54 protein-coding genes and 2 tRNA genes (1 of these 56 running past the window's edge) are annotated in these 57,671 nt (G+C 59.3%); 19 read left to right on the top strand and 37 right to left on the bottom strand.

What is annotated here, in order from left to right:
* Window positions 1–484: 484 nt before the first annotated feature.
* From ACUNV4_RS05620 to ACUNV4_RS05605, 4 genes are all read right to left on the bottom strand, one after another.
* A tRNA-Met gene (locus tag ACUNV4_RS05620) sits at window positions 485–561 on the bottom strand.
* 179 nt (window positions 562–740) lie between these two features.
* Entirely contained in the window at window positions 741–1,937 is a 1,197-nt protein-coding gene (locus ACUNV4_RS05615) for a multidrug effflux MFS transporter (RefSeq protein WP_430877524.1), read from the bottom strand.
* A gap of 181 nt (window positions 1,938–2,118) precedes the next feature.
* Complete coding sequence (locus ACUNV4_RS05610) at window positions 2,119–2,673, bottom strand: hypothetical protein (RefSeq protein WP_430877523.1); 555 nt, start codon at window positions 2,671–2,673, stop codon at window positions 2,119–2,121.
* Window positions 2,674–2,783: 110 nt separating this feature from the next.
* Window positions 2,784–3,707 carry a LysR family transcriptional regulator gene (locus ACUNV4_RS05605; RefSeq protein ID WP_430877522.1) on the bottom strand — a complete coding sequence of 308 codons (924 nt, stop codon included), beginning with the start codon at window positions 3,705–3,707 and terminating at the stop codon, window positions 2,784–2,786.
* 345 nt (window positions 3,708–4,052) lie between these two features.
* On the opposite strand from ACUNV4_RS05605, the gene ACUNV4_RS05600 reads away from it, so the two are divergent.
* Window positions 4,053–6,572 carry a molybdopterin oxidoreductase family protein gene (locus ACUNV4_RS05600; protein WP_430877521.1) on the top strand — a complete coding sequence of 840 codons (2,520 nt, stop codon included), beginning with the start codon at window positions 4,053–4,055 and terminating at the stop codon, window positions 6,570–6,572.
* On the opposite strand, the gene ychF is transcribed toward ACUNV4_RS05600, so the two are convergent.
* The 8 genes from ychF to ACUNV4_RS05560 all read right to left on the bottom strand — a co-directional run bounded on the left by ychF (window position 6,573) and on the right by ACUNV4_RS05560 (window position 13,641).
* Window positions 6,573–7,664, bottom strand: a complete 1,092-nt coding sequence (gene ychF / locus ACUNV4_RS05595) for a redox-regulated ATPase YchF (protein ID WP_430877520.1) — start codon at window positions 7,662–7,664, stop codon at window positions 6,573–6,575.
* A 19-nt stretch (window positions 7,665–7,683) separates the two neighbouring features.
* Window positions 7,684–8,286: an aminoacyl-tRNA hydrolase gene (gene pth / locus ACUNV4_RS05590; RefSeq protein ID WP_430877519.1), complete on the bottom strand. Its 603-nt coding sequence runs from the start codon at window positions 8,284–8,286 to the stop codon at window positions 7,684–7,686.
* Window positions 8,287–8,380: 94 nt separating this feature from the next.
* The gene (locus tag ACUNV4_RS05585; RefSeq protein WP_430877518.1) at window positions 8,381–9,043 is read right to left on the bottom strand and encodes a 50S ribosomal protein L25/general stress protein Ctc; all 663 of its coding nucleotides are present in this window, start codon (window positions 9,041–9,043) and stop codon (window positions 8,381–8,383) included.
* Window positions 9,044–9,132: 89 nt separating this feature from the next.
* Window positions 9,133–10,086, bottom strand: a complete 954-nt coding sequence (locus tag ACUNV4_RS05580; RefSeq protein WP_430877517.1) for a ribose-phosphate diphosphokinase — start codon at window positions 10,084–10,086, stop codon at window positions 9,133–9,135.
* A gap of 60 nt (window positions 10,087–10,146) precedes the next feature.
* A tRNA-Gln gene (locus tag ACUNV4_RS05575) sits at window positions 10,147–10,222 on the bottom strand.
* Between the two features lie 29 nt (window positions 10,223–10,251).
* Complete coding sequence (gene ispE, locus ACUNV4_RS05570; protein WP_430877516.1) at window positions 10,252–11,094, bottom strand: 4-(cytidine 5'-diphospho)-2-C-methyl-D-erythritol kinase; 843 nt, start codon at window positions 11,092–11,094, stop codon at window positions 10,252–10,254.
* Between the two features lie 49 nt (window positions 11,095–11,143).
* Window positions 11,144–11,854 carry a lipoprotein insertase outer membrane protein LolB gene (gene lolB / locus ACUNV4_RS05565; protein ID WP_430877515.1) on the bottom strand — a complete coding sequence of 237 codons (711 nt, stop codon included), beginning with the start codon at window positions 11,852–11,854 and terminating at the stop codon, window positions 11,144–11,146.
* Complete coding sequence (locus ACUNV4_RS05560) at window positions 11,851–13,641, bottom strand: tetratricopeptide repeat protein (RefSeq protein WP_430877514.1); 1,791 nt, start codon at window positions 13,639–13,641, stop codon at window positions 11,851–11,853. The genes lolB and ACUNV4_RS05560 overlap by 4 nt, the downstream gene beginning before the upstream one ends.
* A gap of 120 nt (window positions 13,642–13,761) precedes the next feature.
* On the opposite strand from ACUNV4_RS05560, the gene hemA reads away from it, so the two are divergent.
* From hemA to ACUNV4_RS05540, 4 genes are all read left to right on the top strand, one after another.
* A complete protein-coding gene (gene hemA / locus ACUNV4_RS05555) occupies window positions 13,762–15,024 on the top strand; it encodes a glutamyl-tRNA reductase (RefSeq protein ID WP_430877513.1) in 1,263 nt (420 codons plus the stop codon).
* Complete coding sequence (prfA, locus tag ACUNV4_RS05550; protein WP_430877512.1) at window positions 15,021–16,103, top strand: peptide chain release factor 1; 1,083 nt, start codon at window positions 15,021–15,023, stop codon at window positions 16,101–16,103. Before hemA ends, prfA begins: the two co-directional genes overlap by 4 nt.
* Window positions 16,100–16,963: a peptide chain release factor N(5)-glutamine methyltransferase gene (gene prmC / locus ACUNV4_RS05545; protein WP_430878289.1), complete on the top strand. Its 864-nt coding sequence runs from the start codon at window positions 16,100–16,102 to the stop codon at window positions 16,961–16,963. The genes prfA and prmC overlap by 4 nt, the downstream gene beginning before the upstream one ends.
* A gap of 64 nt (window positions 16,964–17,027) precedes the next feature.
* Window positions 17,028–18,545, top strand: a complete 1,518-nt coding sequence (locus ACUNV4_RS05540; protein WP_430877511.1) for a Ppx/GppA phosphatase family protein — start codon at window positions 17,028–17,030, stop codon at window positions 18,543–18,545.
* A gap of 12 nt (window positions 18,546–18,557) precedes the next feature.
* On the opposite strand, the gene ppk1 is transcribed toward ACUNV4_RS05540, so the two are convergent.
* Together ppk1 and ACUNV4_RS05530 are read right to left on the bottom strand one after the other, a co-directional pair.
* Complete coding sequence (gene ppk1, locus ACUNV4_RS05535; protein WP_430878288.1) at window positions 18,558–20,675, bottom strand: polyphosphate kinase 1; 2,118 nt, start codon at window positions 20,673–20,675, stop codon at window positions 18,558–18,560.
* A gap of 85 nt (window positions 20,676–20,760) precedes the next feature.
* Window positions 20,761–21,339 carry an acyl carrier protein phosphodiesterase gene (locus ACUNV4_RS05530; protein ID WP_430877510.1) on the bottom strand — a complete coding sequence of 193 codons (579 nt, stop codon included), beginning with the start codon at window positions 21,337–21,339 and terminating at the stop codon, window positions 20,761–20,763.
* A 29-nt stretch (window positions 21,340–21,368) separates the two neighbouring features.
* Here ACUNV4_RS05530 and ACUNV4_RS05525 point away from each other — a divergent pair, with 29 nt between their 5' ends.
* Window positions 21,369–22,124 (top strand): HesA/MoeB/ThiF family protein, encoded by a 756-nt coding sequence (locus ACUNV4_RS05525; RefSeq protein WP_430877509.1) that lies wholly within the window; start codon window positions 21,369–21,371, stop codon window positions 22,122–22,124.
* 173 nt (window positions 22,125–22,297) lie between these two features.
* On the opposite strand, the gene ACUNV4_RS05520 is transcribed toward ACUNV4_RS05525, so the two are convergent.
* The 6 genes from ACUNV4_RS05520 to gatC all read right to left on the bottom strand — a co-directional run bounded on the left by ACUNV4_RS05520 (window position 22,298) and on the right by gatC (window position 29,543).
* Window positions 22,298–24,280 carry a glycoside hydrolase family 16 protein gene (locus ACUNV4_RS05520; protein ID WP_430877508.1) on the bottom strand — a complete coding sequence of 661 codons (1,983 nt, stop codon included), beginning with the start codon at window positions 24,278–24,280 and terminating at the stop codon, window positions 22,298–22,300.
* A 180-nt stretch (window positions 24,281–24,460) separates the two neighbouring features.
* Window positions 24,461–25,372 carry an Hsp33 family molecular chaperone HslO gene (hslO, locus tag ACUNV4_RS05515; protein WP_430877507.1) on the bottom strand — a complete coding sequence of 304 codons (912 nt, stop codon included), beginning with the start codon at window positions 25,370–25,372 and terminating at the stop codon, window positions 24,461–24,463.
* 6 nt (window positions 25,373–25,378) lie between these two features.
* Window positions 25,379–26,314 (bottom strand): hypothetical protein, encoded by a 936-nt coding sequence (locus tag ACUNV4_RS05510; protein WP_430877506.1) that lies wholly within the window; start codon window positions 26,312–26,314, stop codon window positions 25,379–25,381.
* A complete protein-coding gene (gatB, locus tag ACUNV4_RS05505) occupies window positions 26,315–27,751 on the bottom strand; it encodes an Asp-tRNA(Asn)/Glu-tRNA(Gln) amidotransferase subunit GatB (protein WP_430877505.1) in 1,437 nt (478 codons plus the stop codon).
* A gap of 37 nt (window positions 27,752–27,788) precedes the next feature.
* The gene (gene gatA / locus ACUNV4_RS05500; protein ID WP_430877504.1) at window positions 27,789–29,243 is read right to left on the bottom strand and encodes an Asp-tRNA(Asn)/Glu-tRNA(Gln) amidotransferase subunit GatA; all 1,455 of its coding nucleotides are present in this window, start codon (window positions 29,241–29,243) and stop codon (window positions 27,789–27,791) included.
* Between the two features lie 12 nt (window positions 29,244–29,255).
* Window positions 29,256–29,543 carry an Asp-tRNA(Asn)/Glu-tRNA(Gln) amidotransferase subunit GatC gene (gatC, locus tag ACUNV4_RS05495; RefSeq protein ID WP_430877503.1) on the bottom strand — a complete coding sequence of 96 codons (288 nt, stop codon included), beginning with the start codon at window positions 29,541–29,543 and terminating at the stop codon, window positions 29,256–29,258.
* A gap of 86 nt (window positions 29,544–29,629) precedes the next feature.
* On the opposite strand from gatC, the gene ACUNV4_RS05490 reads away from it, so the two are divergent.
* Window positions 29,630–29,866, top strand: coding sequence for a SlyX family protein (locus tag ACUNV4_RS05490; protein WP_430877502.1), 237 nt, complete (start codon window positions 29,630–29,632; stop codon window positions 29,864–29,866).
* Between the two features lie 4 nt (window positions 29,867–29,870).
* Here the strand turns inward: ACUNV4_RS05490 and ACUNV4_RS05485 are convergent, their stop codons facing one another.
* A complete protein-coding gene (locus tag ACUNV4_RS05485; protein ID WP_430877501.1) occupies window positions 29,871–30,455 on the bottom strand; it encodes a hypothetical protein in 585 nt (194 codons plus the stop codon).
* A 32-nt stretch (window positions 30,456–30,487) separates the two neighbouring features.
* On the opposite strand from ACUNV4_RS05485, the gene ACUNV4_RS05480 reads away from it, so the two are divergent.
* Complete coding sequence (locus tag ACUNV4_RS05480; RefSeq protein ID WP_430877500.1) at window positions 30,488–31,336, top strand: class I SAM-dependent methyltransferase; 849 nt, start codon at window positions 30,488–30,490, stop codon at window positions 31,334–31,336.
* Between the two features lie 50 nt (window positions 31,337–31,386).
* Here ACUNV4_RS05480 and ACUNV4_RS05475 read toward each other — a convergent pair whose 3' ends face one another.
* A complete protein-coding gene (locus ACUNV4_RS05475; protein WP_430877499.1) occupies window positions 31,387–31,869 on the bottom strand; it encodes a YajQ family cyclic di-GMP-binding protein in 483 nt (160 codons plus the stop codon).
* Between the two features lie 113 nt (window positions 31,870–31,982).
* Here ACUNV4_RS05475 and ACUNV4_RS05470 point away from each other — a divergent pair, with 113 nt between their 5' ends.
* Genes ACUNV4_RS05470 through ACUNV4_RS05460 form a run of 3 tightly spaced genes read left to right on the top strand, consistent with a single transcriptional unit; the run spans window position 31,983 to window position 33,550 of the window.
* On the top strand, window positions 31,983–32,393 hold the full coding sequence (locus ACUNV4_RS05470; RefSeq protein ID WP_430877498.1) for a DUF423 domain-containing protein: 411 nt from the start codon (window positions 31,983–31,985) through the stop codon (window positions 32,391–32,393).
* A gap of 35 nt (window positions 32,394–32,428) precedes the next feature.
* Window positions 32,429–33,097, top strand: a complete 669-nt coding sequence (pdxH, locus tag ACUNV4_RS05465) for a pyridoxamine 5'-phosphate oxidase (protein ID WP_430877497.1) — start codon at window positions 32,429–32,431, stop codon at window positions 33,095–33,097.
* Between the two features lie 12 nt (window positions 33,098–33,109).
* Window positions 33,110–33,550 carry a DUF1499 domain-containing protein gene (locus ACUNV4_RS05460; RefSeq protein ID WP_430878287.1) on the top strand — a complete coding sequence of 147 codons (441 nt, stop codon included), beginning with the start codon at window positions 33,110–33,112 and terminating at the stop codon, window positions 33,548–33,550.
* Here ACUNV4_RS05460 and ACUNV4_RS05455 read toward each other — a convergent pair.
* The 8 genes from ACUNV4_RS05455 to ung form a co-directional block, all read right to left on the bottom strand.
* Entirely contained in the window at window positions 33,521–35,311 is a 1,791-nt protein-coding gene (locus tag ACUNV4_RS05455; RefSeq protein ID WP_430877496.1) for a response regulator, read from the bottom strand. The genes ACUNV4_RS05460 and ACUNV4_RS05455 overlap by 30 nt on opposite strands.
* Before the next feature lie 80 nt (window positions 35,312–35,391).
* Window positions 35,392–36,354: a lipoyl synthase gene (lipA, locus tag ACUNV4_RS05450; protein ID WP_430877495.1), complete on the bottom strand. Its 963-nt coding sequence runs from the start codon at window positions 36,352–36,354 to the stop codon at window positions 35,392–35,394.
* Between the two features lie 47 nt (window positions 36,355–36,401).
* Window positions 36,402–37,007, bottom strand: coding sequence for a lipoyl(octanoyl) transferase LipB (lipB, locus tag ACUNV4_RS05445; RefSeq protein WP_430877494.1), 606 nt, complete (start codon window positions 37,005–37,007; stop codon window positions 36,402–36,404).
* Window positions 37,004–37,264: a YbeD family protein gene (locus tag ACUNV4_RS05440; RefSeq protein ID WP_430877493.1), complete on the bottom strand. Its 261-nt coding sequence runs from the start codon at window positions 37,262–37,264 to the stop codon at window positions 37,004–37,006. Before ACUNV4_RS05440 ends, lipB begins: the two co-directional genes overlap by 4 nt.
* A 4-nt stretch (window positions 37,265–37,268) precedes the next feature.
* On the bottom strand, window positions 37,269–38,441 hold the full coding sequence (locus ACUNV4_RS05435; protein ID WP_430877492.1) for a D-alanyl-D-alanine carboxypeptidase family protein: 1,173 nt from the start codon (window positions 38,439–38,441) through the stop codon (window positions 37,269–37,271).
* A gap of 82 nt (window positions 38,442–38,523) precedes the next feature.
* On the bottom strand, window positions 38,524–39,402 hold the full coding sequence (locus tag ACUNV4_RS05430; protein ID WP_430877491.1) for a septal ring lytic transglycosylase RlpA family protein: 879 nt from the start codon (window positions 39,400–39,402) through the stop codon (window positions 38,524–38,526).
* Window positions 39,403–39,411: 9 nt separating this feature from the next.
* Entirely contained in the window at window positions 39,412–40,482 is a 1,071-nt protein-coding gene (gene mltB / locus ACUNV4_RS05425; protein WP_430877490.1) for a lytic murein transglycosylase B, read from the bottom strand.
* An 87-nt stretch (window positions 40,483–40,569) separates the two neighbouring features.
* Window positions 40,570–41,268: a uracil-DNA glycosylase gene (ung, locus tag ACUNV4_RS05420; RefSeq protein ID WP_430877489.1), complete on the bottom strand. Its 699-nt coding sequence runs from the start codon at window positions 41,266–41,268 to the stop codon at window positions 40,570–40,572.
* A 188-nt stretch (window positions 41,269–41,456) separates the two neighbouring features.
* On the opposite strand from ung, the gene ACUNV4_RS05415 reads away from it, so the two are divergent.
* From ACUNV4_RS05415 to ACUNV4_RS05390, 6 genes are all read left to right on the top strand, one after another.
* Window positions 41,457–43,700: an LPS-assembly protein LptD gene (locus tag ACUNV4_RS05415; RefSeq protein WP_430877488.1), complete on the top strand. Its 2,244-nt coding sequence runs from the start codon at window positions 41,457–41,459 to the stop codon at window positions 43,698–43,700.
* Window positions 43,697–45,034 carry a peptidylprolyl isomerase gene (locus tag ACUNV4_RS05410; RefSeq protein ID WP_430877487.1) on the top strand — a complete coding sequence of 446 codons (1,338 nt, stop codon included), beginning with the start codon at window positions 43,697–43,699 and terminating at the stop codon, window positions 45,032–45,034. Before ACUNV4_RS05415 ends, ACUNV4_RS05410 begins: the two co-directional genes overlap by 4 nt.
* A 5-nt stretch (window positions 45,035–45,039) precedes the next feature.
* Entirely contained in the window at window positions 45,040–46,071 is a 1,032-nt protein-coding gene (pdxA, locus tag ACUNV4_RS05405) for a 4-hydroxythreonine-4-phosphate dehydrogenase PdxA (protein ID WP_430878286.1), read from the top strand.
* 44 nt (window positions 46,072–46,115) lie between these two features.
* Entirely contained in the window at window positions 46,116–46,874 is a 759-nt protein-coding gene (gene rsmA / locus ACUNV4_RS05400; RefSeq protein WP_430878285.1) for a 16S rRNA (adenine(1518)-N(6)/adenine(1519)-N(6))-dimethyltransferase RsmA, read from the top strand.
* 44 nt (window positions 46,875–46,918) lie between these two features.
* Window positions 46,919–47,302, top strand: a complete 384-nt coding sequence (apaG, locus tag ACUNV4_RS05395) for a Co2+/Mg2+ efflux protein ApaG (RefSeq protein ID WP_430878284.1) — start codon at window positions 46,919–46,921, stop codon at window positions 47,300–47,302.
* A 104-nt stretch (window positions 47,303–47,406) separates the two neighbouring features.
* A complete protein-coding gene (locus tag ACUNV4_RS05390; protein ID WP_430877486.1) occupies window positions 47,407–48,210 on the top strand; it encodes a symmetrical bis(5'-nucleosyl)-tetraphosphatase in 804 nt (267 codons plus the stop codon).
* A 35-nt stretch (window positions 48,211–48,245) separates the two neighbouring features.
* Here ACUNV4_RS05390 and ACUNV4_RS05385 read toward each other — a convergent pair whose 3' ends face one another.
* From ACUNV4_RS05385 to ACUNV4_RS05360, 6 genes are all read right to left on the bottom strand, one after another.
* Window positions 48,246–50,252: an acyltransferase family protein gene (locus tag ACUNV4_RS05385; RefSeq protein WP_430877485.1), complete on the bottom strand. Its 2,007-nt coding sequence runs from the start codon at window positions 50,250–50,252 to the stop codon at window positions 48,246–48,248.
* Window positions 50,253–50,254: 2 nt separating this feature from the next.
* Window positions 50,255–50,773, bottom strand: coding sequence for a dihydrofolate reductase (locus tag ACUNV4_RS05380; protein WP_430877484.1), 519 nt, complete (start codon window positions 50,771–50,773; stop codon window positions 50,255–50,257).
* Between the two features lie 139 nt (window positions 50,774–50,912).
* Complete coding sequence (locus ACUNV4_RS05375) at window positions 50,913–51,809, bottom strand: ATP adenylyltransferase family protein (RefSeq protein ID WP_430877483.1); 897 nt, start codon at window positions 51,807–51,809, stop codon at window positions 50,913–50,915.
* A gap of 83 nt (window positions 51,810–51,892) precedes the next feature.
* Window positions 51,893–52,624 (bottom strand): amino acid ABC transporter ATP-binding protein, encoded by a 732-nt coding sequence (locus ACUNV4_RS05370; protein WP_430877482.1) that lies wholly within the window; start codon window positions 52,622–52,624, stop codon window positions 51,893–51,895.
* Window positions 52,621–53,295: an amino acid ABC transporter permease gene (locus ACUNV4_RS05365; RefSeq protein ID WP_430877481.1), complete on the bottom strand. Its 675-nt coding sequence runs from the start codon at window positions 53,293–53,295 to the stop codon at window positions 52,621–52,623. The genes ACUNV4_RS05370 and ACUNV4_RS05365 overlap by 4 nt, the downstream gene beginning before the upstream one ends.
* Before the next feature lie 6 nt (window positions 53,296–53,301).
* Window positions 53,302–54,063, bottom strand: a complete 762-nt coding sequence (locus ACUNV4_RS05360) for an amino acid ABC transporter substrate-binding protein (protein WP_430877480.1) — start codon at window positions 54,061–54,063, stop codon at window positions 53,302–53,304.
* Between the two features lie 234 nt (window positions 54,064–54,297).
* Here ACUNV4_RS05360 and ACUNV4_RS05355 point away from each other — a divergent pair, with 234 nt between their 5' ends.
* Window positions 54,298–54,795: a pyridoxamine 5'-phosphate oxidase family protein gene (locus ACUNV4_RS05355; protein WP_430877479.1), complete on the top strand. Its 498-nt coding sequence runs from the start codon at window positions 54,298–54,300 to the stop codon at window positions 54,793–54,795.
* 27 nt (window positions 54,796–54,822) lie between these two features.
* On the opposite strand, the gene ACUNV4_RS05350 is transcribed toward ACUNV4_RS05355, so the two are convergent.
* Window positions 54,823–56,073, bottom strand: coding sequence for an MFS transporter (locus ACUNV4_RS05350; protein ID WP_430877478.1), 1,251 nt, complete (start codon window positions 56,071–56,073; stop codon window positions 54,823–54,825).
* Between the two features lie 428 nt (window positions 56,074–56,501).
* Between ACUNV4_RS05350 and ACUNV4_RS05345 the strand changes: the two genes are divergently transcribed.
* Window positions 56,502–57,671: the start of a VCBS repeat-containing protein gene (locus ACUNV4_RS05345; protein WP_430877477.1), read on the top strand. The gene runs 1,719 nt beyond the window's last position; only the first 1,170 of its 2,889 coding nucleotides appear in the window; its start codon is at window positions 56,502–56,504; its stop codon lies off the right edge, out of view.

Genomic DNA, 57,671 nt, shown 5'->3' with positions numbered 1-57,671 from the left:
ATCTAGTTGGCTGAGTAAAGTGACAGGGGCAGCCGGTGACGCACCAAGCCGAGAACCTTGTGCTGAAACAGGAGCGCGAAATCCAGTTATGGTGGTCTTCTGTGACAGCGCCCCTGTTATGACGTAAATGACCCTTCAAAACCAGAATGCTCCTATACAAGACAGGATGCCGCTGAAAGATGTGCATTCAGTGCAACAAGAGAAAATCAGGGGATTGTCGGCTCTTCAATGCTCGCAATTACGCCGACAGTGGAATGGGCAATCTCTTCGATCACTCACCTGCCTGTCGGGGAGGCCCAGTCTCGCCTACCCGCAGACGACCCCCCTCTGAAACTGTCCAGCCCTGACTGATGTTGACCGTCATGATGACCGAAGACAACGAGAGTGAGGCTATATTCCTGAATTTCAGTCACTTGCGTTTCACACAGGCACAAAAAAAGCCGCCTGTAGCGACTTTTCGGGAATGCACCGGACTGAAGAAATATGGTGGCTACACCTAGATTCGAACTAGGGACCCCAACATTATGAGTGTTGTGCTCTAACCAACTGAGCTATGTAGCCGCCGCACTTCAGCCAACTATTTTGATGACTTTGGATCACTCTGTCAAGGCCAAATGAAAATAAATGAGGGTGTATCGACAGTCTTGCCCTGCAGCCCGCATTCGGGACTACAGTAGGGCGACCATACCTGCTCACAGGTCTGACCTTCGAACACGCAATCGCATCCCGCCTGACCTGGCTCACACCATCACAGGATCACGGTGCATGGACATCGCCAGACCGAAAGCCAGCACGCTGCACAGCGCAATGATCACCACCATGGGCAAGGCAGTGCCATCAAAGAATGGACCTCCGGCCAGAATCATCAGACCGCCCATCACCATCTGAATGGTGCCACCGAGCGATGAAGCCAGTCCGGCAATGTCGCCATGGTCTTCCAGCGCCATGACCATGGTGGTAGGCACAACCAGCCCCAGGCCGGCATTGCCAATGAACAGGAAACCGACCAGTACAGGCAGCGTGACATCTGTCAGTAGCGTGATCACCAGCAGGATCAGCGATGAACCGGCGAAGATGGCCGTTCCCAGGCGGATGACGGGAGACAGACCCATACGGGCTGCCAGTGGTCCGGCCAGCTGCGAAGCGCTGAAGAAGCCCACGGCATTGATGGCGAAGGCCAGGGAAAATCCCATCGGACTGAGTCCGAACTGCCCCGTGTAGACGAAGGCGGCGGACGCGAGAAACACGAAGAAGCTGGCCAGGCTGAAGGCTCCGATAAGCGTCAGCCCCATGAATCGACTGTCTCGAAGTAGCACCAGTGAACCGCTCATCAGAGTCTTCACATTGATGGGCGTACGCTGAGCAGGCGGCAAGGTCTCGGGTAGCATGAAGGCGCACATCCCCATTCCCGAAAGCGCCAGCACGAACAGAAAGACGAAGATCACGCGCCATTCGGAAAATGCCATGAGGATACTCCCTGCCAGCGGTGCCAACATGGGTGATACCGAGATGACGAGCATGATCAGAGCCATCAGGCGCGTTGCCTCCGCCCCCGTGTGCAAATCCCGCACCACCGCTCTGGGCACCACCATGAGAACGGCACCGCCAAGCCCCTGCAGAAACCGCCAGAACGTCAGACTGCTGGCTGTGTCTGCCAGCGCTGCCCCCGCGGATCCGATGAGAAAGATGCACAGGCCCGCCATGACCGGCAGCTTGCGTCCGGACTGATCGGCCCAGGGTCCATACACCATCTGTGCAATACCGAAGGCCAGAAAATACGCCGTGACGGTGGTCTGTATCTCCGTCTCCCCCACGCCAAGATCCCGTGCGATGTCGGGCATGGCGGGCAGGTACATATCGATGGCGAAGGGCCCCACCATGGACAGGGTGCCCAGCACCAGCGCCGAGCGCCAGAGGCTCATGGATCTTGTCATCATTGCTTTGCTGTCAGTGAACCGGAGTGCGCTCAGCGGGCTTGACTGGCGATGAACGCGTCTGAATCTGGCATCACGAGACAACCATGATGCGAATCGGCAGCTGGAACAAGCTACCGGTCCGACATTCTAACCTGAAGAGCAGGCATGGCGAGCCTATCGCAACCTTGCCGGCTCCACTGACTCAGTGTGCCACGTCACTCAATACAACTGGAGTACCGGATGCCTGCTGTCTCTGCCTGTACACGAACAATGCCGAACTGATTGCGGCAAAGAACAACAGGTGCAATAGGAATTTGGCATCCAGCAGAAAATTCAAGCCTGGCAGCGCTTGCGGCCTGATCTCCTGAAAGGAGACCAGCTGCACGATCAAGGCATTCGCAGGTGGCGCAATCAGGGTCGTGACCCACGAGAAGATCACCGTGAACAGTACAATGACACTCGATGGCCGATACCTGATCATGACGATTCCGCTTATCAGACCGTAGAATACCGACACGGCCAGATGCGCAACCCATGCAATGATCACGGCAGGCAAGACACTCCAGTCACCCAGTTGCTGGTAGGCAGCGGCGTGCCGACTGGTCAGGGTATCCATGCCGAACAGCGGCTGAACGATGATGAACAGCACTCCGACGACAGCGCCCAGCAGGCATGAAATGAGAAGCAATTGTCGTGATGACACATCCATGCCGCTATTCAATGAAGGGCAAGAGTCTGGAGCGCTATCGGTTGTCATGGTATTGGTCCGGTTCTGATGAAGAAAACGGCCACTGCCAGAAAGAAGCCACTGCCCGCTGGCTGCTACGACTGATGACGACACGATTGGTTGCAGGACCAGCGCTCGAATCAGCGGACCATGTCTTGTGCTTGCTCTTCCAGTCGAGCCAGACCTTCCATGATGAAGCTGGCAAAACGAGCAGCGGCCACTGACAGATGCCGCCCGCGTTGTTGCGACAGCTGCAACATGCCGGGAGGCAGATCATTGGCGTGAACGGGAACGGCGCAGATCCCCTCACCCGGCCCATCCGATGCAAAGGCAACCGGAATCTGAAAGGCAAGCATCGGCTCGACTCGCAGGCACTTGAGCAGAAAGTCGGCGCTGTCCGACTCAACGGTTGCGTGCAACGTCAGTGAACGTTGAGCGGCGGCAACATTCAGGCAGTGACGAATGCCTGCTCTCTGACTGGGCAAGGCCAATGGAAATTCTGCGCATTCACTCAACCGCAGCTGAGACATTCCGGCCAGAGGATGGTCACTGGCCATCAACACATGCAGCCTCTGAGGTATCTCATACAAGACCTGCACGGCGGTTGACGGTTCCATCTCGTAGACGAAGGCAAGGTCAGCCGAGAAATCCACCAGGGCGCTGACCGCCTGTTGTCGTCCACCAATGAATGCCGTGAAGGAAACACCGGGATGATCAGCACGATAGCGTGATACCAGCCCGGGCAGGAACTGCGCCATCAGGGCCTGACCGCATACGATCGATACATGGCCGCGCCGCTCACCCGACAGATCGGCAATCTGGGATTGAACTCGTTCCATATCCGACATCTGCTGCCGGGCATACTGGATGAACAGTTCACCAGCCACGCTCAAACGCACCCCATTGGGCAGGCGTTCGAATATGGGAGTCCCCAGGTCCTCTTCCACCGCCAGAATGCGTCGATTCAGCGCCGTCGATGTGATTGCCAGTGATTCGGCGGCTCGTCGAATCGATCCCGTTCGAGCCACCGCATCGATGTAACGTAATTGTTGAAGATGTCTCATCTGTCAGCTCTCTGCCCTGCCAGCCCTGTGTTCTTAGTGTACTGGTATGGCAATGCGTTCGTTGCACATGCCTGCTGCAAATTGAACAGAGGGCAGCCACCAGTCTAGTCGATACTATCGTTCCCACCAGAACTGCAGTGGGCCCAGGCCATATGTCGATTCATCCTGTCAACGCTGTTTTCGCCAAACCCGCATCACGCTGGTGCGCTGCACCCCGTGATGCATCATTGCCGTGCGGCACCACACCTGCATTGTCTGCAGAGTGGGAGGCTGACGGTTCTTGACGGACAGCGCCGTGACATCGCCTGCGCCTGGTCGCTCACGCCTTGACGCTGAGCCGGACCCATGAAAACCAGGACAAGCTGCCCCTACTGCGGTACAGGTTGCGGTGTAACAGTCGAGCGAACGGCCGACGGCAGATATACCGTCAGTGGCGACAAAGCGCGTCCTGCCAACCGGGGGAGACTGTGTTCCAAGGGTATTGCTCTGGCAGAAACCCTGAGCGAGGACCGGCGACTGCTCTACCCCGAAATAGCAGGCCAACGCGTCAGCTGGTATCAGGCCATCGACCACGTATCACGCGTACTGCAAGAAACGATCGACGAACACGGATACGATTCCGTTGCCTTCTACGTGAGCGGTCAATTGCTGACCGAAGACTACTACGTCATCAACAAGCTGGTGAAGGGCTGGTTCGGCACCGCCAATATCGACGCCAGTTCACACATGGGCATGGCCTCCAGTATCGTAGCTCACCATCGCGCCTGGGGTTCGGATGTAGTACCTGGCTGTTACCAGGATCTGGAATCTGCCGATCTGGTCGTGATGGTGGGAAGCAATCTCGCCCGGTGTCACCCGGTCATCCATCAGAGAATACTGGCGGAAAAGCAACGTCGACCCGAGCTGTTTCTCGTCGTCATCGACCCGCGCTGCACTGCTACCGCCGATCAGGCCGATTTGCACCTGAGCATCCAATCTGATGGCGACAGCCTGCTGTTCAATGGCCTGCTCGCCTACCTGGCCGATCATGACAAGCTCGACAAGGCATATATAGAACATCATGTCAGCGGTCTTGGCGATACCCTGCAGGCCATCGCTGACATGTCTCTGCAGCAACTGGCTGAACGACTCGGCATCGGGCAACAGCAACTCGAAACCTTCTACAGGCGCTTTGCCAATACACCGGCAACCGTCACCCTCTACGCACAGGGGGTCAACCAGTCCGAATCCGGCAGCGACAAGGTCAGCGCCATCATCAATTGCCACCTGGCCACCGGACGCATCGGCAAACCGGGCATGGGCCCCTTTTCGCTCAGTGGTCAGGCGAATTCAATGGGCGAACGCGAGGTCGGCGGCCTGACGACAATGCTGGCAGCGCACATGGAGTTCTCCGATCCCCGGCATCGCGATAGGGCCCAGCGATTCTGGGACTCTCCGCGAATTGCCAGCGATCCCGACTCATGCGCCCTGGGCCTGTTCAAGGCCATCACGGATGGCCGTATCAAGGCTGTCTGGATCCTGGGCGCCAATCCGGTTGACAGCCTGCCGGACGCCGACAGTATCAGGACTGCATTGCAATCATGTCCCCATGTGATTGTATCCGAAGTAGCCGAATCCACCGACACACTGGCGTGCGCAACGGTTCGCTTGCCAGCTCTGCCCTGGGGTGAAAAGGATGGCACCGTGACCAACTCGGAACGCTGCATCTCTCGACAAAGAGCGCTCAGAAGACCGCATGGCGAAGCCAGGGCCGACTGGTGGGCAGTGAGCCAGGTTGCCTGTCGTATGGGATTTCGATCCGGTTTCAATTACGCATCTGCAGCTGACATCTTCCGGGAACATGCGCGATTGTCTGGCAGCTGTCACGGCACCAGCCGCAGCTTCGATATCAGCGCCTGCGCCAGCCTGAGTGACGAGGACTACCAGAACCTGGCTCCTTTCTACTGGCCATGGCGTGATGGCCCCGCCCCAGAACAAGCTGTGCGCTTCTTCGCCAATGGCCACTATTTCACCCCGGACCGGAAGGCGCGCATGATTCCCGTCAACGCAGCGCGGCCGGGCAATCGTGACTTGACGAAGCACTACCCCCTGAGACTCAACAGCGGCAGAACCCGGGATCAATGGCAGACCATGACCCGAACCGGCTACAGCGCCAGGCTGAGCGGATACCCCGCAGAACCCTTCTTGGCGATGCATCCGCATGACGCAATGAGTCACGGCATCAGGGATGCCGACATCGTAACGATGAGATCGCCGCATGGGGCCGTTCTACTGCGCGCATTGCTCAGTGAGCAACAGAGACCGGGACAGGTTTTCTCCTCCATGCACTGGACCGATGAATTTGCCTCTCAGGCCAGAATCAACAGCCTGATCGGCAGCAGCGTCGACCCCTCTTCCTGTCAACCAGCCTACAAGAGCCAGGCCGTGTCCCTGCAACGCCTCGATGCAGCCAGCCACGGTTACGCCATGCTGCGCCACAAGCCTGATACCAGTCTGTTCGCTGATATCGAATACTGGGCAATGACACCGGTTACCGGCGGTTGGCAGATCGAATTTGCCAGCCTGCAGGATAGCCGGGAGCTGGATACCAATCTGGCGATGCGTCTGACGAAGTCAATGCAACCTTGCTGCATTGAACCCCTGTCCTGCCTGGATCATGCCATCGGCATGCGCCGGATGGCCGTTTTCGAACAGGATCGCCTGCAATTCCTGCTGTTTACCAGCGAATCGCCGGTACCAGTGTCGCGTTCCTGGTCAGCCGCCCAGTTCGAGGCGCTTTGGAACGAGCGATCCACCCGTTGGCGACTGCTGGCTGGCAGACCCGGTATGGATCAATCCGATACGGGTACTGATGCCTGCAGTTGATCAGACGTTGAAGCGGAAATGCACCACATCCCCTTCACGCATGATGTATTCCTTGCCTTCGAGTCGCCATTTACCCGCATCCTTCGCACCGGCTTCGCCCCTGAACTGCACGAAATCCTCGTAGCCAACCACTTCGGCGCGGATGAAGCCTTTCTCGAAATCGGTATGGATGCGTCCTGCACCGTTGGGAGCCGTGGCACCGGCACGCACAGTCCAGGCCCGTACTTCCTTCTCCCCGGCGGTGAAGAAAGTCTGCAGCCCCAATAGTTCGTAGCCGGCACGAATGACCCGATTCAGACCCGGCTCATCCAGATTCATCTCGGCGAGAAAATCCTGCTTGTCGGCATCATCCAGCTGCACGATCTCGGCTTCGATGGCGGCACACACCGGCACCACATCAGCACCTTCTGCCGCAGCATACTCACGCAAGGCGTCCAGCATGGGATTGTTTTCGAAACCGCCTTCGTCGACATTGGCGATATACATGGTGGGTTTGACCGTCAGCAGATGGTAGTGCCGCAGCCATTTGCGCTCGGTATCATTCAACTCAAGCGTACGTACCGCCGTACCGTTGGCCAGCGCATCGGCGACCTTCTGCAGAAATGCCTGTTCGGCAATGGCCTCCTTGTTGGCCGATTTGGCTGTCTTTTTTATCTTCAACAATGCCTTGTCAATGGCCTCCATATCCGCCAGCAACAGCTCGGTATTGATGGTCTCGATATCGTCCAGCGGGTCTACCTTGCCGGCGACATGGATGACATCATCGTCCTGAAAGCAACGCACCACATGCGCAATGGCATCGGTTTCACGAATATTGGCCAGAAACTGGTTGCCCAGCCCCTCGCCCTTGGACGCACCTGCGACCAGACCGGCAATGTCCACGAACTCCATGGTGGTCGGCAGAATCCGCTGCGGCTTCACGATATCGGCCAGGGCATCCAGTCGCAGATCGGGAACCGGAACGATACCCACGTTCGGTTCGATGGTGCAGAAGGGATAATTCTCTGCCGCAATTTCAGCCTTGGTCAGGGCATTGAACAACGTGGACTTGCCAACGTTGGGCAATCCCACGATCGCGCATTTGAAACCCATGTCAGTTGCTACCGGTTTGTCAGGTGGTGGGAGGCTTGTGGCTGTGCAAAGCCTTGGTGGCGACATTGATATCGCCATCGATGATGGTGGCAGATTCCCGCAGGGCAAGTTCGATTGCCTCATCCATCAGTTGCTGCTGTTCCGCTGTTGCTCGCTTCAGGACGTAACCCGATACGGCACTCTTGTGACCCGGATGGCCGATGCCGATGCGCAGGCGCCAGAAGTCGCCGCTGCCCAGCTTGGCCAGGGAATCCCTCAATCCATTGTGTCCACCGTGCCCACCGGCCTTCTTCAGGCGAATATGGCCCGGCGGCAGATCCAGCTCATCATGAGCAACCAGGATTCTGCTCGGGTCGATCTTGTAGAAGCGAGCGACGGCCGCCAGACCCTGCCCGCTGTTGTTCATGTAATTCATGGGCTTGACAAGAAAGATCTTGCGGCCCTCGACACGAATATCCGCCACAGCCGCGAAGAAGCGCTTGTCGGTATTGAACGTGCCCCCGTACTGCCGGGCCAGTTCGTCGACGAACCAGAAACCCGCGTTGTGCCGGGTGGCAGCGTAATCACTACCCGGATTGCCAAAACCGGCAATCAGTTCGAATTTGACGTGTTCACCTGGCATGAGCGGTCTCTGAACGGCCAATCGCTCCGGTGCCGTACTCGAGACTGGAGTACGACAACCGGAGCGATCGGTGGATCAGCAAGTCCCGAGATACTTACTCGGCGCTGTCGGCGTCACCGGCAGTCGGTACATCGGCTGCAGGTGTTTCCTCGTCTTCAGGCTCGGCTTCAACACGCGGGGCGTTGACAGCAGCAACCTGACGGTCGGAATCGTCGCCGGCTTCATGCAGGTCAACCAGTCGCACGCCTTCAGGCATGTTCAGGTTGGACAGATGCACGGAATCACCAATTTCCAGAGCGGCCATGTCCACTTCGATGGCTTCAGGAATGTCACGAGGACGACAGGCAACCAGTACTTCGTTGTCGTTGTGACTGATGACACCACCGCTCTTCGCACCGACACAGACATCTTCATTGATGTAGTGCAATGGTACGTTGACCTGCAGTTCCGCACCGGCCACGACGCGAACGAAATCCATGTGCAGGATCTGTTGCTTGTACGGGTGACGCTGTACGTCCTTGAGCAGGGATCGTACGGGCTCGCCACCATCTACGCTGACGGCTAACAGTTGTGAGTAGAAAGCTTCAGTATCGAGGTGCTTGATGACCTCGTTGTGCTTCAGCTGAATGGCTTGTGGTTCTTTGTCGGCACCGTAAAGGATTGCGGGTACCAGGTTGTCACGACGCAGGCGGCGGCTCGCACCTTTCCCAAAAACGCTGCGCGACGTGGCATTGACGTGGATGTTATCGTCAGACATGTCGGATTCTCCGTAAGGCGATGTCACCGGAATTGGTGCATCGTTTCACTGCCCGCGACCAGGCAGAGCCGGCGAATTATATCAGAAAGCTAGTCCATGTAGACAGAGCTGACTGATTCATCCTCATGTATTCTGCGAATGGTCTCACCCAACAGGTCAGCAACCGACAACTGGCGAATGCGATCGCAAGCTCGGGCGGCCTCGGACAGCGGGATGGTGTCTGTAACGACCAATTCGTCCAGAACTGAATCGTTGACGTTGGAAATTGCCTTGCCGGACAGTACCGGATGTGTGGCCAGAGCCACAACTTTGGTAGCGCCATGCTCCTTGAGGGCTTCGGCAGCCTTGCACAGGGTGCCTGCCGTATCGACCATGTCATCGATGATGACACAGGTACGATCGGCAACTTCACCGATGATGTGCATGACCTGCGCCTGATTGGCCTGCGGACGGCGCTTGTCGATGATGGCCAGATCGGCATCGTCGAGCTGTTTGGCAACGGCTCGTGCTCGGACAACACCGCCGACATCGGGAGAAACCACCACCAGGTTGTCGTACTTGCTGCGCCAGATGTCCAGCAGCAGCAGAGGTGATGCGTAGACGTTGTCTACCGGGATGTCGAAAAAGCCCTGGATCTGTTCGGCATGCACATCGACCGTGAGCACCCGATCGACCCCGGCAACACTCATCATGTTGGCGACCAGCTTGGCCGTGATGGGTACCCGTGCCGATCGCACGCGGCGATCCTGACGAGCATAACCGTAATAAGGCACAACAGCCGTGATGCGATCAGCCGATGAACGCCGCATGGCGTCGACCATGACCAGCAGATCCATCAGATTGTCATTGGTGGGAGCGCAAACTGGCTGAACGATGAAGACATCGCCGCCGCGCACATTTTCCAGGATTTCGACGGCGGTTTCGCCATCACTGAATCGCGTCAATTGCAACTTGCCAATGGGCTGTTGCAGGTAGGCAGCGATATTCTGAGTCAAACGAGGATTGGCGTTGCCGCCAAAGATCATCAGTTTGCGCTCATGCATGGGATCAGGATCAGCAGTGTGTTGCGGTTTGAGAGGTCTGATCTGGAAATGCTTGAATAATGGCTGGGCCGGGAGGATTCGAACCTCCGAATGCCGGGATCAAAACCCGGTGCCTTAACCGCTTGGCGACGGCCCAATCAAGACTGCGCAGAGTATACGCTACATTTATCCAGAAAAGTCATAAAGTGGCGAAGCATTTCTGCCTTTTACTACATAACCGGTCATACCCTTGGGCAGACGGTCACACAACTTCCTGGCTTCTTCCTCGGAATCGAACGCTGTAAAGACACAGCTACCGGTTCCACTCATTTTAGCGCGAAAACCACGGTAATTGCTACGCAACCAATCAAGAGCTGCGCCAACTTCCGGGTACCGTGCTACCACGACCGATTCGAACACGTTAGTGCTTCGTCCGTCCATGAAGTCGCGTATTGTGATCGGACTTGTGTTCCGTGTCAATTCCGGGGCGTTGAATAATGCGGCTGTTGATACCTGCACCATCGGATTGACAATCAGATACCAGGGCTCGAGCGGTGCAACGGGGGTCAGCTTGTCACCAATGCCCTCTGCCCAGCTGGCCTGACCATAGACAAAGACCGGTACGTCGGCACTGACGGTGACGCCGATTTCTGCCAGTTCCTTGATGCTCAGTCCCAGACGCCAGAATTCATTCAGCGCCACCAGCGTGGTTGCCGCATCCGAACTGCCGCCTCCCAGACCGCCACCGGTGGGTATGACCTTCTCGAGGGTGATGTCCGTTCCGGCACGCGTACCCGAGTGTGCCTGCAGGGCCCTGGCGGCGCGCACCACGAGATTGCTCTCTGGAGGCACTTCCTTGAAGTCCGACTTGAGGTGAACTTCACTGTCTTCACGCACGGCGAATTTCAGAACATCGCAGAGGTTGACGAACTGATACACGGTTTGAAGCGTGTGGTATCCGTCACTGCGTCTTCCAGTTACGTGCAGGAAAAGGTTTATCTTGGCCGGAGCCAGCCATCTGGTAGTCAACGTAGTCCTTTGAATAGCTATGGGTTGGAAACTCAGGCGTAGTGTACCGCTACCGACCCGGGATCGGAAGCCTGTTGTTTGATTCGGGCGTTTCAGGCACAACAGTTGTAGTTACATGCGCCCAGTTTTTCAAGAGCACACGGACCGAATATGGCCCGCCAGAGGCCGTGATCAGCGATGGTACCGCCACCCCATCCCAATCGGCATAGCGACGAAAACGAGCCTGCCAATGAGTTCCCTGTTCATCAGTGAATCGCAGCGAAGACAGTTTTCCTTCCTCGTCACGCATCACCTGACTTGCGTTCCCGGGTAGCCCTCTTATCCAGAAAGCCAGTTCCTGCAAGGGAACCGGCGCTGCCAGCCCCAACCCTTGTTGCAATACCGTGTCGGCACTGGCGCCTCTGGCGAGCAATCGCTCACCACGACTGAGAGTTGCCGAGCCGGCGCTGTCCTCCAGTTGCATTGTGCCAACGCCCAGCGGCCCTTCCAGTGTCAGGTGCAGGGCTTGAGGTGTCTGTAACCAGTTGATACGTGCCGACAGGGTTTCCTCATCAGTCCAGATGCCGAGGCCACCGCTGACCTTGAAGTTATCGCGTGACTCGAGAAGCGCTTCGTGACGACGCGTCAACAGCTTCAGCGTGGACTCATCCAGCTCCGAACCTTGTTGTTGCGGCGGCGCCACACTCTGGCAGGCGCCGAGCATGAAGGGCAGAATCAGCACTGCCAGCCGCAGGCTGCGCGACATGGGCATACCTGTCATTCGATGTACTTCTTCCTGACTTGCAACAGACGGTCATCTCCCGGACTGCTGGCCAGTGCCTTGTCCACAAAACTGCGGGCCTCCTGCTCATTGCCATTGAGCCACAGCACTTCGCCCAGATGCGCTGCAATCTCCGGATCGGGGAACAGCTGATAGGCAGATTCAAGCAGTTCGATGGCTTCGGAGAACCTGCCCTGGCGATAACGCAACCAGCCCAGGCTGTCCATGATGGCCGGGTCATCGGGTAGCAGACGATTGGCCTTGACCAGCAGTTCCTCAGCGCGTTCGAGCTCGATGTTGGCATCGGCAAAGTGGTAACCCAGTGCGTTCAGTGCGTGGGCATTGTCCGGCTCGGCCGCAATCAGGGCTTCAAGATCGGACTCCAGCAGACTCTTGTCCCCAGCGGCGTCTGCCGCCAAGGCGCGCGAATACAGCAAGTCCGCGTCGTCCGGATACCGTTCCAGGCCCGTTGTCAGCACACTGACAGCTTCGGCAGCCTGACCGGCATTTTGCAACATGCGGCTTTCTGCACTGAGAAACTGGATCTGCTGATCCTCATCGGGCACCTCGATGGCCAGAGCCCGCAATCGCGCCCGTCCCGCTTCCACGTCCCCGGACAAGCCGAGCAGTTCGGCAACCCGCATCTGCGCAGGCACCAGCAGTTCACCGGCGCCAACGGCATCATAGAAGGCGATCGCGGCCTCATGGTCCTGCTGCTGATCGCTGATACGGGCCAGGTAGAAATTGGCCTCGTCGGGGTATTCACCGGTCTCCAGCAGGCTCGTCAGATAGGTTTTCGCGCGCTCCATGCGACGCGCATCGAGCGCCATCATACTGATGGTGAACAAGGTATCGGGACTGTCGCCGGAGCTCTCATACAAGGCATCCAGCTGATCACCCACTGCATCGAAATGTCCCGCCTCAAGCAGCAGACGCGCGTATCCCAGGCGCAGCATCAATCTGTTCGGATTGTCGGTCAGCGCACTCTCTATGGCAGCAAAGGCCTCGTCCGGTTCTCCGGCAGACAACATCAGCTGCGCATTGAGCAACAGCGACTCATTGCTGCCGCCGTCCAGTCGCAGCGCTTCCTGCGCCGCCGTTCGGGCGCCGTCGAGATCGTTGCCGGCCAGCCTGATCCGAGCCAGTGCGAGAGACACGCTGGCATTGTCAGGCAGGACCTCCTGCATGGCTTCCATGACCACCAGCGCCTGCTCCTCGTCACCGGCGTTCTGCAGAACGCCATGCAACTGGCGTATCTGCTGATCGGGGTCATCGGCCGCGGCGATCAGCTCACGATAGAGCGACACGGCCTCATCGGTCTTGCCCTGCTGCAACAGCGATTGCGCCAGCATGTCACTGGCCTGCTGCGACTGCGGTTCCAGAGTTTGCCAGCGCCGGCTGGCCTTTTCTGCCTCGGCCCACTGCTGACCATAGAGTGCCAGCGCAGTGGCACGCTCGGATACTCGCGGGTCATCGGTGTGTTGAGCGGCACGCAGATAACCTGCCATGGCCACGTCAAGCTGACCCCGGCGCCCCGCCAGTTCGGCAATCATCAGCTCGAACATCAGCTGAGAATCCATCAACGACTGCCCTGCTCTGCCAGTCGCTTCTGCCGGTGACACCGTGGAGCCGGCGGCCGGCTCCGGATCGCTCGAGCCGTCGCCCCCCTGTGCCAGCACGGTTCCCGGACTCATCGGTACCGCACTGCACCCCAGCAGCAGGCAGGAAACAGCCCCTGAACACAGCCGCTGGAAAAACCTGTCTTTGACGTTACATTCGTTGCTCATTGTCGATCCCGTGCGCTTGATCACGCAAGACTGCCATCATTTAGTGAGTGTAGCGGCACTTGACGACTAATCAGATGCCAATCTGGACGGATTTGTCCCTGTTTTTGCTAGAATTATGCAATGTCAATCCTCGCTCTCGGAATCAATCACCACACGGCACCCGTCGATATCCGGGAACGCGCAGCCATCGCCGAGGGCAAGCTCGGAGATGCACTTGCAACGCTGCGAAGCGTCGGTGCGGTCAATGAGGCCGCCATCATCTCCACCTGCAATCGTACCGAGATCTATTGTGGCATGGAGCACGAGGATACCGGGGCGGTCGTCGAATGGATGCACCACTATTTCGAGTTACGCGACCAGGGGTTCGAACCCTATCTGTTCCATCATTCCGACCGGGAAGCCGTCAGACACCTGATGCGCGTCTGCAGCGGGCTGGATTCCATGGTCCTGGGCGAACCGCAGATTCTGGGTCAGATCAAACGGGCCTATCGCGATGCCGACGAGAACGGCACACTGGGCATGGAGCTGAGCACCCTGTTTCAGACCGCCTTCTCGGTTGCCAAGCAGGTGCGCACGGATACCGCCATTGGAAACAGTCCCGTATCAGTGGCCTTTGCGGCAGTCAGCCTGGCCAGACAGATCTTCACCGACCTGAGCAAGCAATCGGCCCTGCTGATCGGGGCAGGCGAAACCATTCAGCTGGCTGCCAGACATCTGAAGGCTGCCGGCATCGGTACGATTCGAATCGCCAATCGCACGCTCGAACGCGCCACGGTACTGGCCGAGGAAGTCGGCGGCAGCGCCATCGAACTCAAGGACATCCCCGATTGCCTGCCGCAATCGGACATCATCATCAGCTCCACCGCTTCCACCCTGCCCATTCTCGGCAAGGGTGCTGTCCAGCGTGCCCTCAAGCAGCGCAAGTTCCGTTCACAACTGATCGTGGACATTGCCGTGCCACGCGATGTGGAAACCGAAGTCAACGATCTGGATGGCGTCTTCCTGTATACGGTCGATGACCTGCAGCAGGTGATAGACGAGAATCGCCAGTCTCGTCAGGAAGCGGCCTACGAGGCGGAACAGATCGTCTCCGCCCAGGTAGACCTCTTCATGCGCAAGATGCAGTCGCTGAGCGCAAAGGACTCGATTCTGGCCTACCGCGCGCAAGTCGATGACATTCGCAGCCAGGCACTGGAAAAATCACTGAAGCAGTTGCGATCCGGCCAGGATCCGGAGATGATCCTCAAACAGCTGGCCCACTCCCTGAGCAACAAGATCATGCACAAACCCACGGCGCGCATGCGCCAGGCCGCTGAAAACGGCAACGATTCCCTGCTCGAAGCAGCACGCACGCTACTGGACCTGCCAACGACAAGAAAATGAAAGCCTCCATCCAGTCCAAGCTCGAAAGCATCAGTGAACGGCACGAGGAAATCGCGGCACTGCTTGGCGAAGCCGACGTCATCAGCGACCAGGAACAGTTCCGGGCTCTGTCCAAGGAGTATGCGCAACTGGAGCCGGTGGTCAGCGCCTTCGCGGCCTACCGACAGACCGAGGACGACCTGAGCAGCGCCAGAGAGATGGCCTCTGACAGCGACGCCGAGATGCGCGCCATGGCCAATGAGGAACTGCCGGGTCTCGAGGAGCAACTGGCCAGCCAGGAACGAGAGCTGCAGACCCTGTTGCTGCCACGAGATCCGCGGGACGAGAACAATGCCTTCCTGGAAATACGGGCGGGCACCGGTGGTGATGAAGCAGCAATCTTCGCAGGCGACCTGCTGCGCATGTATCTGCGCTATGCCGAACTGAACAAGTGGCGAGCGGAAATCATCAACGAACGCCCCGGTGACCACGGTGGCTACAAGGAAGTGGTGTGCCGGCTGGTGGGTGACCGGGTTTTCTCACGCCTGAAGTTCGAATCCGGTGCCCATCGAGTCCAGCGTGTCCCGGAAACGGAATCGCAGGGCCGGGTTCACACCTCTGCGGCGACCGTTGCCATCCTGCCCGAAGTCGACCAGGTCGAAGAGATCAACATCAACGCCGCCGATATCCGGGTGGACACCTTTCGTGCGTCCGGTGCCGGTGGTCAGCACGTCAACAAGACCGATTCAGCCATCCGCCTGACGCATATCCCGACCGGCGTGGTCGTGGAATGTCAGGACGAGCGCTCACAGCACAAGAACCGGGCAAAGGCCATGGCCCTGCTGCAGGCGCGGCTGCTCAATGCCGAGCAATCCAGACAGCAGAGTGCCGAGTCCGAGTCACGACGCCTGCAGGTGGGCTCCGGCGACCGCTCCGAGCGTATCCGTACCTACAATTTTCCACAAGGCCGTCTGACCGATCACCGTATCAACCTCACCCTGTACAAACTCGATGAAGTCATGACCGGTGGTCTTGGCGAAGTGATCGAGCCTCTCATTGCAGAACACCAGGCAGACCTGCTGGCCGAGTTCGGGGACTGAACACCGTCGGAGAATGGCTTGCTCACTCCAGCAGACTGCTGGCCGAGGCCGCCAGAACAGAGCACGACCGGGAATCGGCAGAGCTGGAATCCTCCCTGCTGACCGCCCATGTCACCGGCCGCTCGCGTGCCTCCCAGTTCGCCTTTCCCGAGACCGAACTCAGCCGTGATCAATTGCACAGCCTGCAACAGCTGGTGCAGCGGCGCTGCGACGGCGAACCCCTGGCCTATCTCACCGGCGAGCGTGAATTCTGGTCTCTGCCCCTGTCTCTGGCAGCCGGTGCGCTGATTCCACGGCCGGACACGGAATTGCTGGTCGAGCTGGCACTGGAAAGACTGCCCAAGCTGCCAGCGGGAGACATCATCGAACTGGGTACCGGCTCCGGAGCCATTGCACTGGCGCTGGCACAGGAAGTCAGCGACCGGCCGATCACCGCCATCGAACGTCACGATGCCGCTCTGCAGATCGCCCAACACAATATCCGGCAATTCGGACAGGGGCGGGTGCAGCTGATCCAGGCCAGCTGGCTTGACTGCATCGCCGCGGAGTCCGCAGCACTGATCCTCAGCAACCCGCCCTACCTCGCCAGTGACGACCCTCACTTGCCGACGCTGCATTTCGAGCCACAGACGGCGCTGGTCAGCGGCAGCAGCGGCCTGGAGGATATCGAACAGATCATCGAAGCCAGCTGTCGGGCCGGCAAACCGGGCTGTCTGCTGCTGCTGGAGCATGGTCAGGAGCAAGGAGCTTCTGTCAGATCCCTGCTGGACGACTACAATTTCGAGCAGGTTCAGACCTGTCGGGATCTGTCCGGACATGAACGGGTCAGCCTGGGTTACCGACAGGAGCGGGTCCGGTGATTTCCAGCGAACTGATGCAACCTGCCTGATAGCCACAGCCGAACGACAATCCGGAGTAGAGATCGTGAGCATTGAACAACCCGCACTCAATGAAGCCTATGCGGCCATTGACCTGGGTTCCAACAGCTTCCACATGATAGTGGCGGAAGCAGAAGGCAATTCGATCCGCAAGATCGACAGCCTGCGCATGCCCGTCAGACTCGGTGCCGGACTGGACAAGAACATCCGACTGACGCCCGAGACCGAAGCGGCGGCACTGGATGCTCTGGCCAAATACGCCGAACGTCTTCGCGAAGTCCCTCTCAAGCATATCCGTATCGTCGGTACCAATACCCTGCGCCGCGCCAGAAACAAGGATCATTTCATGCGAGAGGCCAGGCGCTTGCTGGGCAAACCGATCGAGATCATCGCCGGTCGGGAGGAAGCCCGCCTGATCTACTCGGCCGTGGCCCACACCTTTCCCGACAACAATCAGCGACGCCTGGTCATTGATATCGGTGGCGGCAGCACCGAACTGATCATTGGCCAGGGGCTGAACCCGACGCTGATGGAAAGCGTGAACATGGGTTGTGTCAGCTATACCAGCCGGTTTCTCGACAGCAGCGGCAAGCTGAGCAACGGCAGCCTGAAGAAGGCCATGGTGGAAGCCGAACTGGAACTGCAACCCCTGATCGTTGCCTATCGCGACAGTGGCTGGGATGAGGTCATCGGCTGCTCCGGGACCATCAAGGCCGCCTCCCGCATGCTCTCGGAACTGGGCATCAGCGATGGCACCATCACCCAGGAAGGTTTGCGCAAACTGATGCGGATGGCCGTCAAGGCTGGCAGTGTCGAGGCGATGAACCTGAACAGTATCAGTCAGAGCCGCATGCAGGTTGTCGCCGGAGGCCTGACCGTGCTGTGCGCCATCATGCGAACACTGGGTATCGAGGCCATGCGCTCCAGTCAGGTCGCCCTGCGTGAAGGACTGATCTTCGACATGCTGGGGCGTGCCGAACACGTCGACATCCAGAGTCAGACCCTGGCCAATCTCACCAGTCGCTATTCGATCGATATTCGTCAGGCAGCGCGGGTTGAAAGTACTGCGGCCATGCTGTTCGGCCATGTCGCCGAACCCTGGAAGCTGGATCCGGAGACAGATCTGGAACTGCTCGTCTGGGCAGCACGCCTGCACGAACTGGGAATGGGTGTTGCCCACACTCAGTACCACAAGCATGGCGCCTACATCCTGGAAAACTCCGACCTGCTCGGCTTCACCCTGGCAGAACAGAAGGCATTGTCACTGCTGGTACGTTATCACCGCCGCAAGATCGAGAACGAAGCCTTTGACAGCCTGCCCGAAGAAGAACGCCAACGCCTGCTGCGCCTGCTGAGCATCCTCAGGCTGGCTGCCTTGCTGCATCGCGGCCGCCACGACGAACCACTGGACCAGATAAACCTGCGAATCAAGGATGGACAGATCACCGTCATCGCCCCCCAGGCATGGCTGGATGAGCATCCGCTCACCAGTGCGGAACTGGCAGCGGAAGCTGAACGGCTGACCCACATCAGCATCAAGCTCAAGGCAGAAAAGTCTGCCTGAGCCTGACTCTGCTCAGTGATCGATGTGATTGTCGCCGTATAGATCGATCAGATACTGCTGTGCACTGAAGGCTTCCGGTTCTTCGTTTTCATCCGTGCTGCTGTCCGCAGGGACCAGTCTCCGATAGTTGCCATCAGGCTCCAGCTGCCAGGCATAGAGGTTGTCCTTCAGGTAGACATCCAGACATTCCGTCTTGACGCGCTCCAGTGCTTCGCCTTCCAGTGGTACCGCAATCTCGACCCGATTGAAGAAGTTTCGTGGCATCCAGTCGGCACTGCTCATGTACAGCTGCTCTGCGCCTTCGTTCAGAAACCAGAAGATTCGCGAGTGTTCCAGAAAACGGCCCAGTACCGAGACCACCCGGATGTTCTCCGACAGACCGGGAACTCCAGCCTTGAGCATGCAGATGCCTCTGACCACCAGCTCGACCGTGACACCCGCCTGCGACGCTTCGTACAGGGCGTGGATGATGCCCGGATCTACCAGTGAATTCATGCGCGCAATGACATGTCCGCGACCGCCCTGGCTGGCGATCTCGGTCTCGTGCATGATCCGCCCCACGAAGTAGGAATGCAGATTGAAGGGAGCTTCGATCAGCTGGTTCAGATACAGCGTCTGGCCGAGTCCGGTCAACTGGGTGAATACCCTGTGCACGTCTTCCGTGATGGCAGGGTCGTTGGTGAGCATACTGATGTCCGTGTAGGCACGGGCGGTTGTGGCATGATAGTTTCCAGTGCCCACGTGCGCATACTTCACCAGTTTCTTCTTTTCGCGACGCACCACCAGCAGCATCTTGGCGTGTGTCTTGAAACCGACGACACCGTACACGACTTGTATTCCGGCTTCCTGCAGCTGGGTGGCCAGTTCGATGTTGGCAGCCTCGTCGAAGCGGGCCCGCAATTCGATGACCACGGTGACGTCCTTGCCTCGACGCGACGCCTCCATCAACGAGCTGACAAAGGCGGATTCGTGACCGGTGCGATAGAGGGTCTGCTTGATGGCCAGTACATCAGGGTCGGCAGCCGCCTGGCGCACCAGATCGATGACCGGCACATAGGACTCGTAGGGGTGGTGGAATACCACAGGGGAACGCAAGGTGATGTTGTCGAAGATACTGCTGCGCGTCTCGTAGGCAGGCGCCATATGCGGGCTGAACGAGGGATACTTCAAGTCCGGTCGGTCGATCTGATCGGGAATGCCGAACAGGCGATTCAGGTTGACCGGCCCATCAACCCGATAGACATCATCCTGCTCGAGATGAAACTGACGTTGCAGATAGCGAATGATGCGATTGGGACAATTGGCGGCGACTTCCAGACGCACCGCCTGGCCGAAATTGCGCTGTACCAGTTCGCTCTCCAGGGCACGCCGCAGATTGTTCACCTCCTCTTCGGAGACATACAGATCACTGTTACGCGTCACCTTGAACTGATAGACACCCACGGGGTTCATGCCATGAAACAGCGAGCCGATCTGTGAGTGCACGATGGATGACAGGAACACGAACCCATCGCGCACGCCACAGATCTCCGAAGGCACCCGTACCACTCGCGGCAAGGATCGGGGAGCCCGTACCAGGGCAAAGCCCGAGTCCCGACCGAAGGCGTCCAGGCCCCTGAGATCGATGATGAAGTTCAGGCTCTTGTTGGTCAGGCGCGGAAACGGATGTGCAGGATCCAGACCCAGCGGGCTCAGTACCGGGGCAATCTCGTTGTTGAAGAATTCCTTGACCCAGGCACTGACTTCCGGCGTCCAGCCCAGCCTGTTGAAGAAGCGAATCTCCTCGCCAGCCAATTCGGGAATCAGAACATCATTGAGCAACTGATACTGCCTTTCCACCAGCGAATGCGCCGCATGATTGATGCAGGCCATCTCCTGCAACGGCGACAGGCCGTCAATGCCGGCCCCTTCGATGCCACCCAGAATCTTCTGCTTCAGGCCTGCAACCCGGATTTCGAAGAATTCATCCAGGTTGCTGCTGGAGATGCACAGAAACCGCAGCCGTTCCAGCAAGGGAACCTTGGTATCGCTGGCCAGCTCCAGGACCCGTTCATCGAATTTCAGAAAACTCAGTTCACGGTTGGCCAGTGGCAAGGAACGATAACTGCTGCGCGACCATTGCTCCGGCAATACGGCAGCAGGATGGGCGTTGTTGTCACTCTCCACTATGTCTCCTTTGTATCGGAATATTGTTTTCGGATGCCGAACGGAACAGTCACCCCAGATAGCTCCTGGCAGCATCGAGCAGATCAGGATAGAACGATTCGAAGGGCTTCTGCAATTGGTCGCGAAGCGGCTCCAGCTCTGCCTCGGCCATGGCTAGCGATGCAAATCGGGGCGATCGCTGCGACAATCGGGCCAGGGTCAGTTCGATGGATGCAAGTTCGACATTACTCTCCAGTATGCGCTCACTGAGTAACACCTGTGTGAAACGCTGCAATCTTTCTGGCAGATGGGCGTGATTGTCAGCCAGAGCAGCGTGTACGATATCGGCATGAGCTGCCAGCGTGTGCGCACTGTATCGAGACCACTGACAGGCCAGGAAATGATCGAACATCACGTCGATGACGATACCGGAAAAGCGGTAGGACACGCTGTCGATCCCGGCGCGGGCCTGTTGCAGGGCTGGATGGGTATCGGTGAAACGATCCAGATAGCGATGCAGGCGAATGCCGGTTTCCACGCGACCGGGAAATCGGGACAGCTCATTGCCGCGCACGAAATCACCACAGATCTGACCGGCAATCAGCTCCGCTTCATCAAACCCCATCAGACTGTGAGCAAGGAAGTTCATGAGCACTAATGTACTGTATTCTTTGCATCATGGACCTGACACCAGATAATCGTTACAGCCGCCATACCAGCCTTCCGCAGATCGGTGAGGCGGGACAAGCACGCATTCGCGCCAGTCATGTACTGATCGTCGGGCTCGGAGGACTGGGTTCCCCGGCATCTCTGTACCTGGCAGCAGCGGGTGTCGGGCGCCTGACCCTGGCCGACTTCGATACCGTCGAGGTATCCAATCTGCAGCGGCAGGTTGCCCATACCACGGATCGCGTCGGACAGCTGAAAACCACATCCGCTCGACAGGCCTGTCTGGACATCAACCCCGATTGCCGGATCGAGACGCTGGACTATGCACTGGATGAGGATGACCTGGACTCTCTGGTCGCTCAGTGCACGGCCGTGCTCGACTGCACGGACAACTTTCCGACCCGATTTGCCTTGAATGCCGCGTGCGTCAGGGCAAGGGTTCCTCTGGTCAGCGGTGCCGCAATCCGATTCGACGGACAGATCAGCGTCTACGACTCACGACAGAGCGATGCACCCTGTTACCGCTGTCTCTACAGCGACTCCGACAACGCGGTCGACAATTGCGCCCAGGCAGGCATCCTGGGCCCTGTGGTTGGCATGGTGGGATGCATCCAGGCTATCGAAGCCCTGAAACTGATCAGCGACATCGGCGACAGCCTGGCGGGCAGACTGGTACTGTTCGATGGTCTGACCATGGAATGGAACGAGATACGTCTGGGCAAGAACCCGGAATGTCCGGTCTGCGGCTCCGACGCAGCGGCCTGAGTTCTCGTCGACCGAGCAGTGCCTGCCGAGCCACGCCCGCCTGGCTGTTCTTTCCTGGCTGTTCTTTCCTGGCTGTTCTTTCCTGGCTGAGCGTTCCCGCCTGAGCGTTCCTGCCTGTCGGGCCCGGACCCGACACCCTGCCAACCGGCAAGATGTCGGAACCTGTATTTTTCTCAGCGCCCGAAGTAGGCGGTACCCTTGAACGCCTCGCGCTGATAGACGCGAATGTAGTCGGCCTCCAGCTGGATCGGAAAGAGAGTCTCATCGCTGAGATCAGGCGTGGGTGCCCAGCCACTGCCTGCCACCAGATAGTTCACGATATTCATCGGCTGCCGCGAGACCTGAGGGCCGAACAGGCGCTTGACCTCGATTCCATCGATATACCACACGACCAGTTGCGGCTCCCACAGCACCCCGAAGGTGTGCCACTCACCATCATCCGCGTAGGTGCCGCCACCAGGTTTGGCATGGGACATGGTGGGCGCCGAGCGCGTGATACCGGTATTGGGATCCCCGAAATGGTAGGTCTGGAAGGCATCCGGCGCGCCGAAGGGGTTCTCGCCCAGATATTCGACGATATCGATTTCCGGCGCATGGTAGTTCACGCCGGTTCCCGCATACCGGTGATACAGATAGAAACTGGACAGTGCACCCGGCGTGCCGCTGACCTTGAATCGACCTTCGGTATACCCGTAGACGAACTGGAAACGATCATGCGAGGACAAGGCGCCGGACAGGAACTGGCAAGGCGCCGGATCAGCAGGATCCCCTTCCTCACACACCGACGGCAGTTTTTCTTCCAGTTCCTCGGGCACCGGAATGGCATTGATGATGATCGATTCACCGGTAAAGGTGAACGGGTCATAACCGAAGTCCGGATAGGCCTGTATATCCACCAGATACTGCTGCTCGCGATTGACGATGCGATTGTCGCCCCAGACCAGCCGCGTCTGCCACTTGTCCGCGTCCAGAGAGTCCTCGTTGAACTCGTCGGAGAAGACCAGATCGAATTCATCCAGCCAGTAAGGCACGGCCGACAGATCGTGATTCTGCACGAAACGATCATCGGCTCCCTTGTACAGATCGTCGTACAGCGGCACCGGGGCATTGCGATTCTTCAGATAGGTGATGGTCAACGGCTCCGAGGCCACCGATTCCTGACCCTCATCATCCGTCGCGGTGATTTCATAGGTATAGGTTTCACCGGGTACCGGCGTGTTCACACCACAGCGGTGCAGACGGTCGTCGAAGCGGGTGTAATTGCAGTCGATGAAGGAAGTGGTCAGCCAGTACTTGTCGATCTCGTTCTGCGAGCCGGAGGCCGGGTCGGTCTGATCACCCCGAATCTCGTAGGTCACACCATCACTGCGATAAAGGGTGTACTGCACCACTTCCCCGTCGTCATTGGCCGGTGCCCAGCTGATTTCTGCCCAGTTGTTGGATACCAGATCGAGGCGCAGATGCTTGGGTTGCGTGGGTGGACCACCCGCTACCGGTTGCTCGTCATCGACTTCCAACAATGAACCGAAGGGGTCGGCGGGATTGGGCAAGGGCAGTGGCAAGGCGAAGGGGTCATCCAGTTCTGGTACCTGTGGCGGTGGCAACTCATTGTCCCCCGGGCCATCGCCACCGCCGTTGGAAGCGGACTCCACCACAATGTTCTCGAAGCGTTCACCCGTGGTGTGGTTGACGACCAGGTACTTGCCGGCACTGACCTGACAGGAGCGTCCGCCCTCGCACAAGGACTCGAACGTTGTTGCATCCTGTACCTGATACCAACCGTCGTCCGGCCAGCGGATGAGCAGCCCATCGACAGTGACACCCTCGGTGTTGCCTGCCGTGACAATCACGTTCTCGAACCGCTGTCCGGTGCCATGGTTGATGACAATGTAGCGGCCGGGTGCAACATCGCAACTGCTTCCCCCCTGACACAGCGATGTGAAAGTCTGCGCATCCTGCACCTGATACCAGCCATCGTCCGGCCAGGAAATGGTACCGCCATTCACCGTCGGGGCCGCCATTGCACTTGCACCGCCGAGGCCCAGACCCATGATGGCGCAACAGACCAGCGCACGGCCTGTTTTCACTGTGCCTGCCGATAGCGGCAAGCCCCGTGCTGCTGTGGCAGCCATGTCTACAGCATTCTGGATTTTCATGCCTCGGTTCCCGATCACGTGGATACAGCTGGAACCTTGAAGTATACCGAGTCGGGGGCTGTGGACCGGGTCGAGCAAGGGTCAGGCAGTGGTACTTTTACCTTGCCTGCCCACCAGTTCACAAAGTATTACAGCTGACCGTCTCGCCCCTCATCCGGACAAGACGGGCCAAACGCGCCGTCAATGACGAGTGATGTCACCATCCTCTTCACTCACGGCGGCGCTGGCAACCGCCGTCGGCACTCCCTTGAACAGCGCGGCGATATCGACCTTGTCGTAGTTGTACACGCTGTCACAGAATTCGCAGCTGATTTCCACCTTGCCTTGCTCCTCGAGGATGCTGCTGACCTCCGCCTTGCCGAGCCCCAACAGCATGCCGTCGGTTCGCTCTCGCGAACAACTGCAGTGAAAGCGCACTGTTTCCGGCTCGAAGACCCGTACCTGCTCTTCATGAAACAGTCGATACAGCAGGGTCTGACTGTCCTCAGTGCACAGTTCCTCGTCACCCAGGGTATCGCACAGGGCAGTCGCCCGGCTCCAGCCGTCAGCATCATTGGCGACACGCTCCTCGCTGGGCAGTTTCTGCACCAGAACGCCAGCGGCCGTATTCTCGCTCACCGACAGATAGAGCTGCGTCTGCAGCTGTTCACTGGTGCGGAAATACCCCTGCAATGCCTCGGCCAGCGTGTCCCCTTCCAGCGGCACGATGCCCTGATAGGGCTCGGACTGACGATTGGCTTCCACCGTGATGATCATGCGCGCCTCGGCGCCGAACATGGCCTGCAGAGAGGGTTCTTCCGGCACCTCGTTCCAGCGGGCCAGACCTCGCAGGCTGCCGTCATTGGTCACTTGCACCACCAGCAGATGCACGGCCCCTTCGCCTCGCACTTGCAGTGTCAGTTTGCCATCGAACTTGATGGTACTGGCCAGCAGGGCGGCGGCGGCAAAGGCCTCGCCCAGTACCTGGCGTACCTGCGGCGGATACTCGACGCGTGCCACGGCCTCACGCCAGGTATCATCCAGCTGCACGAGATGACCACGAACATCGCAGGACTCGACGAGAAATTTCTGCTGGGTATCTCTGTCTCTCACGGGATATCACTCCAGGCGAGCATAGAAGGCCTCGCCGATTAACGGGGTCAGGTACATCGGCACCTGATAACAAGCTATGAACAACAACAAGGGTTCCATCTGAGCCGCCGGCAATGCCGCCAGAAACAGCGCGATATTGCGATTGCCGCAAACGACGCCCGTACCGATACTGCGAGCCGAGCCCTGATGCGTGAACCGCGAACCCAGCACGCCCAGTGCCTGGTAGCCCACGTTCACCAGCAGAGCCAGCAGCAGCATCTGTCCGAGCTCGGCCCAACCGTTGGACGGCTCGTGTATTGCAGACATCAAGCCGATCACCATCAGGGCCAGCGCCAGGGCACTCACACCATCCAGCGCCGCTGCGTTCAGTTGCACTTTCCCTCTGTGCAAGCGCTGCGACACCAGCAAGGCTGCCGACACGGAGCCGCCAATCAGCAGCAGCAGCTGCACTGCGGGAGCCAACATGGTGGTGACAGTTTGCTGCGGTTGCAACAGGTAGAGCACCGGCAGACAGCTCAGGGGCAGCAGAATCGTGCCCAGCATCAGCCAGCGCATGGCCAGTGCCGCATCACCGCGCAGCAGCAGAACCAGGTTCGGACTGCCGGACACCGGTGGTGCGGCGGCAACCAGCGTGGCAGACATCACCACCACCCACGGAGCCTGCAACAGGCTCGACAATGCGAATACGCTGATCGGCAACAGCAACTGGGCGAGTCCGACACGTAGCAGCGTCGACGTCCAGGCTGCCCGGCTGCGCATGGATGCCGCCGCACCGGCATCCGGCAGGATGCGCAGTACAGCCAGAAACAGCAGCAGTGCGATGAACAGCGGTATCCCCTGTCGCAAGGGGCCCGCTGCCCAGGGCAGCAACACGCCAGCCACCAGACCGGCGGGCAGCACCCACCGCCCGTGACGGCCCAGAAAAGCGAGGGCGCGGATCAATCAGGCCTTCAGCTTGTCGCGCAGAATCTGGTTCAGCTGGGCAGGATTGGCCTTGCCCTTCGAGGCCTTCATCACGGCGCCAACAAAGAACGACAGCAACTTCTCCTTGCCGGCACGGTATTCCGCCAGCTGTGATGGATTGGCAGCAATGACTTCATCGATCATCGCTTCAATGGCACCCGTGTCGGTAATCTGCTTCAGGCCGCGCGCCTCGATCACGGCATCGACATCGCTTTCGCCGCTCCACAGCGCCTCGAACACCTGCTTGCCCAGCTTGCCGGACAGGGTTCCGTCATCCACTCGCGCAATCAGATCACCCAGCAGACGGGCGCTGACAGGGGCGTCGGCCAGCGCCACATCTTCCTTGTTCAGCCGTGCGAACAGTTCGCCCAGCACCCAGTTGGCGGCCAGCTTCGGCGCAAACTTGCGATCGGCGAAAACCGCTTCGAAATAATCCGCTGTCTGTCGGTCGGCGCACAGGGCCTGCGCATCGGCAGCCGGAATCTCCAGCTCTTCCACGAAGCGCGTTCGACGCGCCACCGGAAGCTCCGGCATGGTGGCTCGGACAGATTCGATGAAGGCTTCGTCGATGACCAGTGGCGGCAAGTCCGGATCGGGGAAATAACGATAGTCGTTCGCCTCTTCCTTGCTGCGCATGGACCGTGTTTCATCCCTGTCGGCGTCGTACAACCGTGTCTCCTGCACCACCTGGCCACCATCTTCGAGGATATCGATCTGGCGTTCGACTTCGAAGTCGATGGCACGTTCGAGAAAGCGGAAGGAGTTCAGGTTCTTGATTTCGGTACGGGTACCCAGGGTGTCACTGCCGGCCGGGCGCACCGACACGTTGGCGTCACAGCGAAATGAGCCTTCCTGCATGTTGCCATCGCAGATATCGATGTAACGCACCAGGGAATGCATGTAGCGGGCATAGGCGACCGCTTCGGTGGCCGAACGCATGTCAGGCTCCGAGACGATTTCCAGCAAGGGTGTTCCTGCGCGATTGAGATCAATGGCGGTCATGCCTTCGAACAGATCATGCACCGATTTGCCCGCATCCTCTTCCAGATGCGCGCGGGTCAGGCCGATGCTCTTATCCTGCCCGTCCGGCAAGGTAATGCTGATACGCCCTTCACCGACAATCGGAAATGCCATCTGCGAGATCTGATACCCCTTGGGCAGGTCCGGGTAGAAGTAGTTCTTGCGGGCAAAGACCGAACGCCGCGTGATGCTGGCCTCGGTTGCCAGAGCGAAGCGCACCGCCATGCGCACCACTTCGCGATTGACCACCGGCAGGACGCCGGGCAGACCCAGATCGACCGCTGAGGCCTGTGTGTTGGGCGCGGCTCCGAAATCGGTGGAGGCGGCCGAGAATATCTTGGATCGAGTGGCGAGCTGTGCGTGAATCTCCAGCCCGATTACGGTTTCCCATGTCATGTTTTGCAAGCCTGTATCAGTCGTTTACCTGCGCCATTCAGGCGAAAGAGGCGGGAATCTGGCGATGCCAGTCAGTCACGCCCTGGTAGCGGTGCGCCACGTTCAGCAAACGCGCTTCCTGATTCGCCGGTGCGCACAGTTGCAATCCGACGGGCAGACCATCGGCAAAGCCACACGGCGCAGACAAGGCTGGCAGCCCGGACAGATTGGCCGACACGGTGAACAGATCGTTCAGGTACATCGCCACCGGATCATCGCTCTTGGCCCCCCGGGCAAAGGCCGTGGTGGGTGTCGTGGGTCCGGCAATTACATCGACATCGGCAAAGGCATTGCTGAAGTCATCACTGACCAGCTGCCGGACCTGCTGCGCTTTCTTGTAGTAGGCATCGTAATAGCCGGCAGACAGGGCATAGGCGCCGATGAGAATACGGCGTTTGACTTCCGCCCCGAAACCTTCACCACGCGAACGGGTGTACAGGTCATCGATATCCTGCGGATTTTCACAGCGATGACCGAAGCGCACACCGTCGAAACGAGACAGGTTGCTGGAGGCTTCTGCTGGCGCGATGACGTAGTAGGCAGGAATGCACAAGCCCTGATTGGGCAGCGAGATGGGCTTCAGAATGGCACCCTCGCCTTCCAGCACGGCCAGAGCCGCGTTGACACAGGCGGCCACGTCATCGTCCAGGCCCTCGGCGAAGTATTCCTGTGGCACTCCGATGCGCAGCCCTTTCAGGTCGGCATTCAGATCGGCACTGAAATCGGGCACGGACGCTGGCGAACAGGTGGAATCGCGAGCATCATGGCCTGCCATGGCCTGCAGCAACAGTGCGCAGTCTTCGGCGGTCTGAGCCATGGGACCGCCCTGATCCAGACTCGAGGCAAAGGCGATCATGCCGTAGCGAGACACGCGCCCATAGGTCGGCTTGATTCCGGTGATACCGCAATAGGCCGCGGGCTGGCGAATCGAACCTCCGGTGTCAGTCCCGGTGGCTGCCGAGGCCAGACGAGCGGCAACTATGGCGGCGCTGCCGCCGGAGGAACCGCCGGGTACCCGGTCTTCCTGCCAGGGGTTGGCCACCGGGCCGTAGAAACTGTTCTCGTTGGAGGAGCCCATGGCAAATTCGTCCATATTGGCCTTGCCCAGCGTTACCAGACCGGCCGTGCGCAGTTTTTCCACCACGGTCGCCTCATAGGGCGAGACAAAGTCCTGCAGCATGCGTGAGCCGCAAGTGGTTGGCATCCGTGTGGTGCAGAAAATATCCTTGTGGGCAATCGGCAAACCGGTCAGAGGACCGGCCTTACCGGCCTTGCGCTGCTCGTCGGCAGCAGCAGCTGCCTGCCGTGCGCCGTCGGCATCCACGGCCAGGAAGGCATTCAACGCTCCACCGAGCTGTTCGATACGCTGCAGGTAGTGCTCGACCAGGTCGCTGCTGCTCAGATCGCCACTGGCGAGAAGTGCGGCCTGTTCGGCCAGAGTCTTGTCATGCATGGTCAGCACCTGTCATTCGATAACGCGGGGCACCAGGAAGTAACCGTCCTGGGTTGCGGGGGCGGGCGCCTGCAGAGTGTCGCGCTGATCGGTTTCAGTCACCTCATCATCGCGCAGCAGCAGCGCGGCATTGGCCGGATGGGCCATGGGTTCCACACCGTCGGTATCCACGGCCTGCAGCTGTTCCACCAGATCGAGCATGGTGGACAGGTCGGCGGCCAGCGGTTCCAGAGCGTCTTTATCGATGCCCAGGCGTGCCAGATGGGCAATCTTTTCGATATCGTCAGGAGTCAGGGACACAAGCGTCAGTCCAGTCTTGGTTTCGAGCGCGGCAATCTATCATACTGTAGCCCTCTATCGCCCGTTACTCCCGATTCCGATACACGATGAACGACCAATCTGCCCTGCAGGATCCGGCTTTCGACGCCAGGATCGAGAACCTGGAACTGAAGCTCATGGACCTGGAAAACACGGTACACGAGCTCAATGAAGTCATCCTGCAGCAGTACCGCGACATCGAACGCATGCAGCTGCAGCAAGTGGAACTGATGAACCGCATGCACGGCAGTACTGACTCGGCAGCCACACCCTCGATCACCGATGAACTGCCCCCTCACTACTGAGCGTTCAGCGACCGAGTATCAGCGTATCGCCTTCCAGTACGTAGCGCGGCACCACCAGGTTCCTGTCGGCGTATTGCGAGCGGTACACTCTTCCCGCCAGGTCATAGCGGGACTTGCGGCAGCTATCGATGAAACCCCCGGTCCAGGGTCCTCCCTGAAACTGCGCCCGCTCCGCCGGCAGGAAACTCACGGGACAGCCCAGATCGGTGCCCAGGGCGATGGCAACGTACAGTTCCGGACTGGCCGAGCGAAGATCATCGCGGTACTCGTCCGGCTGCTTCGACTGGCGCGAGCTGGCATCCCGCAGACGATCGTCGGGACTGCGCAGCTGTGCAATGTCCTCGACCCGGCGCCGGTAGAGCAGCACCGGACGATCTTCCCAGGAGATGACACGCGATTCTCCCGGCAGCAGATCCGCGGTTGCCACCCGCAGAGTGGGCATGGCTGGCGTTGCACCACCACCGGTGAATACCTGTGCGGCCAGCACATACAGCAGGCACAGGATGGCGAAGCCGACCATCAGCTTGGCTGCCACTCGCAGTCGCAATCGACGCCGTTGTTCCTCGGCACTCAGGGGTCTGTCCATCATGGGCAATTCTGGTGAATTCTTGCGTGAAAGCCATGCAGAAGTGTACGTCAACCGTGTCTGACTGGACGCCTCCACTGATCCTGGGCCACGACCTCTGCCCGCCCGCAGGCATGCCCTCCGGGCAGCAGGACAAGGATATCTTCGATCGTCTCGATCTGCCCCGGGCCCTGACGCCACCGGATGACGCCTGGGTACTGGTGCGTCAACCCGGCAATGACAACCTGCCGCCGGTGCTTGAACTGGTGCGCCCGGATGGCGTGAAACTGTCCATCGACTTCAGTTCCGGCAAGGCGCGGCATCGCGCGAATGAAGCCGGCAAGGGTATTCAACCCCTGGCACGCGCACTCGGCCTGAGCGCCTACCGCAAGCGCCAGGGAGGCTTCCCGGGCGTGATCGATGCCACCGGCGGACTGGGTCAGGATGCCTGGGCCCTGGCCACGCTGGGGGTCGGCATCACCGTCATCGAACGCCACCCCATCGTGCATGCGCTACTGCACAATGCCCTGAGCAGGGCCGCTGCCGAGCCCGCCACGCGTGCAACGGCTGCGCGGGTCAGACTGCTGCACGGCCAGGCCGAGCAGCTGTTGCCGACTCTGCAGAGCGAGGTCATCTATCTTGACCCGATGTATCCGGAACGCCGTCGCAAGAAGGCAGGCTCTCGCAAGGGCATGCAGTTTCTGCACGCCCTGCTGGGCCCGCCGGCGGACGACGGCAATGAGACGCTGCTGTCCACCGCCCTGCACAGTGGCGCTCTGCGAGTCGCGGTGAAACGTCCACGCGGAGCGCCGCTGTTGAACGGAAGTGAACTCTGGACAGGACAGCGTACCTGCGTGGAATCACCCAATACGCGCTACGACGTGTATCACCTGCGCAGTGCCTGAGTATCGCCCGAGCTCCATCCGAGTACCGTCTGAATATCGCTGAGTACCGGTCAGTCCCGGAAATTCTGGAACTGCATGGGCAAGCCGAGTTCGGCCCCCTTGAGCAGTGCCATGACGGCCTGCAGATCGTCACGCTTCTTGCCGGTGACTCGCAATTGTTCGCCTTGCACCTGCGCCTGCACCTTGAGTTTCGATTCCTTGATCTTCGCCACCGCCTTCTTGGCAATTTCCCGGTCGATGCCCTGACGCACGGTAATGGCCTGCTTGACACCCTTGCCGCTGTTCTCCACCTTGCCGGCCTCCAGACAGGCAATGTCTATCTGGCGGGCAGTGAGTTTCTGATACAGCACCGGGTGAATCTGCTGTATCTGGAAATCGCTGTCGGCAAACAGCATGATCTTTCCGTCTGCCAGTTCCACCTTGGCTGAGGTACCCTTGAAGTCGAAGCGGTTTCCGATCTCTCGCTGGGTATGATCGACGGCATTGACAAGCTCGTGCTGATCCACTTCAGAGACAACATCGAATGTTGGCATGGCGCTCTCCGTTGTAACTCGTTCAGAATAAACCGCTGATAGTAGCAGCCTTCACTCACTCGGACAGCCTGCCTGGACAGGCAATCCACACCTCGACACGGATCATCACGTACATGAGACAACTGACGGACAGTCGCTGGATGCTGATACTGGCCAGCCTGCTGGGCGCGATCGCAGTCATGAGCGGCGCTTTTGGCGCTCATGCACTGCAAGGTGTTCTGGATGAACGCGCCACTGGCTGGTACGACACTGCCGTCACGTATCACGCCCGTCATGCCCTGGCTCTGCTCGCCTGCGGAGTCATGAGCCTGGTCATCGGCAAGGCTCCCGGCAGCCGATTCATCAGATTTGCAGCCATCGGCTTTACCCTGGGGACACTGGTATTCTCGGGAAGTCTGTACATGATGGCTTTCACCGGCATCACGAAGCTGGGCATGGTGACACCTGTCGGAGGTCTGCTGCTGATCATTGCCTGGCTTTGTCTTGCAATGGCCGCTTTTCGGCTATCCTCGGAGAAGGCATAGAGTCCGACCACATTCTCGTCTGCGATGAGCCCCTTATGACCCAAGAAGACAAAAAAGACGTTGCCAGCCTGATCGAGGCCCGTCGGGATTACACGGCTGACACACTGCGTCGCGCCGATCTGGCGGACGGCCCGGTCATGCAGTTCACCCGCTGGCTGCAGGAAGCGCGCGATGCCGATATTCTCGACGCCACCGCCATGCACCTGGCCACGGTGGACGCACAGGGACAGCCTCATTCGCGTATCGTGCTGCTCAAGCACTTCGATGACGAAGGCTTCTGCTGGTACACCTATCAATTGAGTGACAAGGCGCGACAACTGGCCGAGAATCCCAGAGCATCCCTGCTGTTCTACTGGTGCGGTCTTGAGCGGCAGGTGCGCATCGAAGGCAAGGTGGAAATGCTGGATGCCGAAAACGCCGAAACCTACTTCCAGTCACGCCCTGAAGGCAGCCGCTTCAGCGCCGCCGCTTCGGTCCAGTCAGCCCCGGTGGACAATCGCGCCGTTCTGGAGCGACGCGTCGCCGAACTGCACAAGGAACACCCCAATGGCAATGTGCCGAGACCGGAACACTGGGGAGGCTATCGCCTGCAACCTCACCGCTTCGAGTTCTGGCAAGGCCGCGCCGACCGCCTGCATGATCGCTTTGTCTTCGAACGTGGCGAAGCGGCGGACGACTGGTCCGTGCAACGCATCTCACCCTGATACGTGAAATCCATGGTCGCCGTAGTCGTACTGATCCTGCTGGGCCTTGGCCTGCGCCTGAGCATTCCGCACCTGGGTTCGAGTGTTGCCGGCGGTATTGCCACCGACAACGGCCAGCAGACGCTGGCAGACTGTCCGGCTACGCCGAACTGTCATCGGGACACCCTGGCCATCGAGGCGGACCCTTCATCCGCCATCGAGACCATGGCAACACTGATCAGCGAGCAGCCAGGGGCCCGCATCGTGTCCCGCAACGATCACTACCTGCACGCCACCTGGTCCACACGACTGATGGGCTTCGTCGATGACGTCGAGTGCCTGCTGATACCGGCATCGGGCAACGATCAAGCGGTGCTGCAGATTCGCAGCGCCTCGCGGCTTGGCAAGAGTGATCTGGGAGCCAATGAAAAGCGCATCGCCGCCTTACGCAGCATCGGCCACGGGCGTCTCTAGACTGCGTTCATCCAGCCATTTGTCGAGCATGCTCTTCAGGTCATCATCGGCGAATGGCTTGGAGACGTAATCGTTCATTCCCGCAGCCAGACAACGCTCTCGATCGCCAGCCACGGCATTGGCAGTCACGGCAACGATCGGCAACTCGAATCCCGCGGCGCGAGCTCGACGAGTCGCCTCGAAACCGTCCAGCTCCGGCATCTGGCAGTCCATGAAAACGATGTCGAAGACCTCGGACTGCAAGGCTGTCAGCGCTTCCAGACCATTCTCCACCAGCGTGATGTCACAGCCCAGATCGTCCAGCGATGCTTCAATGACCAGCTGATTGACCGGATTGTCTTCGGCCACCAGCACTCTGACCGGCAACATCTGCGACCGTGGCTGCCCCTGCCCACCCATACCGACAGCATCAAGCGACGCTTCCGGTGTCTCGACCGTATTCATCGACCTCGCCTCGATGATCCTGGTCTCATCCGGCAACGACGGCAACGTCGTGGCAGTCACCGGCATGCTGACGGTGACACAGGTCCCCTTGCCCGGCTGGCTGTCGATCACCAGAGTGCCGTTCATCAGATCCACCAGGGCTTGCGCGATGGGCAGACCGATGCCGATACCACCGACACGTCGGCGTACATCGGATCGGACCTGATGAAACACCTTGCGCACTGCCTCGAGCTCGGATGCGTCGATACCGCAGCCGGTGTCACGTACCATCAGAACAAGGTAACCATCGATGTACTTCAACTGCACATCGATGCGCCCCTGCTCGGTGAAATTCACGGCATTGTCCAGCAGTTTGCGGCAGATCTGGCTCCAGCGAGCCGGATCGAGTGCCATGCTGGCAGGCATGCCGGGATCGAACCCCAGATTCAGTGTCAGTCCCTTTGACGACAGTGCGGTTTGAAGCTCATCCACCACGCCTCGTGTCAGCGCACAGGGATCACAGGGCTCCAGTGAAAGCCGGACATCCTGACTGGCCAGACTGGCGGCATCCAGCAGGTCACTGACCAGTTCCAGCATGTCATTGCCCGAGCGGTTCAGGGTGGCAACCAGGGACTGCTGCTCGTGGTTCAAGGGCGTCTTGCCGAGCATTCTGACCATGCCCAGCACACCGTTCATCGGCGTACGCAGCTCATGACTCATGCGGGCCAGGAATTCATCCTTGCTGCGCAGCGCCATCTGATTGCGCAAGCGCAACAGCAGCATCTCCCGCTTCTGCAGGTAGAGCCGATAGGAACAGTAGAGGCAGCCCGTGGCGATCAACGCCAGCGGAACGAGCAGACGAGCAAATCCGTCATCGGCCAGGGCTTCCATGCTGAAGATCATGGCAACCAGCATGGCACCGATGAAGCCCAGGTAAGTCGGCGGCCAGTGACCCAGCGACAGCAAGCCGCCCAGTGCGGCCAGTACCGGCAGCAAGGCGATGACCAGCTGGTCCACCAGTGTCAGTTCGGCAGACCAGAGCAGTATCACCGTCCCCCAGAGAGCGCCGGAGACCACCATGATGCCGGTATAGAGATGGATGGGCATCTGCCGGGATCTGCGGCTTCGGACCCAAGTGACCAACGCCAGACGCAGGGCGGACACCAGAACGACCGCGCTACCCCACAGAATCAGGTGATTTGCAGAGACCTTGCCATGCAGCATCGTGGCACTGACCAGCACCATGATGAGCCCGAGGCACACGGAGGGGACCGCTTCATCGAACAGCGCGCGTTGCAACGCGCCATTGACTTCCCGGGTTTCACGATCCCGATGCATGCCCTTAACCTGTTCAACGTCATTGCCTCAGGTAACGGCATGTCGGTCGCGAAGTATTAGATCTGAACCTGTCGCGAAAACTATTGTGTGACGACGTTGGCAGCTTGTCGATCAGCGTGGTAGGACGAGCGCACCATCGGTCCACTGGCAACATGCGAGAATCCCATCTCGTCACCCAGGCGGGCCAGTTCATCGAATTCTGTCGGATGCCAGAATCTGGACACCGGCAGATGCGAACGGCTCGGCTGCAGATACTGGCCCAGCGTGAGCATGTCCACCTGGTGATCGCGCAGATCCTGCATGACCGCCAGCACCTCTTCCATGGTTTCTCCCAATCCCAGCATCAGACCGGATTTGGTTGGCACATGCGGAAAGCGCTTCTTGTGATTCTCCAACAGGTCGAGAGACCACTCGTAATCCGACCCCGGACGACACTGCCGATAGAGCCGTGGCACCGTCTCCAGGTTGTGATTGAAGACATCGGGTGGATTGGAAGACATGCCCTCCAGGGCCTTTTCCATGCGTCCCCGGTAATCCGGTACCAGCACTTCGATCTGGATGCCGGGGCAGGCTTCGCGCACAGCCCGGATGCAGGCATCGAAATGGCTGGCGCCACCATCGCGCAGATCGTCGCGATCGACCGAGGTGATGACAATGTACTTCAGACCCAGTTGCGCAACGGCCTTGGCCAGATTGGCCGGTTCATCGGTATCCAGTGGATTCGGCTTGCCGTGAGCTACATCACAGAATGGGCAGCGTCGGGTGCAGATGTCACCCATGATCATGAAGGTGGCGGTGCCATGGCTGAAGCATTCGCCCAGATTCGGACAACTGGCCTCCTCGCACACCGAGGACAGTTTCAGCTCACGCATCATCTGCTTGATTTCCTGAACCCGAGGATTGGTGGATACCCGGGTTCTGATCCAATCGGGCTTGCGCACAAGCTCGGTGGTCGGAGCAACCTTGACAGGGATACGAGCCAGCTTGGCGGCACCGCGCTGGTGGCCTTCTGGATCGGAACGGGAGGGGGCTGTATGGTCCATTTGCTCAGTCTACCAGTTCGGTGTGATGTTGCTGCGTTCTTACCTGACTAGCAGGCGGACAATTGCTCGTGAACCTGTGACACGAGCTGCTCGATCAGTTGCTCTCTGGGTACCAGGATACCCAGCTTCTGTGTGGACGTTACTGCCATCCCACGGTATCCGCAAGGGTCGATTCCATCGAAAGGCGTCAGATCCGCATCGATATTCATTGCCAGACCATGATAGGTGCAGCCTCGACGAACCCTGAGGCCCAATGCGGCTATCTTGGCCTCCTCGACATAGACCCCCGGCGCATCCCGCCTGCCGGCCGCCTCGATACCATGAGCTGCCAGCATGCCGATGACACTGTTCTCCAGTCGTACCACCATGTCCCGCACGCCCAGATTGCTGCGCCGCAGATTGATCAGGGTATAGACAACCACCTGACCCGGGCCGTGATAAGTCACCTGGCCACCACGGTCGCTCTGCACCACGGGAATATCGGCCGTATTGAGGATGTGCTCCTGGCGACCGGCCTGACCCAGCGTGTAGACGGGCGTGTGTTCACAGATCCAGACTTCGTCGGCGTCTTCGTCCGTGCGCGCATCGGTGAACTCGCGCATCGCCGTCCACGTATCGTGATAATCGGTCTGTCCCAGATAACGGGTTATCACAACGTGTACAGCACCCGCTCCTCGGCTTTCAGAGCAGCGTATATGCCCAGCAGGTGCTCGTGACTGGTTGCCGTGAAATGCGCTCGTACCGACAGGTACTTGCCCTCCTTGCTGGGCACTGCCGTGAAACTGACAGCCTCAGGCTCGACATGCGGCCGCACCAGTTCGCTGACCAGCGCCTCGAAATCGCCCTCATTGAGACCCATCGCCTTGACGACGATGTCCGCAGGAAACTCGATCAGTGTCTCGCTACTCATGCCACTACTGGAAATAACGCTGGATGGAATGCTTCATGCGCGTGAAGATGCCGCCCTCTTCCACCTTTTGCAAGGCCAGCAACGGCACTTCGCTGACAATTTCGTCGTTGACCAGCAGTACACTGCGACCCACTTCCTGACCGATTCGAATCGGCGCGCGAATGTAATCGTTAACCTCCACCCTTGATTGCAGGGTATCGAAGGCATCACGTGGCAATGTCAGATACTTGTCCTCGGCCACACCCAGACCCAGGTTCTCCTGCTCGCCCATCCAGACTCGCGCCTGGCTGATCTGCTCACCGGCGGCATAGACCTGGCGTGTCTGGAAGAAGCGGTAACCATAGTTCAGCAGTTTCTGGCTCTCGGCGATGCGAGCCTTGTCGCTCGACGTTCCCAGCACGACACTGATCAGCCGCATGTTATCGCGCACCGCCGACGCCACCAGGCAGTAGCCCGCTGCGTTGGTATGACCGGTTTTCATGCCATCCACCGACTCATCACGCCACAGCAGGGTATTGCGATTCTTCTGGGTGATGTCGTTGTAGGTGAATTCGCGCTCCGAATACAGCTCGTAGGTCTCCGGATGTTCACGAATGATGGCACTGGCGATCAGGGCCAGATCATTGGCAGTGGTGTAGTGTTCCGGATCCGGCAGCCCGGAGGCATTGGCGAAATGCGTGCCGGTCATGCCCAGGGTCTCGGCCGTCCGGTTCATCATGTCGACAAATCCGCGCTCGCTGGCGGCGATGTGCTCGGCCAGCGCCACACTGGCGTCGTTGCCTGACTGGATGATCAGGCCTCGCAACAGGTCTTCCAGTGTCACCAGGGTGCCGGCTTCGATGAACATGCGCGATCCCGGCATGGCCTGCGCCTCGGCAGACACCATGACAGGCTCATCCAGTGACACGCTGCCACGCTTGAGCTCTTCCGACACGATATAGGCTGTCATGAGCTTGGTGAGGCTGGCTGGCTCGATCTGCTTGTCCGGCTCCTTCGAGGCCAGCACCTTGCCGCTGACAAAGTCGATCAGCAGATAGCTGTTGGCCGAAAGCAGTGGGGCAGCAGGTAACGGTGCCGCAGCGAGGCTGGCCCTGACCGGCACCAGCAGAAACATGAGCAGACTCAGCACGCCCATGCAGAAAAGACGTCGAGAGCTTGAAACGCGGGGGAACATCATAGTGAAACCTGGGTTATGACAAACCATGAACATGCACAACAGTGTAAGGGATTTGACGGTCGAGTTTGACGATTGACAGGTGTCAGTCCGTCACCCGGTAACTGTCAATGCCGGCCTGCGCCAGCGTTTCCCGGGCGTGTCGCATCCTGTCCTGATCGGCCAGGGGACCTACCCGGACACGATACAACTGCCCGCTGTCATCCACACTGATGGACGCCGGCACGTCCAGAAACTCGCGCAGACTCACCAGCATGGCCTTGGCATTGAGCTCATCGGAGTACGCGCCAACCTGCAGAAAGCGGCTCGCTTCAGCCGATCCACCGACAAGCGCTGCCTCGACCGACGGCGTCACCTCGGTGGTCACGACCGCATCGACCGGTGCCGCCGGCACCAGCGGTTGCGCCGAGGCATCGACAACCGGTTCGTGGCTGCTGAGCGCTTCGATGAAGACATCGGCCTTGCCTTGCTCGATCATGCCCAGACGCGCGGCCGCCGCATAGGACAGATCGATGATGCGATCCCCGACGAAGGGACCCCGATCGTTGACCTTGACCACGACAGATTCGCCATTGTCGACACGTGTGACTCGAACATAGGTTGGCAACGGCAGATTCTTGTGGGCAGCCGTCAGCTGATGCATGTCATAGGGTTCACCACTGGAGGTGGGACGTCCATGAAATTTCTTGCCATACCAGGAGGCAACACCCTGTTGCTTGAAGCCATCGGCGCTGTCGAGCACGGTGTATTCCTGTCCAAACACCGTGTATTGCGCCGGATTGCCGTAGCGTGACTTGGGCAGATTGGCGACGACCAGCTCCCTGATATCGATGCGGTGCAGCTCGCCCGGACCATCACCGGCGACAGCCAGTTTCCAGGCGGGTTGCGGGGTCAGCATGGAACAGCCGGCCAGCAGTCCTGCAGGCAGCAGACTGGCAAGAAGCCGAATCGTCGGTGTCATCATCGGGTAGAACTACTCCGGGTTCGAGTGAAAGCCTTGCGCGAGCTGCAATACGGCCATGGCGTACAGGCGACTGTGGTTGTAACGGGTTATGACGTAGAAATTGCGGTAAGCCACCCAGGCTTCATCTCCGTCGCCCCCTTCCAGCACCATGACGCTGAGATGCTCGTTGTCACGGGTTCCGGTGCCAAGACCCGAACCGGTGAACCCCAGAGCCGCAACCGTGTCGCCGGCCACTGTCGGGGTCAGTGAGCTGCGCACCAGTGAACGGACCTGCGCCGGAATATCGTCATCGGGAAACGACCAGCGTTCCGCGACCGGTGCATCCTTCTCCCAGCCATGAACCGCAAAGTAATTGGCTACCGAACCGATCACATCCGCCATGGAATCGAACAGGTCGCGCTTGCCGTCGCCATCGAAATCGACCGCGTACTGGCGGTAGCTCGACGAAATGAACTGCGGTACCCCCATGGCTCCGGCGTAACTGCCCTGCCGCTGATGGGGATCCCAGCCTTCAGCAGCGCTCAAGCTCAGGAATTCAGCCAGTTCGCTGCGAAAGAACGTGGCCCGCGGGGGGTAGTCGAAGGCCAGCGTCGCCAGGGAGTCCAGCACATCATGCGAACCGGTTATGCGACCGTAGAAGGTCTCCACGCCGATGATCGCGGTGATGATATCGGCCGGTACGCCGTAAGTCTCTGTCGCCCTTTCGAGCAGCTCGGCGTGTTCGCGCATGAATTCGCGTCCCTGGTCGATCCGTTTCTGCGTCAGAAAGATCGGTCGGTACCGCGCCCAGTTCAGCGTACGTTCCGCCGGTTTCGAGATGGCATCGAGAACGGACTGCTGGCGTTTGGCACGCGCCATGATCCCCGCCAGACGATTGCGGTCCAGGTCGCTGTCACGGCTGAGCTGATCCAGAAACTCCCGCACATCGGCGCGGTGCAGATAGTTTTCCGCAGGCACGAGCTCCTCTGCCGCCGAACGGGTCTCGCCCGATTCGGGTGAATTGTCGGCGCGCAGCGGATGGCCGGCTGTCGCACCCAGCAAGAGGGTCGCCGTCGCGACCAGATAGTGAAGCTTCATCATTGCTCAGAGTCTAGTAGACACATTCCGACAATTCTCGGCAAAGGGTTTGTCGGACCCTGAAATCTTCATTACACGACCCCTGGCAGGTCAGCTGACGCGGAACCAGTCGATCGGCGTCTGGCCGTGCGCTTCCAGCCAGTCATTGGTTCTGGAGAAATGCCTGCAGCCCAGAAAACCCCGATGGGCCGACAACGGTGAGGGATGGGGGGCTGTCAGTACATGGTGGCGCTTGGCATTGATGACCTGCCCCTTCTTCTGGGCATAGCTGCCCCACAGCAAAAAGACCAGGTCCTCGCGCTCATCACTGAGCTGGCGAATGATGTTGTCGGTGAAGGTCTCCCAGCCCCGCCCCTGATGGGATGCCGCCTGACCACTCTCCACGGTCAGCACACTGTTGAGCAGAAACACGCCCTGTTCGGCCCAGGGAATCAGGCAGCCCTTGCGCAAGCGGGCCAGTGTCGGCTCGCCGTCGGCCAGATCACTGTCGATCTCCTTGTACATGTTGAGCAGCGAGGGCGGTACCGGCACACCTTCCGGCACTGAAAAACTCAAGCCATGGGCCTGTCCCGGCCCGTGATACGGGTCCTGGCCCAGAATGACGACCTTGACCTTGTCAAAGGGCGTGAGTGAAAACGCCTTGAACCAGTTGCTGGAATGCGGAAAGACGACCGCCGATTGCGCCTTGCGCCGCGCCAGGTACTCACGCAGTTCACGCATGTAGGGTGCAGCAAATTCAGTATCCAGACGGGCCTGCCAGCTGGGATCGATTGCGGATTGTTGAGCCATGCCCGAAGTCTACCTGCTTGTCGTGCCCAGGTGACCACCGGAACCGCTTGTACGTCAGGGACATCATCCCGACGACGGACGAATCCTGAATTATCGTCTCGATGAATCACCCGCATCATTGAGGCGCGCTACAAAGCCGTCTATCATCAGCGTATCGATCACTGTTCTGGAATTTCGTCATCAGGCGCGTGCACCTCATTTCCACCGGCTTGCTCGGCGCCCTGCCTGTCGCGACCCTGTCTCTGCTGGGTGGCAGTCTGGCCGTGTCTCCGGTTCAGGCAGCCCAGTGCCCGGCCACCCGCTTCGTCTACGAACCCGGCGACTTCGATCCCGTGCCCGGTCAGAAGGTGGAAGCTCGGGCAGACAAGTTCACGGCTGACGGTGATCTGGTCACGCTGGAAGGCAACACGACCATTCGCTATCAGGGACGCCAGCTGGCAGCCGAGAATGCCAGCTACAATCCCGGAACCGGCGAAGTATCGGTCAATGGCGCACTGAGCTTCCTCGGCGAAGGCTTCCGTCTGGAAAGCAATGAAGCCTATATCGACATCGATGACGACCAGTTCAGTACCGGCGAAAGCGACTACGAACTGGACATCAATGGCAAGCGTGCCAGCGGTACCGCAGCCGCGATGGCGCGCGAGCCCGATGGTCACTTCACCATGCAGGACGCCACCTACTCCACCTGCCCGCCCGGCGACGAGAGCTGGTTCGTCAAGGCCGACAGCATCGATCTGGACACCGAGCAAGGCGTCGGTTTTGCCAGGGATCTGCGACTGGTCTTCAAGGGGGTCCCCTTGCTGGCGCTGCCCGCCTTCAGCTTTCCCATCAGTGACAAGCGCAAATCAGGCTTTCTGGCTCCGGTACTGGCCCGCGGCGACTCCACCGGACTGGAACTGCACCTGCCCTGGTACTGGAACATCCGCCCTGACCTGGATGCCACCTTCACGCCTCGATTCATGACCAAGCGCGGCACCCAGTTGCAAAGTGAACTGCGTTACATGAACCGCCAGGGGTTGTGGACGCTGGATCACGAGTACCTGAACGATCGCGAGCTGGATGGCGATTCGCGGTATTTCACCCAGCTACTGCATAATGGCAGTTTCACGCCCGACCTCACCTCCACCATTGTTGCCCGACGCGTGTCCGACAAGGACTATCTGGAAGATCTCGGTGACAGCCTGCAAGTGGCCAGCATCACCCATCTGGAACAGCGCGCGGACTTGAACTACGAACACGATGGCTCCAGGGTGCTGACTCGTCTGCAGAGTTTTCAGACGGTTGACGAGGACATCGAGCCCGAAGACAGGCCGCACCGGCGGCTGCCGCAGGTCAAGGCCTATGCAAAATCGGGCCGACTGCCACTGGGGTTTCGCAGTGATGTCGACGGTGAGTTCGTGTACTTCGACAAGGACGATGCGGTCACCGGAACGCGCATCGATATCCGTCCTCGACTGTCTCTGCCCATCGTGCGTGACGCCTGGTTCTTCAAACCGAGCGTCTCCCACCGTTTCACCTATTACAGCCTGAACAACACCAGTCTGAACAACACCACGGAGCAGCTCGAGCGTACCAACAGCCGTAATCTGGACTCCTTCAGCGTCGACAGCGGGCTGTTCTTCGACCGTGTACTTGACGAACGAGGCTCGGTACAGACGCTCGAACCGCGATTGTTCTACCTGAAAGTACCGTACCGGGACCAGTCGGACATCCCCGTGTTCGACTCGAGCGAGTTCGATTTCAATATCAGCCAGCTGTTTCGTGAAAACCGGTTCAGTGGCGCCGACCGGATCGCTGATGCCAACCAGTTTTCCATGGCCCTGACCACTCGCATGATCGACGGGGTCAACGGCCAGGAGCGCTTCCGCGCCAGTATCGGGCAGGTTCGCTATTTCGATGACCGTCTGGTTACCCTGTCGTCCACCGATACCGTGGATACCCGAGACTACTCCGACTTTGTCGGTGAGGTGGAGACAGCACTGACCAAGGACTGGAATGGCAAGGGCAGCATCCAGTGGAATCCGGACGAGGAGCGCACCGTGCGTAGCTCCCTGTCGCTGAGTTATCGCCCGCAGAAGGATCGCATTCTCAACTTCACGCACCGCGTGGTGAACAGTGACAGCGACGAGGACAAGACCGAGCAGATCGATCTGTCCGGATTGTGGGCCCTCGGCAGCAGCTGGCGCGTGGCCAGCCGCTGGAACTACTCGCTGGATGCAGATCGAAGTATCGAGTCCTTGCTCGGCCTCGAATACGACAGTTGCTGCTGGGCGGTAAGATTTGCGGCCCGGCGTTATATCGCCGATGACGGTGAGGATCATGACACCAGCATCTACTTTCAGCTGGTGTTGAAGGGCCTGGCCCCGCTTGGACAGAACTACGGGGCCTTATTGGAAAATGCCATCTTGGGCTATAGAGACGACGTGCAATGATTGACAGATTCAGGCTTCCCGGAAGGCCGGCAACCGCAGCCATTGCGGCCCTGCTGCTGTGCCTGTACGGGGGATCTCCAACCCTGGCGCAAAGCGCTGACGCGAACGAACAGGCGGCGTCAGATGCCGATGATGTGGTGCTAGACCGGATTCGGGCCGTGGTCAACGACGGTGTCGTGCTCGACAGCGATCTGCGCTCGGCCATCAATTTCTTCAGGCAGGAGGCCAGGAGCAACCGCCAGAACCTGCCACCCGACGATGTACTGGCCGATCGCGTGCTGGAAGAGCTGATCAACCAGGAAATCCGTCGCCAGCACGCTCGCAACAACGGCATCTCCATTGATGCGGCCAGCACCAATCGCGCCATCGAGCAGATCGCCCGCAACAACAACATGGACACGCTGCAGTTTCGGGAAACCCTGACGGGTCAGGGCTTCGACTACGACCTGTTCCGACAGAACATCGAGCGCGAACTGCTGCTGCAGCGACTGATCGAGCGCGACGTACAACCCCGTGTTCGCGTATCGCAGCAGGAGATCGACGATTACGTCGACGCCATCAGAAACGATGTGGAAGAACAACAGCGCTATCGCATCCAGCATATCCTGATTGCAGTTCCCCCTTCGGCTGACAATGCGACAACCGCCGCGGCCGAACAACGCGCTCTGGATGTTCTGCAACGCCTGCGCAATGGCGATGACTTTGCCGAAGTGGCTGCCACCTCCTCCGATGGCGCCCGCGCCCTGCAAGGCGGCGACCTGGGATGGCGTCGCCTGCAGGAATTGCCGGATTTCCTTGCCGATGCCCTGGGCAGCATGTCGGCGGGGGATCTCAGTGAACCGCTGCGTTCGGCCAATGGCTTTCATGTCATCCGGCTGGCCGACACCCAGAGTGGTGACCAGTCACAGCTGGCCGAGGTTCTGGCACGCCATATCTTCATCGCAGGCGATGCGGCAGACACCGAACAACGCCTGCGTCAGGTTCGCCAGCAACTGATCGAAGGTGCCTCCTTCGAAGCACTGGCCGCAGAGATCAGCGAAGACCCCAACAGTGCGGACAAGGGGGGTGAACTGCCCTGGTTCAGCGAAGGTCAGCTGCCAGCGGAAATGGAAGACATGGCCAACACACTGGATCAGGGAGAAATCAGCCCGCCATTTCGTACTCAGTTCGGTTGGCATCTGATGCAGCTGCTGGATCGCCGCACACGAGAGATCGATGAGACGACCCTGCGCAACCAGGCTGCCGACGCCCTGCGTCAGGGAAAGGTGGAACAGGAAATAGAACGCTGGTCGCGACAGCTGCGAGATGAATCGTTCGTGGAAATTCGTCCTTGAACCATCTGATCGCCCTGACTCCGGGAGAGCCGGCCGGTATCGGTCCGGATCTGACCGTCATGCTGGCACAACAGCCGCGTCGCTCAAGGATCGTGGCTATTGCCGATCGTGATGTACTGCAACACAGGGCCGCTTCGCTGGGGCTGCCGCTGCAGGTACACGATTTCACCCCGGGTGAACAGCCGGCGCCGCTGTTGGCTGATCGCGACGGCCATGTCGACCAGGTCGGGGAACTGCATGTCCTGCATATCCCCACCCATGCGCCTGTCCGCTGTGGTCAGCTGGACGCCCGCAATGGAACTCATGTACTGGCAACGCTTGACGCTGCCGTCGATGGTTGTCTGGCGGGCACCTTTGCCGCCATGGTCACGGCACCCTTGCACAAGGGTGTCATCAACGACGCCGGGATAGCCTTTACCGGACACACCGAATACCTGGCGGAACGTACCCATGGCGAGCCGGTCATGATGCTGGCTGCCGAGACCGCCCACGGCCCGCTGCGGGTGGCCCTGGCCACCACCCACCTGCCGCTGGCGGCCGTGGCCCGAGCCCTGACGAGCGATGTGCTGCTGCGAGCCCTGCGCATCCTGCATCACGACCTGATCGAACAGTTCGGCATTGCAGATCCACGCATTCTGGTGGCCGGCCTCAATCCGCATGCCGGTGAAAGTGGACATATGGGACGGGAAGAGATCGACGTCATCGAACCGGTGTTGGTACAGCTGCGCGCCCAGGGCATGCAACTGATCGGCCCCCTGCCGGCTGACACTCTGTTCACGCCGCAGCATCTGGATCAGGCCGATGCAGTCATGGCCATGTTTCACGATCAGGGCCTGCCTGTCCTGAAATACGCCGGCTTCGGCAAGGCCATCAACATTACCCTCGGCCTGCCGATCATCCGCACCTCGGTCGATCATGGTACGGCTCTGGACAAGGCCGGTACCGGCAATATCAGCAGTGGCAGCCTGGATGCCGCCATCGCTCTCGCCGAGCAACTGGCGAGCTCACGACAGAGCAAGAGTACCCCCACACCGTGAACCACAAGGCCCGCAAGCGCTTCGGCCAGAATTTCCTGCAGGACATGAGCATCATCGAACGCATGCTCGCGGCCCTGCGCCCCGAGACCGGTGATCCGGTCGTGGAAGTGGGTCCGGGCCTCGGCGCCCTGACACTGCCCCTGCTGGCACGACTGGACAGGCTGGCCGTCGTGGAAATCGACCGTGATCTGATCGCACGCCTCGAGTCACAGCAGCTGAACGGACTGACCATTCATCCCGGCGATGTCATGCAGTTCGATTTCGACGCACTGGCACGTGAATTGACAGCCGATACCGAGGGAAACGGTCAGGCGGTTCACTCATTGCGAGTCGTGGGCAACCTGCCCTACAATATCGGCACCCCACTGCTTGTCCGGCTGATGGACTGCCAGCGCATGATCAGAGACATACATGTCATGTTGCAGAAGGAAGTGGTCGATCGCCTGCACGCCGAACCGGGAACCCGGGCATTCGGGCGTTTGAGCGTGCTGATGCAGAGCGTTTTCGAGGTGACTCCCCTGTTCACGGTTCCCCCTTCGGCCTTTGACCCACCACCCAAGGTGCAGTCGTCCGTGGTACGGATGAAACCGCGCAGCGATGCACCGGATGCCGAGACGCTGGATGCATTGCAAGCCTGCACCCGACTGGCATTTGCCAACAAGCGCAAGACCCTGCGCAACAATTTCAAGGGCCACCTGGACGACAAGGCGCTCATCGACCTGCAGATAGATCCGCAGGCACGCGCCGAAACCCTGGACTTGCCAGCGTTTCATCGTCTTGCAAAACAACTGAGACACACGTGAGCAGTGATAACATGATGCCAACTTCCGTCAGGGACCTGTTCACCATGGATGTCGATATCAGCGAAGGTATCCAGGTCGATGTGGATACGCTGTACGTGGAATCCGAATCAGACCCGGACAACAACCGTTTCGTCTTTGCCTATACCATCACCATTCGCAATGTGGGTGATGTCGCCGCGCGCCTGTTGACTCGTCACTGGGTCATTCGTGACGCCAACGGCAAGGTGCAGGAGGTACAGGGTGAAGGCGTGGTGGGTGAGCAACCCCATCTGAAGCCCGGCGAAGGCTTCCAGTACACCAGTGGTACCATGCTGGAGACATCCATGGGCACCATGGGCGGCAGTTACAGCCTGGTGACCGACGATGGCGAGGAATTCAAGGCACCCATTGCCGACTTTCTGCTCTCGACGCCACGCACCCTGCACTGAGAACACGCCGGAATGCTCCTCACCGGCACGGCTGACTGAACAGGAACCATCGAGTGTCCTGAACGACGCTTGCCATTCACCGCCGCAACAGCCATGGTTTTCGCATGACCACCTATGCCATCGGTGACCTGCATGGTTGCCTGACTCCCTTGCAATATCTGCTGGACAAGCTGGCCTTCGACCCCGGCAGGGATCGGCTCTGGTTTGTCGGCGACATCATCAATCGCGGTCCGGAATCCCTGGAGACCCTGCGTTTCGTCCGGAACCTGGGAGACAGTGCCATTACGGTCCTGGGCAACCATGATCTACACCTGCTGGCCGTGGTTCATGGTTACAGAAAACCGTCGGCCAGGGATACGCTGGAGGAGATACTGCAAGCCCCCGATCGCGACGAACTGTGCCATTGGCTGGCAGCGCGACCGCTGCTGCACGTGGACACGAGACTCGATCATGTACTCGTGCATGCGGGCATCCATCCCCGCTGGTCGCTCAAGCGTGCCGGGAAGCTCAACCGGGAACTGCAGCAGGAACTGACCGAAAATCTGCCCGATTTTCTTTCTCGCATGTACGGCAACACACCCGCTCGATGGAGCAAGGATCTGGGCAGGGAAGATCGCCAGCGCTTTGCCATCAACGCCTTTACCCGCATGCGCTATTGCCACCCTGACGGCTCACTGGACTTCGACTTCAACGGTCCACCGGCGCAGGCACCTGCCACCCTGCAGCCCTGGCATCGGATTGCCAATCGCAAGCCACTGGACAAGACCATCATCTTCGGTCACTGGTCCAGTCACCCTGCCATCTGCCGTGCCGGAGTCATCCCCACCGACCGTGGCTGTGTCTGGGGAGGCGACCTCGTGGCCTACGCCATCGAGACCGGCAGCAGCCACTGGGTGACAGGACAGTAAGGCAGCCAGGCTGCGCCCTGGCCCGCACTGGTCGTTCAGTTCGAAACGGCGTACGGAATTCCGGGGTCGGACAGCCCGGTCAGCAAGCGAGCCGTATCCGAATCACGCAGCATGCGTTGACCAAACAGCGCTGCGCCTTCCATGGTCCAGTGACCATAATCGGTATACAGCACCTTGCCTTGATCATCGACGGCATCACAGCGACTGGAGTCGGTGCTGCACAGGTAGGGCAATTTGTCGACATAATCCAGACCCAGCGCCAGTGACTGCTGCTGCAACTCGGCATTCAGCTCATCCAGCTCGCTGGAACGTGCCGCAGCCAGTTGCTGCTGCAGGTCGTCTGTCAAACCGTTCTTGATGACCAGCGACGGTACGTTCCTGAACTCTGCCGTCCGACCCATGAGCACGATATGGGTGGCTGGCTCCTGCTTACTGCGGCGACGCAGAAAATCTGTAAAGGCTTCCAGATTAGGCAGTGAACTGCGCTCCCAACGCGTCGATAGCACCACATGGTCAACCGAGGCCAGCAGTTCTGATTGCTGGACGGCATCGAATTGCTTGCCGCAACGATCCACCTCGGCGGCACTGAGATGGTCATGGTTCTGCCTGTCGGCATCGATAAACAGATAGAGACAGACGTCGTCTATCTCCAGACGTCGCACCGACAGACGAGGATCTCCCTCGACATTCAGATACAGGGCGTTGAACATGTCCGTGGCATGTGAATCGCCCATGACCAGAACGCGCTTCTGCGCAGCCTCATCGAACGGCAGATTGGACAGGGCCTCTCCACTGTCGATATACACGCGACGCAGTTGCTGCTTCTCCTCGATATTGCCGATGGCATTGACCACCGCCGCATCGAAACGACCGGGCCAACCGTCGTTCAGATAGGCATGGGCCGAGCCCAATGACAACAGCAGAGGAATGATGAGAAAGCGGTATTGAAGAATCCAGACATCCGATGACCTTGCTTCAGGCGCGAGACGGAACCGTTTTTCCACCCCGTAGTAGAGCGCCACGGCTGCCAGCAGGGTCAATACCAGCAGGGCGATGCGTGTCTTGCCGACCACCACATCCTCGAAGGTGATGTGCTTGTACAACACCACGATCGGCCAGTGCACCAGATACAGTGAGTACGATATCCTGCCGATCCAGACACTGACGGGATTGCGCAGCAACAGCCCCATGTACCGCGCGCTGCCACCGGCAATCAGCAAGGCGGCGCCCATGCAAGGCAGCAATGCATAGATATCGGGGAATGGTGTGAACTTGTCGAATACCAGAGCGCTGTAAGCGATCATCATCACCCCCAGAAGCACCAGCACTTCACGAACCGCATTGAGCCTGACCAGTCCCGGCAACATGGCCAGCCCGGCACCCAGGCCGAATTCATACACTCGAAACGGCATCAGGAAAAAACTGGCAGATGGCTCATATCGAGTGAACACCAGCGCAGCGTAGAGACTGGCCAGGGACAGCAGCGATATCATCAGCGGCAGAAGCCAGCGGCCCCGCCCTGCCAGCAGCACGATCAACGCTGGCCAGACCAGGTAGAACTGCTCTTCGACACTCAGCGACCAGGTATGCAGCAAAGGCTTGAGCTCGGCAGTGGCATCGAAATAGCCGGATTCGGCCCAGAAGAACAGGTTGGACACCGAGAAGACCGATGAGATCAGGGCGCCCGAGAATCGCTGATAGTGATCCGGCGTGAGATAGAACACGGCTACCGCCCAGGTGGCCAGCAAGGTGACGATCAGCGCGGGACCCAATCGCCTGAGCCGGCGCAGGTAGAAACGCCCGAAGCGAAAATCCCCCGCTCGCACTTCCTTCAGGATCAGGCGCGTGATCAGAAAGCCACTGATGACGAAAAAAACGTCGACACCGACGAAACCGCCCGGAATCCACTTGTATTCCAGGTGAAACAGCACGACAGCGAGAACCGCGATGGCGCGCAGTCCGTCTATCTCTGGCTGATATCGAGACGTTGCCGAGTGGCCCGCCCGACTCTGTGGGCTGGCTGTTCTGTTTCCATTATCCATGCTCAGGCCTTTTCGAGCACCCAATAGGTCACGGCCAGGCCACCGGTGGTCGCCGGATCTCGGACATCCTCCGTCACTACGCGCCAGTCTTCCCAATGAAAGCTGTCCAGCCAGGTATCGCCGTCAAACGCATGATCGATCGTGGTCAGGTAGAGTCGTTGCGTCTGTGGCATGGCATCGGCACACAGGGCTGCACCACCGATGATCATCAATTCAGGCTCCGGGGATGCCTGATCGGCTTCGGCCGCCAGTGACAGAGCCTGCTCCAGCGTGTGAGCACGCAGGACACCCTCGGCAGACCAGTCGAGATTGCGCGTGACGACGACATTCGTGCGCCCCGGCAGCGGCTTGCCGATGGACTCGAAGGTCTTGCGCCCCATGATGATCGGCTTGCCCATGGTCACGGACTTGAAATAGGCCAGTTCCCCGGGAATGTGCCACGGCATCTGACCTTCACTGCCGATCAGACGATTGCGATCCATGGCCATCATCATGGCTACCACGGGCTTGTTGATTGTCACCGGAGTTCAGTCCTCTTTCACCAGGGTGCCGCGCACTGATCAGCTCGAACATCATGAGCGACTGGGCGTCATGTGCAGTCCAAGCCGACCATTATACGTCAGACATTGAACGACATCCGCTGGCAGCCCACAGACAGATTCAGCAGCCTACAGCCGCCAGCGCCTGCAAGGGGCCAACCTGACGCAGGGTTTCCATCTGTTCACGATTGCGCGTGTACAACGTGCCACCAAAGCCCACAGCGCTGATCGAAATCTCATCGAAACATTCCTGACTCCGCGGCACCAGCAACAGCCAGCCGTTGCCCGCCAACAGGTTGAACGGCGGCAGCAACCCATCGGTACCTGGCGTCAGATTCAGCTGCTGGCAGGCACGCTCGAAGCCCGCAAGCAGGCTCTGCGCAGCTGCCTCAAGCGGCACATCACGTCCACAGTGCACACGAACAAAGCAGTGTTTCATTGTCAGGGCGGCATGAGTAGCCTGCCCCAGTTCCGGCAGGTCGGAGGGCAATCCCTCCGCGTGGAAATCCAGACAGGCATTGCCCGGTGTGTCAGGAATCCATTGCAGATGCTTGTGCCGCTGGCTGGCCCCTGCGGCCGTACCACCATTGTACAGCCCGGTCCCACCCGCTTCGCCCATGATGGTTGCCAGCGCGGTGAAGTCGCTGCGGGTCAGCGGCAGCAGCTGCTCTTCGAAACTGCGTCGAGCCAATACCAGATGGCGCTCGCACAGCGGGAACTTGTTCAGGATGACGACATGCTCGTCGCCCAGTGGTCCCACCGTGAGTTCGGGATCAGGGTTCAGAAACGGATTGAAATCGGGATCGCGCGGTCCACCCGGAATCGCAACCTCCTCGCCTGAATCCTCGCCTGAATCCCTGGCGGCATCCTTGGCCGCCAGTGACGAGACCCAGCGCACAATGAATCGCAGGCCAGCCTCCTCCAGGACAAGCTGCTCCGACTGCACCGGCTGCAGATCTCCGGATGCCAGGGCACTCCTGCTGCACTCATCAACTGCCTTCATCCAGGTGTTCGTCATGGCGTCCCTCTCGTGACTTGACTATCGTCGCTGGTCAGAGCTCCATTCTAAGCCAGTCACCTGCCGATATTCCAGATAACGACTCAGCCGACTCTTTTCAGGAATTCGCGGGTTCGCGGGTCCTGCGGAGCATCGAACAGCTGCTGTGGCGTTCCCTGCTCGACAATGCGTCCGCCATCCATGAAGATCACGCGATCGGCTATTTCACGGGCAAACTGCATTTCGTGAGTCACGATCAGCATGGTCTGCCGACGCTCGGCGACGCGACGCATCAGATCAAGCACCTCCCCCACCCACTCCGGGTCCAGAGCAGAAGTGGGTTCATCAAACAGCATCAGCTCGGCATCCAGCGCCATGGCTCTGCCGATACCGACTCGCTGCTGCTGCCCACCCGACAGGGCCGCCGGATAGGCATCGGCCTTGTCTGCCAGACCGGTTTCCCGAAGGATCTCCTCAGCGCGCTGCTCGGCACTATCGCGGGATTGCTTCTGCACGACGATGAGCGCCTCGGTAATGTTCTCGCGTGCGGTCTTGTTGGCGAACAGGGCATAGTTCTGAAAGACGAAGGCCGTACGGCGCCGCAGTTGGAGAATCTCGGCCTTGCCGGCTGTCGCCACATCCAGCTGCAGATCACCAATATGAATGCGACCGGCCTCCGGCCTGTCCAGAAAGTTCAGACAGCGCAGCAAGGTCGACTTTCCCGTTCCGGATGGACCGATCACGACGATCCGTTCGCCATCATCGATCTTCAGATCGATGCCATCGAGAACCGCATTGTTACCGAATCGTTTGCTCAGGCCTTGTATTTCGATCATCGCGCAAATGCCCTGTTGAGACGGGTTTCCAGCAGCTTCTGTACTTGCGAGAGCGCTTCCACGATGATCCAGTAGAGAATGGCAACCACGAGAAAGGCCTCGAAATACAGAAAACTGCCAGCGGCCTCTTTCTGTGTTGCACCCATCATCTCTGTGACCCCCAGCGTGAACGCCAGAGAGGTGCTCTTGATCATGTCAATGAAATAATTGACCAAGGTCGGTGCAGCCACCCGGGCAGCCTGCGGCAGCACGATACGGCGCATCATCTGCGCCTGCGTCATGCCGATGGACTGCGCCGCCTCCCACTGACTGCGGTCGACACCCACGATTGCCGCTCGGATACTCTCCGCCATATAGGCCGAGAAATGCAGGGTCAGCCCCATGACGGCAGCCGTCACGCCGTTGATCTGCGTCAGAAAGGACAGTACCTGAGGCAATCCGTAGTAGAACAGGAACAACTGCACCAGCAACGGGGTTCCGCGAAAGAAGCTGATGAACAACATGACCAGGGGATCGAGCACCGGCAACCGAATCACGCGCTCGACCGCCAACAGCGATCCCAGGACCAGCGCCAACACCATGGCGGCGCTTGCCATGCCCAGCGTCAACGGGATATAGCCCAGCAGTACCGGCACGAGGCCGACCATGTAGTCGAAATCAAGGCCCTGCATCGTGGCTTACTCCGCTACGGTGATATCACTGCCGAACCATTTGCTCGAGATCTCTGCCAGGGTGCCATTTTCCCGAAGTGCGTTCAGAGCCGTATCGACCCTGTCACGCATCGCACGACCGGCTTCGTCGTTGCGGAACGGCAGGGCATTACGAATCTCGTCGAAGGGCTTGCCGGCAAGCGCCAGTGGCAGCGGACTCTCGGCGATCAATTGTACCGAGGAGACTCGATCCATCACGAAGGCATCGACCCGACCCAGAGACGTGTCCAGGGCAATATTGCTTTCATAGGTCTTGACGTCGATCTCGTCTGCATAGGGCAGCTCGTTCAGCAACTGTTCGAAGTTCGAGCCGAGGTTCACGGCAACCGTTCGCCCCTTCAGACCCTCGGGCCCCTGGATCGCTTCTTCCTCACCGGCTTTCACGACAACCTGCGCACCATCGAACACATAGGGCTGAGTGAAGGCGAACTTCGTTTCACGTTCCGGCGTGATGGTGATCTGATTGGCGATCGTATCGATACGGCCGGATTCCAGTGCGCCGACAAGACCGGAAAACGACATCGTCTCGAAAGTGATATCCAGTCCCGCCTCATCGCCTACGGCGTTCATCACATCCACTTCGAAGCCTTGCAGCTTGTCCTGACGAACAAAGGTGAAGGGGAAGTAGCCACCTGACATGCCAACCCGAACCTGCTCTGCGGTTTGAGCGAAGACAGTGGCAGGCAGGGCAGCCGACAGCGCGGCAATCAGAGCAATGAGCTTGAGCATCGGGAATCTCCTTGAACGAGTGCGGAACCTATAGTGCGTTTTCACCGGAAACACCCGCGGTGTCGGATAAGGTTCCTCGCCTGCCTTTCATGAATGGCTCTCCCCTGTCGTATTTACACAGCGCCATCCGGGGCTGTCGCACACGGTATCTTCCGGGCCTGTCTTGTCCGTACACGTCAGCTGACGCGGACGGTACGGACAACATGCCAAAGAGAATACCCAGCGGAGAATACGATGTCTGAAGTCAAGGAACTGAAAGTCAATGCAGAACAGGCGCTGTGGGATCAACTCGCCGATGTGCGAGATGTTCTGCTGGGCGCGGAGGGTGGCGGTTCTCATCTGCAACCCATGGCACCGCAGGCTGACCCCCTGCGCAAGACGATCTGGTTCTATACCAGCAAATCCACAGATCTGGCAATGGCGGCACTGAACTCCCCTGCAGCCAAACTGTGCATGGTGTCGAATGACAGAGACTTCCACGCCAGCGTGGATGGCGTGTTGAGTGTTCATCACGACTCGGACACCATCGAGCAGTTCTGGTCCCCGATCGTCGCCGCCTGGTATCCGGCGGGCAAGGAAGATCCGGATTTGACAATGCTGGCCTTCCGGCCGATCAGTGCTGGCCTCTGGGCATCCACCGACAGTGCGGTGAAGTTCGGATGGGAAATTGCCAAGGCCAACATGACGGGACAACGACCCGATCTGGGCCTGCACACGACCATCGAATGGTAGTGATTCCGGATCAGGCCCGCGGCATGGTCACACGGGAAAGTCCTCTTCCAGTCTGGTGGAGTAACTGCTGATGATGAGCACCATGCCGACGACGCACATCGCTGTCATCAACCAGTATCCCTGTATCCCTGCGCGAGAGTAGAGTATTCCTGACACCAGCACTGCGGTCGCCAGCGCCGCGGTGGCAAACGTGGCATACAGAGACTGTGCACGGGCCGCCATGGAATCATCCACGCGGCGAGAGATGAAGGTCACGGTGGCGATGAAGAGCAAGCCGAAACTCAGGGCATGCATGCCCTGCAGCAGAACCAGCAGCGGCACGGAAGGGTTCATGGTTGACAGGCTCCAGCGCAGGATACCCACGGCTCCGGCTGCCAGCATGCAATGTCGCGAGGACAAGCGCCTGGCAACGTCGGTGAACCTCCACATGAGCGCTATTTCCATGACCACGGCGAAGCACCACAGCAGCGAGCTGATGATGGTACTGATGCCGGACTCTATCCAGTGCAGCATGGCAAACGCGCCGAAAAAGGCATGCGATCCGTTGATCAGCGCTGAACCGGCGATGACCATCAGGAAGCCGGGGTGCTTGAGACCACCCGGCAAGGCAGGCGCGGTGATGCTTGCTGACGCCATCGCCATGTTGCCGGCTGGCGCACCCAGATTGTCAGCCGGTGCGGCCAGCCGCTCGTCGACCCGCTTGCCGGTCAAGGTTGCCGCTTCGCGAAACGCCGGCAGTACGCTTGCACAGAGAGCCCTGATCAAGGCTCCTGCAATCAGTGCCGGTACAAACCAGTCCAACCCTGCCGCGTTGAAAATGACGCCCCCAGACATCAATGCGATGACGAACCCGACAGAGCCCAGCGCCCGAATTCTGGCGTAGTCAGAACCACGCCTGCGCGTCAGACTGAGGGTGGCGCCGTCCAGCACGGGCACTTTCACCGCAATGAGAAGCCCCGCCAGCGTCCAGACCACGATGATATCGATGACATTCTGTCTGAACAGCATCCAGCAGAACAGCAGCAGTATCATCCAGTCGAATCCGATGATCGCGGTTCGCCAATCGGACAAGCGATCAGATATGCTTCCCAGGTGGACTGCTGCCACCACCATGGCGACCGAGGGCATTGCCACAATCAACCCGGTGAGCTGCGCACTGACTCCCAGATGGTGCAGCCATGGGGACAGGAACGGCCCCGTCAGACCGACAGAGCCGTACATCATCATGAAATACAGCGTAAGGCGCTGTTCCGGCGTCCAGGTAGAAGTACGAGGCATAGTGGGTGTCAGGGCTGCAGCTCAGGCTACGTTCCGGTGAGAAGAGTTGAGGGAATGACGCAGTGGCCATGGGCAATGCCACGGCCGCTTCGTCAGGATTCTCCGGTTCAGGTTGGACTTGATGCGGACAGTGGCAGACACCCGGCCGCATTTTCTTGCTCGAAACACATGCAGGATAGTCCATCCTGACAGTGAGCAACAGAGCCAGGTTTCGAGCACGGCGCTTTGCCCATGCATGACTGCCATGCGCTCTTTCGCCACAGCGCTGACATCAGCTGTCACCAGGACTTTCGGCGAATGTCCGTTACAGCGCAAAGGCCATTATTACCTACTATATCGGGACAAATAGCCGTAATGGCACCTTGTTCAAACCTTGCATTATCGTCATGCTGAAGACTCCTTGAAAGCTGCCTGCCGAGGCACCCCTCATGTTCATACCAATCATCCGATCAGCCGGGCTCGCACTGCTGACCTGCGGCACGCTTCAGGCTGCCACCTTCCCTTCCACCTTCGAACCCATGCGCATGAGCGCCGATGAAGGGTGGGTGTTCAGCGGTGAATCGAACACCTTCAATTTCGCCAGCCAGGCGGTGTCGCTGGGTGACATCAACGGTGACGGACTTGCGGATATCGCTCTCGGGACAGATATCTATTCCGACACTGGCGGGATCTACATCATTCCGGGCGGGCCCCAGCTCCAGTCCATGCAGATGACGCCGGATTCGATTGCCAGTGCCGGAGGTACTTACATACCCGGGGTCAACGAGATCAGCGCGCTGGGTGACTTCAATGGCGATGGCCTGGACGACTGGCTGTTGTCATCCAGAGATTACAACGACGGTGCACCATCCGGTGCCGTCATCGTACTCGGCAGGCGCACACCCTACCCCACACCACTGGATATCTCGACACTCGACAGCGGCTCCAGCATGAGCCTGACATTCAATGGAGCGCCACTCACCCCCTACTACACCGATGAGTCCTCGGTGCTTTCCGACCTGTCGCTCGTTGGCGACATCAACGGTGATGGACGCAATGACCTGGCCGTCTTCTCACGTGTCGCGGCCATCGAAGGTCAGTCAATCCTGACGATGGTGCTGGGCACCGAAGAACCTCTGCCTGCCACACTCGATCTGACAACCGTACCGGAATCCTGGCAATCCACCATTCGTTTCGCCGGCTATATGGACGGCTCCGATATCATCTGGTCAGCATTCTTCGGCATGCAGAATGTCATCGTCGACGCCAATGCCGATGGGCTCGATGACCTGCTGTTCGGTGACAACGGAACGAAATACCTGATCTTCGGCTCCGCCGATGGCCTGCCGGAGATGATCGACTTCCAATCTCTCGATGGCAGCAATGGGACGACCTTGCTTGCCTACGACACGTCTGGCTTGCCGGATCCGATCTTTCGCTACAGCCAATCCATACTCTACGGAGATCCGGTCGATATCTCATCGGACTGCAATGCCGATGGCCGCCTGGACCTGGTGTTCAACAGCTACGACACCGTGACCTACGATCCTTTCAGCATCGTGCTCTACGGCCGCAGTGATGCGTGGCCTGCCGAACTGAATCTGCAGGAGTTGCCAGAA

It is taken from the genome of Granulosicoccus sp. 3-233 (assembly GCF_052681095.1).
This window is presented reverse-complemented; position numbering and strand designations above follow the sequence as displayed.

Coding starts and splice junctions, on each gene's coding strand:
- ACUNV4_RS05615 (WP_430877524.1), bottom strand. CDS start 1,937: ATGATGACAAGATCCATGAGCCTCTGGCGCTCGGCGCTGGTGCTGGGC.
- ACUNV4_RS05610 (WP_430877523.1), bottom strand. CDS start 2,673: ATGACAACCGATAGCGCTCCAGACTCTTGCCCTTCATTGAATAGCGGC.
- ACUNV4_RS05605 (WP_430877522.1), bottom strand. CDS start 3,707: ATGAGACATCTTCAACAATTACGTTACATCGATGCGGTGGCTCGAACG.
- ACUNV4_RS05600 (WP_430877521.1), top strand. CDS start 4,053: ATGAAAACCAGGACAAGCTGCCCCTACTGCGGTACAGGTTGCGGTGTA.
- ychF (WP_430877520.1), bottom strand. CDS start 7,664: ATGGGTTTCAAATGCGCGATCGTGGGATTGCCCAACGTTGGCAAGTCC.
- pth (WP_430877519.1), bottom strand. CDS start 8,286: ATGCCAGGTGAACACGTCAAATTCGAACTGATTGCCGGTTTTGGCAAT.
- ACUNV4_RS05585 (WP_430877518.1), bottom strand. CDS start 9,043: ATGTCTGACGATAACATCCACGTCAATGCCACGTCGCGCAGCGTTTTT.
- ACUNV4_RS05580 (WP_430877517.1), bottom strand. CDS start 10,086: ATGCATGAGCGCAAACTGATGATCTTTGGCGGCAACGCCAATCCTCGT.
- lolB (WP_430877515.1), bottom strand. CDS start 11,854: ATGACAGGTATGCCCATGTCGCGCAGCCTGCGGCTGGCAGTGCTGATT.
- ACUNV4_RS05560 (WP_430877514.1), bottom strand. CDS start 13,641: ATGAGCAACGAATGTAACGTCAAAGACAGGTTTTTCCAGCGGCTGTGT.
- hemA (WP_430877513.1), top strand. CDS start 13,762: ATGTCAATCCTCGCTCTCGGAATCAATCACCACACGGCACCCGTCGAT.
- prfA (WP_430877512.1), top strand. CDS start 15,021: ATGAAAGCCTCCATCCAGTCCAAGCTCGAAAGCATCAGTGAACGGCAC.
- ACUNV4_RS05530 (WP_430877510.1), bottom strand. CDS start 21,339: ATGAACTTCCTTGCTCACAGTCTGATGGGGTTTGATGAAGCGGAGCTG.
- ACUNV4_RS05525 (WP_430877509.1), top strand. CDS start 21,369: ATGGACCTGACACCAGATAATCGTTACAGCCGCCATACCAGCCTTCCG.
- ACUNV4_RS05520 (WP_430877508.1), bottom strand. CDS start 24,280: ATGAAAATCCAGAATGCTGTAGACATGGCTGCCACAGCAGCACGGGGC.
- gatB (WP_430877505.1), bottom strand. CDS start 27,751: ATGACATGGGAAACCGTAATCGGGCTGGAGATTCACGCACAGCTCGCC.
- gatA (WP_430877504.1), bottom strand. CDS start 29,243: ATGCATGACAAGACTCTGGCCGAACAGGCCGCACTTCTCGCCAGTGGC.
- ACUNV4_RS05490 (WP_430877502.1), top strand. CDS start 29,630: ATGAACGACCAATCTGCCCTGCAGGATCCGGCTTTCGACGCCAGGATC.
- ACUNV4_RS05485 (WP_430877501.1), bottom strand. CDS start 30,455: ATGATGGACAGACCCCTGAGTGCCGAGGAACAACGGCGTCGATTGCGA.
- ACUNV4_RS05480 (WP_430877500.1), top strand. CDS start 30,488: ATGCAGAAGTGTACGTCAACCGTGTCTGACTGGACGCCTCCACTGATC.
- ACUNV4_RS05475 (WP_430877499.1), bottom strand. CDS start 31,869: ATGCCAACATTCGATGTTGTCTCTGAAGTGGATCAGCACGAGCTTGTC.
- ACUNV4_RS05470 (WP_430877498.1), top strand. CDS start 31,983: ATGAGACAACTGACGGACAGTCGCTGGATGCTGATACTGGCCAGCCTG.
- pdxH (WP_430877497.1), top strand. CDS start 32,429: ATGACCCAAGAAGACAAAAAAGACGTTGCCAGCCTGATCGAGGCCCGT.
- ACUNV4_RS05460 (WP_430878287.1), top strand. CDS start 33,110: ATGGTCGCCGTAGTCGTACTGATCCTGCTGGGCCTTGGCCTGCGCCTG.
- ACUNV4_RS05455 (WP_430877496.1), bottom strand. CDS start 35,311: ATGCATCGGGATCGTGAAACCCGGGAAGTCAATGGCGCGTTGCAACGC.
- lipA (WP_430877495.1), bottom strand. CDS start 36,354: ATGGACCATACAGCCCCCTCCCGTTCCGATCCAGAAGGCCACCAGCGC.
- ACUNV4_RS05440 (WP_430877493.1), bottom strand. CDS start 37,264: ATGAGTAGCGAGACACTGATCGAGTTTCCTGCGGACATCGTCGTCAAG.
- ACUNV4_RS05435 (WP_430877492.1), bottom strand. CDS start 38,441: ATGATGTTCCCCCGCGTTTCAAGCTCTCGACGTCTTTTCTGCATGGGC.
- ACUNV4_RS05430 (WP_430877491.1), bottom strand. CDS start 39,402: ATGATGACACCGACGATTCGGCTTCTTGCCAGTCTGCTGCCTGCAGGA.
- mltB (WP_430877490.1), bottom strand. CDS start 40,482: ATGATGAAGCTTCACTATCTGGTCGCGACGGCGACCCTCTTGCTGGGT.
- ung (WP_430877489.1), bottom strand. CDS start 41,268: ATGGCTCAACAATCCGCAATCGATCCCAGCTGGCAGGCCCGTCTGGAT.
- ACUNV4_RS05410 (WP_430877487.1), top strand. CDS start 43,697: ATGATTGACAGATTCAGGCTTCCCGGAAGGCCGGCAACCGCAGCCATT.
- rsmA (WP_430878285.1), top strand. CDS start 46,116: ATGAGCATCATCGAACGCATGCTCGCGGCCCTGCGCCCCGAGACCGGT.
- apaG (WP_430878284.1), top strand. CDS start 46,919: ATGGATGTCGATATCAGCGAAGGTATCCAGGTCGATGTGGATACGCTG.
- ACUNV4_RS05390 (WP_430877486.1), top strand. CDS start 47,407: ATGACCACCTATGCCATCGGTGACCTGCATGGTTGCCTGACTCCCTTG.
- ACUNV4_RS05385 (WP_430877485.1), bottom strand. CDS start 50,252: ATGGATAATGGAAACAGAACAGCCAGCCCACAGAGTCGGGCGGGCCAC.
- ACUNV4_RS05375 (WP_430877483.1), bottom strand. CDS start 51,809: ATGACGAACACCTGGATGAAGGCAGTTGATGAGTGCAGCAGGAGTGCC.
- ACUNV4_RS05370 (WP_430877482.1), bottom strand. CDS start 52,624: ATGATCGAAATACAAGGCCTGAGCAAACGATTCGGTAACAATGCGGTT.
- ACUNV4_RS05365 (WP_430877481.1), bottom strand. CDS start 53,295: ATGCAGGGCCTTGATTTCGACTACATGGTCGGCCTCGTGCCGGTACTG.
- ACUNV4_RS05360 (WP_430877480.1), bottom strand. CDS start 54,063: ATGCTCAAGCTCATTGCTCTGATTGCCGCGCTGTCGGCTGCCCTGCCT.
- ACUNV4_RS05355 (WP_430877479.1), top strand. CDS start 54,298: ATGTCTGAAGTCAAGGAACTGAAAGTCAATGCAGAACAGGCGCTGTGG.
- ACUNV4_RS05350 (WP_430877478.1), bottom strand. CDS start 56,073: ATGCCTCGTACTTCTACCTGGACGCCGGAACAGCGCCTTACGCTGTAT.